Source organism: Frateuria sp. Soil773 (assembly GCF_001428405.1).
Classification (GTDB): domain Bacteria; phylum Pseudomonadota; class Gammaproteobacteria; order Xanthomonadales; family Rhodanobacteraceae; genus LMSL01.
Genome location: NZ_LMSL01000039.1, coordinates 493,793 through 534,250, shown reverse-complemented (window position 1 = coordinate 534,250; position 40,458 = coordinate 493,793). Strand labels below are relative to the sequence as shown.

At 67.8% G+C, this 40,458-nt stretch carries 29 protein-coding genes, 1 tRNA gene and 1 riboswitch; of the genes, 20 read left to right on the top strand and 10 right to left on the bottom strand.

The window, feature by feature from the left end:
• Positions 1–108: 108 nt before the first annotated feature.
• Together kbl and tdh are read right to left on the bottom strand one after the other, a co-directional pair.
• A complete protein-coding gene (gene kbl, locus ASG87_RS14310; protein WP_056006435.1) occupies positions 109–1,311 on the bottom strand; it encodes a glycine C-acetyltransferase in 1,203 nt (400 codons plus the stop codon).
• A gap of 284 nt (positions 1,312–1,595) precedes the next feature.
• On the bottom strand, positions 1,596–2,630 hold the full coding sequence (tdh, locus tag ASG87_RS14305; RefSeq protein WP_200949107.1) for an L-threonine 3-dehydrogenase: 1,035 nt from the start codon (positions 2,628–2,630) through the stop codon (positions 1,596–1,598).
• A gap of 152 nt (positions 2,631–2,782) precedes the next feature.
• On the opposite strand from tdh, the gene ASG87_RS14300 reads away from it, so the two are divergent.
• From ASG87_RS14300 to ASG87_RS14260, 9 genes are all read left to right on the top strand, one after another.
• Positions 2,783–4,942, top strand: coding sequence for a S46 family peptidase (locus ASG87_RS14300; RefSeq protein ID WP_056006433.1), 2,160 nt, complete (start codon positions 2,783–2,785; stop codon positions 4,940–4,942).
• Positions 4,943–5,405: 463 nt separating this feature from the next.
• Positions 5,406–6,356 (top strand): tRNA (adenosine(37)-N6)-dimethylallyltransferase MiaA, encoded by a 951-nt coding sequence (gene miaA, locus ASG87_RS14295; RefSeq protein ID WP_056006428.1) that lies wholly within the window; start codon positions 5,406–5,408, stop codon positions 6,354–6,356.
• A gap of 133 nt (positions 6,357–6,489) precedes the next feature.
• Positions 6,490–6,759, top strand: a complete 270-nt coding sequence (gene hfq / locus ASG87_RS14290) for an RNA chaperone Hfq (protein WP_056006425.1) — start codon at positions 6,490–6,492, stop codon at positions 6,757–6,759.
• A 191-nt stretch (positions 6,760–6,950) separates the two neighbouring features.
• Positions 6,951–8,252 carry a ribosome rescue GTPase HflX gene (hflX, locus tag ASG87_RS14285; RefSeq protein WP_056006422.1) on the top strand — a complete coding sequence of 434 codons (1,302 nt, stop codon included), beginning with the start codon at positions 6,951–6,953 and terminating at the stop codon, positions 8,250–8,252.
• A gap of 182 nt (positions 8,253–8,434) precedes the next feature.
• Positions 8,435–9,472, top strand: a complete 1,038-nt coding sequence (hflK, locus tag ASG87_RS14280; RefSeq protein ID WP_056006417.1) for an FtsH protease activity modulator HflK — start codon at positions 8,435–8,437, stop codon at positions 9,470–9,472.
• On the top strand, positions 9,469–10,332 hold the full coding sequence (gene hflC, locus ASG87_RS14275) for a protease modulator HflC (protein ID WP_056006414.1): 864 nt from the start codon (positions 9,469–9,471) through the stop codon (positions 10,330–10,332). Before hflK ends, hflC begins: the two co-directional genes overlap by 4 nt.
• A 6-nt stretch (positions 10,333–10,338) precedes the next feature.
• Positions 10,339–10,524, top strand: coding sequence for a DUF2065 domain-containing protein (locus ASG87_RS14270; RefSeq protein ID WP_056006411.1), 186 nt, complete (start codon positions 10,339–10,341; stop codon positions 10,522–10,524).
• Positions 10,525–10,600: 76 nt separating this feature from the next.
• Positions 10,601–11,893, top strand: a complete 1,293-nt coding sequence (locus ASG87_RS14265; RefSeq protein ID WP_056006408.1) for an adenylosuccinate synthase — start codon at positions 10,601–10,603, stop codon at positions 11,891–11,893.
• A 161-nt stretch (positions 11,894–12,054) separates the two neighbouring features.
• The gene (locus ASG87_RS14260; RefSeq protein WP_056006406.1) at positions 12,055–12,321 is read left to right on the top strand and encodes a hypothetical protein; all 267 of its coding nucleotides are present in this window, start codon (positions 12,055–12,057) and stop codon (positions 12,319–12,321) included.
• A 74-nt stretch (positions 12,322–12,395) separates the two neighbouring features.
• On the opposite strand, the gene ASG87_RS14255 is transcribed toward ASG87_RS14260, so the two are convergent.
• The 3 genes from ASG87_RS14255 to ASG87_RS14245 are packed head-to-tail and all read right to left on the bottom strand — an operon-like array spanning position 12,396 to position 14,813.
• Entirely contained in the window at positions 12,396–12,764 is a 369-nt protein-coding gene (locus ASG87_RS14255; protein WP_056006403.1) for a hypothetical protein, read from the bottom strand.
• Positions 12,765–12,804: 40 nt separating this feature from the next.
• On the bottom strand, positions 12,805–13,569 hold the full coding sequence (locus tag ASG87_RS14250; protein WP_056006400.1) for a LytTR family DNA-binding domain-containing protein: 765 nt from the start codon (positions 13,567–13,569) through the stop codon (positions 12,805–12,807).
• The gene (locus ASG87_RS14245; protein WP_056006396.1) at positions 13,566–14,813 is read right to left on the bottom strand and encodes a histidine kinase; all 1,248 of its coding nucleotides are present in this window, start codon (positions 14,811–14,813) and stop codon (positions 13,566–13,568) included. The genes ASG87_RS14250 and ASG87_RS14245 overlap by 4 nt, the downstream gene beginning before the upstream one ends.
• Positions 14,814–15,115: 302 nt before the next feature.
• On the opposite strand from ASG87_RS14245, the gene ASG87_RS14240 reads away from it, so the two are divergent.
• The gene (locus tag ASG87_RS14240) at positions 15,116–17,764 is read left to right on the top strand and encodes a M1 family metallopeptidase (protein ID WP_056006392.1); all 2,649 of its coding nucleotides are present in this window, start codon (positions 15,116–15,118) and stop codon (positions 17,762–17,764) included.
• A 72-nt stretch (positions 17,765–17,836) separates the two neighbouring features.
• Here ASG87_RS14240 and ASG87_RS14235 read toward each other — a convergent pair whose 3' ends face one another.
• From ASG87_RS14235 to gcvP, 3 genes are all read right to left on the bottom strand, one after another.
• A complete protein-coding gene (locus tag ASG87_RS14235) occupies positions 17,837–20,782 on the bottom strand; it encodes a TonB-dependent receptor (protein ID WP_056006385.1) in 2,946 nt (981 codons plus the stop codon).
• Between the two features lie 408 nt (positions 20,783–21,190).
• Positions 21,191–22,774: a murein biosynthesis integral membrane protein MurJ gene (murJ, locus tag ASG87_RS14230; RefSeq protein WP_056006382.1), complete on the bottom strand. Its 1,584-nt coding sequence runs from the start codon at positions 22,772–22,774 to the stop codon at positions 21,191–21,193.
• A gap of 166 nt (positions 22,775–22,940) precedes the next feature.
• Positions 22,941–25,808 carry an aminomethyl-transferring glycine dehydrogenase gene (gene gcvP / locus ASG87_RS14225; protein WP_056006379.1) on the bottom strand — a complete coding sequence of 956 codons (2,868 nt, stop codon included), beginning with the start codon at positions 25,806–25,808 and terminating at the stop codon, positions 22,941–22,943.
• Between the two features lie 51 nt (positions 25,809–25,859).
• Positions 25,860–25,970, bottom strand: a riboswitch (glycine riboswitch).
• 234 nt (positions 25,971–26,204) lie between these two features.
• Here gcvP and ASG87_RS14220 point away from each other — a divergent pair.
• Complete coding sequence (locus ASG87_RS14220; protein ID WP_056006376.1) at positions 26,205–26,645, top strand: VOC family protein; 441 nt, start codon at positions 26,205–26,207, stop codon at positions 26,643–26,645.
• Here the strand turns inward: ASG87_RS14220 and tetR are convergent.
• Positions 26,642–27,295: a tetracycline resistance transcriptional repressor TetR gene (tetR, locus tag ASG87_RS14215; protein ID WP_056006373.1), complete on the bottom strand. Its 654-nt coding sequence runs from the start codon at positions 27,293–27,295 to the stop codon at positions 26,642–26,644. The genes ASG87_RS14220 and tetR overlap by 4 nt on opposite strands.
• Before the next feature lie 86 nt (positions 27,296–27,381).
• On the opposite strand from tetR, the gene tet reads away from it, so the two are divergent.
• The 9 genes from tet to ASG87_RS14170 all read left to right on the top strand — a co-directional run bounded on the left by tet (position 27,382) and on the right by ASG87_RS14170 (position 36,246).
• Positions 27,382–28,611: a Tet(A)/Tet(B)/Tet(C) family tetracycline efflux MFS transporter gene (gene tet, locus ASG87_RS14210; RefSeq protein WP_268761814.1), complete on the top strand. Its 1,230-nt coding sequence runs from the start codon at positions 27,382–27,384 to the stop codon at positions 28,609–28,611.
• Positions 28,612–28,678: 67 nt separating this feature from the next.
• A complete protein-coding gene (locus ASG87_RS14205) occupies positions 28,679–29,188 on the top strand; it encodes a CinA family protein (RefSeq protein ID WP_056006370.1) in 510 nt (169 codons plus the stop codon).
• Between the two features lie 211 nt (positions 29,189–29,399).
• Positions 29,400–30,437, top strand: coding sequence for a recombinase RecA (recA, locus tag ASG87_RS14200; RefSeq protein WP_056006367.1), 1,038 nt, complete (start codon positions 29,400–29,402; stop codon positions 30,435–30,437).
• Positions 30,438–30,570: 133 nt separating this feature from the next.
• A complete protein-coding gene (locus tag ASG87_RS14195; protein ID WP_157511099.1) occupies positions 30,571–31,125 on the top strand; it encodes a hypothetical protein in 555 nt (184 codons plus the stop codon).
• The gene (locus ASG87_RS14190) at positions 31,122–31,619 is read left to right on the top strand and encodes a regulatory protein RecX (RefSeq protein WP_056006361.1); all 498 of its coding nucleotides are present in this window, start codon (positions 31,122–31,124) and stop codon (positions 31,617–31,619) included. The genes ASG87_RS14195 and ASG87_RS14190 overlap by 4 nt, the downstream gene beginning before the upstream one ends.
• 228 nt (positions 31,620–31,847) lie before the next feature.
• A complete protein-coding gene (gene alaS, locus ASG87_RS14185) occupies positions 31,848–34,505 on the top strand; it encodes an alanine--tRNA ligase (RefSeq protein ID WP_056006358.1) in 2,658 nt (885 codons plus the stop codon).
• Between the two features lie 255 nt (positions 34,506–34,760).
• Positions 34,761–34,967, top strand: a complete 207-nt coding sequence (csrA, locus tag ASG87_RS14180; protein ID WP_056006355.1) for a carbon storage regulator CsrA — start codon at positions 34,761–34,763, stop codon at positions 34,965–34,967.
• Positions 34,968–35,040: 73 nt separating this feature from the next.
• Positions 35,041–35,133 (top strand) — tRNA-Ser (locus tag ASG87_RS14175).
• A 345-nt stretch (positions 35,134–35,478) separates the two neighbouring features.
• Positions 35,479–36,246, top strand: a complete 768-nt coding sequence (locus ASG87_RS14170) for a site-specific integrase (protein WP_157511098.1) — start codon at positions 35,479–35,481, stop codon at positions 36,244–36,246.
• Between the two features lie 970 nt (positions 36,247–37,216).
• Here the strand turns inward: ASG87_RS14170 and ASG87_RS19575 are convergent.
• Positions 37,217–37,630, bottom strand: coding sequence for a DUF4279 domain-containing protein (locus ASG87_RS19575; RefSeq protein WP_082582982.1), 414 nt, complete (start codon positions 37,628–37,630; stop codon positions 37,217–37,219).
• Positions 37,631–40,458 lie beyond the last annotated feature (2,828 nt).

The window sequence follows — 40,458 nt, the reverse complement described above, 5'->3', positions numbered from 1 at the left end:
ACGTGGCGGGTGAGCGAACGACTTTCGCTCACCCTGCCAGTGCTTGGCCGATCACCATTGGCCGATCGGCACCCGGTCGATCACCCCTGGCCGATCACTCCTGGCCGATCACCCCTGGCCGATCACTCCCAGTTGGCGACCGACCTTGGCGAACGCCGCGATCGCGCGGTCCAGGTGCTCGCGTGTGTGGGCGGCGCTCATCTGCGTGCGGATGCGCGCCTGTCCCTGCGGCACCACGGGGTAGAAGAAGCCTGTGACGTAGATGCCTTCCTCCAGCAGCCCGGCCGCCATCGCCTGGGCCTTGGGCGCGTCGTAGATCATCACCGGCACGATCGGATGCACGCCCGGCTTGATGTCGAAGCCGGCGGCGGTCATCTGTTCGCGGAAGTAGCGCGTGTTCTCCTGCACGCGCTGGCGCAGTTCGCCGGCGCTCTCGAGCATGTCGAACACCTTGATCGCCGCGGCGACCACGTGCGGCGGCAGCGAGTTGGAGAACAGGTAGGGGCGCGAACGCTGGCGCAGCAGCTCGATCACTTCCTTCGGGCCGGTGGTGAAGCCGCCCAGCGCGCCGCCCAGCGCCTTGCCCAGCGTGCCGGTGAAGACGTCGATGCGGTCCATCACCCCGTTGACCTCGGCCGAGCCGCGGCCGGTGGCGCCGAGGAAGCCGGTGGCGTGGCACTCGTCGATGTGGACCATCGCGTCGTACTTCTTCGCCAGCGCGGTGATCTGGTCCAGCGGCGCGATGAAGCCGTCCATCGAGAACGAGCCGTCGGAAGTGATCAGCTTGGTGCGCGCGCCGGCCGCGTCGGCGGCCTGCAACTGCTTTTCCAGGTCGGCCATGTCGCAGTTGGCGTAGCGGAAGCGCTTGGCCTTGCACAGGCGGATGCCGTCGATGATCGACGCATGGTTGAGCGCGTCGGAGATGACCGCGTCCTCCTCGCCGAGCAGCGGCTCGTACAGGCCGCCGTTGGCGTCGAAGCAGGCGGCGTAGAGGATGGTGTCCTCGGTGCCGAAGAAGGCGGCGATCTTCGCCTCGAGCTGCTTGTGCAGGTCCTGCGTGCCGCAGATGAAGCGCACCGAGGCCATGCCGAAGCCGTGGCTGTCCAGCGCTTCCTTGGCGGCGGCGATCACCTCGGGGTGGTCGGCCAGTCCCAGGTAGTTGTTGGCGCAGAAGTTGAGCACCCTGCGGCCGCCTTCCAGCTCGATCTCGGCGGATTGCGGCGAGGTGATGACGCGCTCGGCCTTGAACAGGCCCTGCGCGCGGATGGCGTCGAGTTCGCTGGCGTAGCGCGCCTTGGCTGTGTAGCTCATGGGGATTCCGGCGTTGGGCAAAGCGCTATTGTAGGCGTCCCGTCCAGGCCGCGCATGCACGGTGGTGCATGCGCGGCGGTACGGAATCGGTGCGGGCCGAAGTCTGCGCGGGCGGTCCCGCCTTTGTCGCCGATGCCTTCGGCGGTGAGCCGGTCGACGCCGATGGCCGGCGCGCGGCCGTCGCGCTCATGGACGCACAGCCGCTCCGGTTCCAGCCGGAGCGTATTATAAGGATTGAACTGGCACGGTCCCTCGCCGGGCGGGGATCGTGCCTAAGCCTGCGCCTACAGCCAGGAGCAGACGACCTTGCCGCACTGGCCGGCGTCCATCAGGTCGAAGCCCTTCTGGAAGTCGTCGATGTGGATCTGGTGGGTGAGCACCTTCTGCAGCGGGAAGCCGGTGAGCACCATCTGGGTCATCTTGTACCAGGTCTCGTACATCTTGCGGCCGTAGATGCCCTGCAGGGTGAGGCCCTTGAAGATCACCTTGTCCCAGTCGATGCCGGCGCCGCGCGGCATGATGCCGAGCATGGCGATCTTGCCGCCGTGGTACATGCACTCGAGCATGTCACCGAAGGCGCGCGGGTTGCCGCTCATCTCCAGGCCCACGTCGAAGCCTTCGATGTGCAGGTCCTTCACCACGTCCTTCAGCGACTGGTTCGCCACGTTGACCACGCGGGTGGCGCCCATGTCGGCGGCCAGCTTGAGGCGGTAATCGTTGACGTCGGTGACCACCACGTTGCGCGCACCCACGTGCTTGGCGATGCCGGCGGCGATGATGCCGATCGGGCCGGCGCCGGTGATCAGCACGTCCTCGCCGATCAGGTCGAACTCCAGCGCGCAGTGCGCGGCGTTGCCGTAGGGGTCGAAGAACGCGGCCAGCTCGGACGGGATCTGGTCGGGGATCGGCCACAGGTTGGAGGCCGGCATGGTCATGTACTCGGCGAACGCGCCGTTGCGGTTGACGCCGATGCCGATGGTGTTCGGGCACAGATGCTGGCGTCCGGCGCGGCAGTTGCGGCAATGCCCGCAGACGATGTGGCCTTCGGCAGAGACGCGGTCGCCGATCTTGTAGCCGGTGACGCCGGGGCCGATCTCCACGACGCGGCCGACGAACTCGTGGCCGATGGTGAGGCCCGGCTTGATGGTGCGCTGGCTCCACTCGTCCCATTTGTAGATGTGCAGGTCGGTGCCGCAGATCGCGGTCTTCTCCAGCTTGATCAGCACCTCGTTGGGGCCGACCTCGGGCACCGGCACTTCTTCCATCCAGATGCCCTGTTCGGGCTTGCGCTTGACCAGGGCTTTCATCGTCTGCGGCATGGGACATCCATCGGCTGGCCCGCGGTGGCGGGCGGGGAAACCGCAATTATAGGGCGTCGCCGCCGGCGACGGCTTTCGTGCGGTGCAGCGTTGCCGATGCCGCCGCTTCACTCTATGGTCGCAAGTTTTTACGACGACCCCGGAAAAAGCCCATGCACCTGAAAACCACGCTGCTCGGTACGGCCCTGGCCCTGGCCGTGGCTCCCGCCGCCCAGGCCGACGAAGGCATGTGGATGCCGTCGCAACTGCCCGAGATCGGCCCGCAACTGCGCGCGGCGGGCTACCAGGGCGATCCGGCCGGCCTGGCCGACCTCACCCGCGCGCCGCTCAATGCGGTGGTCAAGGTGGGCGGCGCCACCGGCGCCTTCGTCAGCGGCGAGGGGCTGGTGCTCACCAACCACCACGTCGCGTTCGGCGTGATCCAGTACAACAGCAACCCGCAGCGCGACCTGATCCAGGACGGCTACGTCGCCGCCGACCGTTCGCAGGAGCTGCCGGCCAACCCGGATTTCCGCCTGCGCGTCACCACCGGCTTCGAGAAGGTCACCGGCAAGGTGCTGGCCGCCGCCCGCGGCAAGACCGGCCGCGCCTACTACGATGCGGTGGATGCGGCGGGCAAGGCGCTGGTGGCCGAATGCGAGCGCGAGGCCGGCATGCGCTGCAGCGTCGCCAACATGTTCTACGGCAGCGACTTCTACCTGGTGAAGCAACTGGAGCTGCGCGACGTGCGGCTGGTCTACGCGCCGCCGCGCGCGATCGGCAACTACGGCGACGAGGTGGACAACTTCATGTGGCCGCGCCACAGCGGCGACTTCACCGTGCTGCGCGCCTACGTCGGACCGGACGGCAAGCCGGCCGACTACGCCAGGGACAACAAGCCGTACGTGCCGCCGGCGCACCTGCAGGTCGCGTCGCAGGGCGTGAAGGAGGGCGACTTCGTGATGCTCGCCGGCTATCCCGGCATTACCTATCGCCACCGCACCGCGGCCGAGTTCGCCGACCAGGTGCAATGGCGCCTGCCGGCGTCGGTGGCGGTGATGAGGCAGTTGCAGGGCGTGATCGAGGACGCCGGCAAGGCCGACCGGCAGGCGGCGATCCGCTATGCCTCGCAGTTGCAATCCCTGAAGAACGGCATCAAGCGCTACAGCGGCGAGCTGGACGGCCTCAGGCGCAGCGATGCGGCGGCCGTCCGGCGCAAGGACGAGGCCGCCATGCTGGACTGGCTCGGCACGCAGCCCGATGCCGCCGTGCTGCGCCCGCAGATCGACGCCGCGGCGCAGCGCATCGCCGAAGGCAGCGCCACGCGCGAGCGCGACCTGCTGTTCGCGCTGATGCGCTCGCAGACCCAGTTGATGCGCTCGGCGCTCACCCTGCAGCGACGCGCGCACGAACACGCCAAGCCCGATGCCGAGCGCGAGACCGGCTACCAGCAGCGCGACGAGGACCTGATCGCCGGCATGCTGCGCCAGGCGCAGCGGCGCTACGACCCGGCGGTGGAGAAGCGCCTGCTGTCCGCGCTGCTGGGCCGCTACCAGCAGTTGCCGGAAGCGCAGCGCGTGGCGGAGTTCGATGCCGCCTTCGGGCGCACCCCGGCGGCGTTGTCTGCCGCGCTGGACCGCATCTACGCCGGCACGCGGCTGGGCGAGGAGGCGCAGCGCCTGCGCTGGCTGGATGCCGCGCCGGCCGACCTGGCGAAGACCGACGACGCTCTGCTCCGGCTGGCCGCGCAACTGCAGCCGGCGCTGCTGCGCATCGAGGCGCAGCAGAAGGCGCGCGAGGGCGACCTGCTGCGCCTGCGCCCGGCCTACATGCAGGCGCTGGTCGCCTATCGCCGGCAGCAGGGACGTGCGGTCTACCCGGACGCCAATGCCACCCTGCGCGTGAGCTACGGCAAGGTCACCCCGCTGAAGGCGCGCGACGCGGTGAACTACGCGCCGCTCACCAGCACCGCGGGCATCGTCGAGAAGGACACCGGCACGGAGCCGTTCGACGCGCCGAAACCGCTGCTCGACGCCATCGCCAAGGGCGACTACGCCGGTTACCTGGACCCGGCGTCGGGCACGATGCCGGTCAATTTCCTCAGCAACCTCGATACCACCGGCGGCAATTCCGGCTCGCCTGTTCTGAACGCGAAAGGCGAACTGGTGGGGCTCAACTTCGACAGCAACTGGGAGGCGGTCAGCGCCAGCTGGATGTTCGACCCGCGCTACAAGCGCGCGATCCACGTGGACATGCGCTACATGCGCTGGCTGATGGACAAGGTCTATCCGGCGCCTCGCCTGCTCAGGGAGCTGGGCGTGCCGGCGGAGTGAGGCGGATGCTAGGCCTGCCCGGCCGTGGCTGGGCGGCCGTTTCCGCGCCCGGCGCGCCGGCGATTGCGGCGCAGGGCGCGGAATGGCGGGCGTTCTACAGCAGTTGGGCGCGCAGCGTGGTGTAGACCAGCGCGAACGCGATGCTGATCGCGATGCAGACGGCAAACCAGAACTCGTAGTTGTTCTTGTGCCAGATGGGTGGTGGTGTGGTCATGGTTGCCCCCTTGCCGAACATTGGCCGATCCGTCGCAAGGTGTATGCATCATGGATGCCAGCCGCTTTCGCCACTCTGCCGGGATGGCGGGGATGTGATGCCGAACGGGCTTGCTGTCTGCCTCGGGTCACATAAAGCCGTGTCCGGCGGCTCCGCGTCCCGCGCGAAGCGACGGCGGAAAAACTGTAACGCCGGTGCAACAGGTTGTATCTGACGTGGAACGGCACATGGATTGCCTACAATGTGTCCATGCCGGTCGATCAACGTCCACCCGCCATCTTCCTGATGGGACCCACCGCCTCGGGCAAGACCGCGCTGGCGTGCGCGCTGCGCGAGCGTTTTGCGCTGGAACTGCTCAGCGTCGATTCGGCGCTGGTCTACCGCGGCCTGGACATCGGCAGCGCCAAGCCGGATGCGGCGACCCTGGCGGCGCATCCGCATGCGCTGATCGACATCCGCGATCCGGCCGAACCGTATTCGGCCGCGGATTTCCGCGACGACGCCATGGCCGCGATGCGGCAGGTCACGGAACGGGGCAGGGTGCCGCTGCTGGTGGGCGGCACCGGCCTGTATTTCCGTGCGCTGCAGCAAGGGCTTTCGAACCTGCCCGAGGCCAGCCCGTCGATCCGCGAACGGCTCGCCGGCGAGGCATCGGTGCAGGGATGGCCCGCGCTGCACGCCCGGCTGGCGCGGCTCGACCCGGCCGCGGCCGCGCGGATCGGCGGCAACGACGCCCAGCGCATCCAGCGCGCGCTGGAGGTGATCGAGCTGACCGGCAGGCCCCTGTCCGAGCAGCAGCAGGGCGGCCCCGGCGTGCGCTTCCCCTGGCGGGTGCTCAAGCTGGCCCTGTTGCCGGCGGCGCGCGGAGCGCTGCACGAGCGGATCGCCGCGCGTTTCGACCAGATGCTTGCCGCCGGTTTCCTCGACGAGGTGCGCGCGCTGCGCGCGCGCGGCGACCTGCATGCGGACCTGCCGGCGATCCGCGCGGTGGGCTATCGCCAGGCGTGGGAGCACCTCGACGGCCGCATCGATGCCGCCGCTTTCCGCGACAAGGGGGTCTTCGCCACCCGCCAACTGGCCAAGCGGCAGATCACCTGGCTGCGCGGCGAGCTGGACGCGCGCGTGCTGGACCCCGAGCAGCCCCGGCTGCAGGAGCGGGCGACCGCCGCCTTGCGCCTGTTCCTCGGCGCCCCCATCTAGAGGGCCGCGAAGATGGGAAGGGCGTCGCTTTCCTTCTTTCATCAGCCATTTAAAAGCGGTTAACATCCCTTCGAATTAGGCCGGGCGCCGCGTGCGTTTTTATCCGGCCTGTCCGCAGCGAGGGGGAAGAACAATGTCCAAAGGGCAGTCATTGCAAGATCCATTTCTGAACGCACTGCGCCGGGAACGCGTCCCGGTTGCCATCTACCTGGTCAACGGCATCAAGCTGCAGGGAACGATCGAATCGTTCGACCAGTTCGTCGTGCTGCTGCGCAACCAGGTGAGCCAGATGGTCTACAAGCACGCCATCTCCACGGTGGTCCCGAGCCGCAACGTGCGCATGGGCAACGGCCACGACGGCCATGCCGACGCGCACCCCGCATCCGCCGAGGCGGAAGGCTGATCAAGGGTGTGACGGTTGCGCCGGCCGCTTTCCCCCGACGATCGGCGGGAGCGGCCGGCGGAGCGGGCCTGCTTGTCCGTGGCGCGGCGTGATTACCCGGTCGTGTATCGACGTACACGTCCCCGTTCCACTTCGCGCCGCGGGCCAGCGGTTCCGTGCGCGACCCAACCGGCAGAGGCCGTCACAACCTAGTGTTCGATAGACAGAAGAAAGGCGAGCGCGCCGTCCTGGTCCTGCCGCATTCGCGCGGCGAAGGCGACGCGGCGCGTCGCGCGGCGGAATTCGCCGAGCTGGTGAAATCGGCCGGAGCCGAGGTGCTGGGAAGCATCGCGGCCCGCGTCGAGGCGCCCAATCCCCGCTACTACATCGGTACCGGCAAGGCCGACGAGGTGGCCGAGATGGCCCGTGCGCTGGAGGCGGACCTGGTCCTGGTCGACCATCTGCTCACCCCGGTGCAGGAGCGCAACCTCGAGAAGCACCTCGGCATCCGCGTGGTCGACCGCGCCGGCCTGATCCTGGACATCTTCGCCCAGCGCGCCCGCTCGCACGAAGGCAAGCTGGAAGTGGAACTGGCCCAGCTCAAGCACCTGGCTACCCGGCTGGTGCGCGGCTGGACCCACCTGGATGCCCAGCGCGGCGGCGCGATCGGCAACCGCGGCCCCGGCGAGACCCAGTTGGAAACCGACCGCCGCCTGCTGGCCGAGCGGGTGAAGATGCTCACCAAGAGGCTGGAGAAGGTGCAGACCCAGCGCGGCCAGCAGCGCCGCGCGCGGCTGCGCAACACGGTGCCGCGGGTGGCCCTGGTCGGCTACACCAATGCCGGCAAGTCGACCCTGTTCAACGCGCTGACCGCTGGCGCGGTCTATGCCGCCGACCAGTTGTTCGCGACGCTCGATCCCACCGTGCGCCGGCTGGACGACCTGGCCTGCGGCCCGGCCGTGGTGGCCGACACGGTCGGCTTCATCCGCGAGCTGCCGCACGACCTGGTGGCGGCGTTCCGCGGCACCCTGGCCGAGGCGCGCGACGCCGACCTGCTGCTGCACGTATGCGACGCCGCCGACGAGGAGCGAGAGCGCCTGCGCGGCGTGGTCGACCAGGTGCTCGACGAGATCGACGCCGGCGACCTGCCGCAACTGCAGGTGATGAACAAGATCGATCTGGCCGGCAGCGAGCCGCGCATCGTCCGCGACGGCGAGGGGTGCCCGGTCCAGGTATGGCTGTCCGCCGCCACCGGCGCCGGCCTGGACCTGCTGCGCCAGGCGTTGGGCGAACTGCTCGGCGGCGAACGGGTGCAATCGGAGCTGCAACTGCCGCTGTCGGCCGGGCGGCTGCATGCGCGCCTGCGCGCCGCCGGGGCGATCGCCAGCGAGGACGTGGACGAGCATGGCTGGCGGCTGCGCATCGATGCCCCGCGCAGCGTGATCGCGCCGCTGCGCGGCGGCAGCTCGGCCGAGGCGGACCTGCTGCGCGGCTTGCTCGGCCCGGCCGAATAGGCGCGCCCGGCTGGCGGCTCGGATAGGCCCCGGCCAGCGGCTCTGTTAGAATGTCGCCGTTTGTGCCGCTCTTCTTCCCGCGCGGCGCATGGGCCACCGAACCGTCGCGCATGTGCAATTCCTTCCAACGCAATTTCCGGCCGAAACCGCCGGCCTCCCAGCCGCTTCAAGGAGACTGAGCCATGGCCTGGAACGAACCCGGTAACGGACAGCGCGACCCCTGGAACAAGAACCGCCAGGGCGCCAGGCCCGGCCTGGACGACACGCTGAAGAAGCTGCGGGCCCACCTCGGCAGGTTCGGCGGCGGCCCGGGCGGCATCCTCACCATCGTCGTGGCCCTGCTGCTGGCCTGGCTGCTGCTCAGCAGCTACACCATCATCGGCGCCAACCAGGCCGGCGTGGTGCTGCGCTTCGGCCAGTACTCGCGCATCCTGGCGCCGGGCTTCCACTTCAAGCTGCCGCAGCCGCTCGAGTCGGTGCGCAAGGTCGAGACCACCCGCGTGCGCTCGGTGTCCGACAGCGTGCGCATGCTGACCAGCGACGAGAACATCATCGCGATCGACTTCACCGTGCAGTACCAGGCCGCCGACGCGCGCAAGTACCTGTACTCGCTGAGCGACGCCGACGGCACCCTGGGCGCCGCGGCCGAGGCCGCCGTGCGCTCGGTGATCGGCCACAGCACGATGGACCAGATCCTCTCCGGCGAGGGCACCACCCTGGTCGCGCAGGCGCGCCAGGTGCTGCAGCAGACGCTGGACGGCTACGACTCCGGCCTGATGGTCACCGAGGTCAGCTTCCAGAACGTGGCGCCGCCGGCCGAGGTCAAGGATGCCTTCGACGACGTCAACAAGGCCCGCGAAGACAAGCAAAGCACCGAGAACAGCGCCCAGGCCTACGCCAACAAGGTGGTGCCGATCGCCCGCGGCGAGGCGGCGCGCATCGCGCAGGAGGCCGAGGGCTACAAGGCCGAGCGCATCGCCCGCGCGCAGGGCGACACCGAGCGCTTCAACCTGCTGCTGAAGGAATACAAGGCCGCGCCGGAAGTCACCCGCCGCCGCCTGTGGCTGGAGACGATGGAACAGGTGCTGGCCAACAACCCGAAGGTGATCGACGGTTCCGGCGGTCGCAACATCATCAACCTGCCGGCCGCGCGCACCGACCTGGCGCCGGCCGCGGCCGCCGCCACCGATGACGCCGCTGGCAAGGAGGGCACGCCATGAAGATCGCCTGGATCGTCCTCGCCGTGGTGCTCGTCCTGCTGGGCGTCAACAGCGCCTTCGTGGTGAGCGAGGGACAGAGCGCGATGCTGCTGCAGTTCGGCCGCATCGTGCGCGCCGACTACCGGCCCGGCCTGCACTTCAAGGTGCCGCTGCTGCAGGACGTGATGCGCTTCGACAACCGCATCCTCGAGCTGGACGCGCCGCCGGAGCGCTACTTCACCTCGGAGAAGAAGAGCGTCAACGTCGACTTCTACGTGAAGTGGCGGATCGCCGACAACGCCGCCTACTACCGCGCCACCAGCGGCGACCAGACCCTGGCGGTGCAGCGCCTCACCCCGATCGTCAAGGACGGCCTGCGCTTCGAGTTCAACTCGCGCACGCTGCAGGAGCTGATCGCCGGCGGCCGCAAGGACATCACCGTGCGCGTGCGCCAGCAGACCGACGCCTCGGCACGCAAGAACCTCGGCATCGCGGTGGTCGACGTGCGCATCAAGCGCATCGACCTGCCCGACGAGGTGAGCGAATCGGTCTACAAGCGCATGCGCGCCGAGCGCCTGCAACTGGCCAACGAGCTGCGCTACACCGGCCAGGAGGCCGCCGAGAAGATCCAGGCCGACGCCGACCGCCAGGGCCAGGTGCTGCGCGCCGACGCCGAGCGCGACGCGGCCAAGGTGCGCGGCGACGGCGACGCGCAGGCCGCGGCGATCTACGCCCAGGCCTATGGCCAGGATCCGGAATTCTTCGCCTTCAACCGCAGCATGGCCGCGTACCGCAAGTCGTTCGCGGACGGCAAGGGCGTGCTGGTGCTGAAGCCGGATGCCGAGTTCCTGCGCTATTTCAACGACGCCTCGAAGAAGTAGGCCGCGATGCCGCACGACCTGTCCGCCGCGCTGTGCCTGGTGCTGGTGATCGAGGGCCTGGTGCTGTTCGCGATGCCGCGCAACTGGCAGGGCATGATGCGCGAGGCGCTGAAGCTCGATCCGCGCACCTTGCGCCTGTTCGGCGCCGGCGCGATGGTGGTCGGCCTGGTCGTGCTGCGGCTGGTGCACTGAATCCGGCGCCGGTCGCCGTCCTGTTTGTGTTTACTGCGCTCCCCCGCGGAGCCCTCCAATAACGAGCGAGAAGATCATGGGCAAGTCAGTCGTAATCCTTGGCGCGCAATGGGGCGACGAAGGCAAGGGCAAGATCGTCGATCTGCTGACCGAGCGCGTCAGCGCGGTGGCGCGTTTCCAGGGCGGCCACAATGCCGGCCACACGCTGGTGATCAAGGGCAAGAAGACCGTGCTGCACCTGATCCCCTCGGGCATCCTGCGCGAGGACGCGCAGTGCCTGATCGGCAACGGCGTGGTGCTGTCGCCGGAGGCGCTGATCAGCGAGATCGCCGAGCTGGAGGCCAACGGCGTGGACGTGCGCTCGCGCGTCAAAATCAGCCCGGCCACGCCGCTGATCATGCCGTACCACATCGCGGTGGATAAGGCGCGCGAGATCGCCGCCGGCGGCAAGGCCATCGGCACCACCGGCCGCGGCATCGGCCCGGCCTACGAGGACAAGGTCGCCCGCCGTTCGATCCGCGTGGCCGACCTGATGTACCCGCACGAGCTGCCGGCGCTGCTGAAGACCGCGGTGGAGTACCACAACTTCATCCTCACCCAGTGGCTGAAGGCCGAGCCGGTGGACTACGACACCGTGCTGAAGGATGCGCTGGCCTGGGGCGAGTACATCCGCCCGCTGGTGGACGACGTCGCCACCATCCTGCACGACGTGCGCAAGGAGGGCGGCAACATCCTGTACGAAGGCGCGCAGGGCGCGCTGCTGGACATCGACCACGGCACCTATCCGTACGTCACCTCGTCCAACACCACCGTCGGCGGCGCGCTGGCCGGCACCGGCGTGGGCGCGCAGGACATCGATTACGTGCTCGGCATCTGCAAGGCCTACGCCACGCGCGTCGGCAGCGGCCCGTTCCCGACCGAGCTGAACGACGACATGGGCGAGCTGCTGCGCAAGAAGGGCAACGAGTTCGGCGCCAGCACCGGCCGCCCGCGCCGCTGCGGCTGGATCGACCTGGTCGCCCTCAAGCGCGCCACCCAGATCAACGGCATCAACGGCCTGGCCATCACCAAGCTCGACGTGCTCGACGGCCTGGACACGGTCAAGGTGTGCATCGCCTACGAATACCGCGGCAAGCGCCGCGAGCTGGCGCCGCTGGACGCCGACGGCTGGGACGAGTGCAAGCCGGTGTACCTGGAGTTCCCGGGCTGGCAGGAATCCACCGCCGGCATCCGCGAGTGGGACAAGCTCCCGCCCGCCGCCCGCGCCTACCTGCGCGCGGTCGAGGAACTCTCCGGCTGCAAGCTGGCCCTGGTCGCCACCGGCGCCGACCGCGACGACACCATCGTGCTGGACGATCCGTTCGCCTGATCGCCGTTCCGCCGCTGCTGTCCTGACGAAGAAAGCCCCGCATTGCGGGGCTTTCTTCGTTGGGCGGCCTCGCATGCCGCCCGGAGGACGCGGCCTTGACCCGCGCTTCGCATTTCCGACGCTATGTTCCGGCGGAAACAGGTCTCGCCGAGGATCCGCACATGGCCGACGAACATGCGAAGACTCCCGCCGACCATGTCGGCGACACGCTGACGCAGCTCAAGGAGATGCGCCACTACTCCAAGAACAACGTGGAGGCGCTGACCGCCGCGTGGCTGCTGTTCGACGGCGAGCTGTCCAAGCTGAAGCAGGCCGAAAAGCTTGCCGACCTGATGGATCGCCAGGGACAGTTGCACGAGGCGCTGGAAACGGCGATCGCCGAGCTGGAGGAGGTGCTGGCGAAGATGCAGCCGGAGCCGGAAGCATGATCGCTTGCGTGGCGGCAGGGATCTCCGCGGCGGCTTGAGGCTCGATGCAGGACGGGGCTCCCGTGCCCTGCGTTTCAGCCTTGCCGGCGGTCCGGGCGCAGGCAGTCGCCCGTCATCGGTTTCGCTTCCTCCGTCACGCAGAGCCTGAAGTCGGCGGGCAGGCCGGCGAGGTCCTGCGCGCTACCGGCGCGCAGCGCGAACTGCCTGAACGGTGCGATGGCGCAGGGGCCGGCGGCGGGGCAGTCGCGGTCGAACAGCGCGTAGTGGCAGCTGCCGGTGCTGCTGCCGATGCAGTCGAAGCTGGCGCGGCGGTCGAGCATGTGCACGCGGCTGTAGACCAGGTCGATGCCGCCGGCGGTGGTGCGCTGGACGACGGTGCGGCCGGGGCGGTCGCAGCCGGCCAGGGCAAGGATGAAGTACAGCAGGGCGACGAGCTGGTACATCGGACACCTCGCGGATGGGGCGGTGGGGGCCGCCCGCGCGTTACATGTTGCGGAAGATCGCCATGAAGGGCTGGCTGACGGTGAGGGTTTCCGGGCGCTGCTTCAGCCGCAGCGTGCCCTTGCCGCTGTCGTCGCGGATCACCGCCGCGATCGCCCTGAGATTGACGATGGTGGAGCGGTGGATCTGCTTGAAATGGGTCGGGTCGAGCGCGCCGAGCAGTTCGCGGATGGACTTGCGCAGCAGCGTCTCGCCCTCGGCGGTCATCGCCACGGTGTACTTGTTGTCGGCGCGGAAGTAGGCCACATCGTCCACCATGACCAGCCGGGTTTCGCGGCCGGCGCTGGCGGTGATCCAGGTCAGCGCCGGCGCGTTCGCCGCCGGCAGGCTGCCGAGCTGGCGCAGCAGGGCGGCCAGCCCTTCGGCGTCGATCGCGCCGCTGGCGCCGCGCGCCTGGAGGCGCTGTATGGTGGCGGCGAGGCGCTCGGTGGAGATCGGTTTGAGCAGGTAGTCGATGGCGCCGCGCTCGAAGGCGTCCACCGCGTACTGGTCGTAGGCGGTGGTGAACACGATCTGCGTGGCCGGGCTGGCTTCCGCGCTGGCGCTGGCCACTTCCAGCCCGGTGAGGCCGGGCATGCGGATGTCGAGGAAGGCCACGTCGGGGCGATGCTCGACGATCGCCTCCAGCGCGCCGGCGCCGTCCTCGCACTCGGCGACGATCTCCAGTTGCGGCCAGGCGTCCCGCAACAGGTCGACCAGCGCGCGGCGCAGCAGCGGTTCGTCCTCGGCGACGATGGCGCGGGTCATGGCGTGGCTCCGAAGCTGGCGGGCACGGTGATCGTGGCGGCGACGCCGCAGGGCATGTTGGCGACCACGGCGAGCGAGGCGCGGCCGCCGTAGATCAGGTGCAGGCGTTCGCGCACGTTCTTCAGGCCGATGCCGGTGCCGCCGCTCTGGTTGCCGAAGCCCTGGCCGTCGTCGGCCACGGTGACCGCGATGGCGTCGCCGTCGCGGCGTGCGTGGATCCACACGGTGCCGCCGCTGGGCTTGGGTTCCAGCCCGTGCTTGATCGCGTTCTCCACCAGGGTCTGCAGCATCATCGGCGGCAGCGGGGTGGCGCGCAGCGGCTCGGCCACGTCGAGCTGCAGGCCGAGCCGCGCGCCCATGCGGATCTTCAGGATCTCCAGGTAGGCGCGCGCGCGCTCCAGTTCGTCGCCCAGGGTGGACAGCGCGTTCTCCGCGCTGGGCAGCGAGTGGCGCAGGTAGGCGATCAGGTGGCCGAGCATGTCGTCAGCCTGCGCCGGGTTGCTGCGGGTGAGGTATTGCGCACTGGCCAGCGTGTTGTAGAGGAAGTGCGGCTCCACCTGCGCCTGCAGCAGGCTCAGCCGGGCCACGGTGAGCTCCTTCTCGGTGGCGGTCTGCGCGCTGGCCTGCTGTTCGTTGCGGCGGCGCTCGGCGACGCGGCGGGCGACCGCGCGGGCGATCGCTTCGGCGTTTTCCAGGTTGCTGCCGTCGTCGACGCGGAACCAGTCGCTCCAGGCGCCGCTTTCCGGCTCGCAGATCAGGGTGACGCTGCCGGTGCCGTTGACCGGCGTCACCGTGGCGAGGATCTGGTTGCGCACGCTGCTGCCGGACAGCGGCGAGCGGTTGAAGCGTTCGAGCAGGCCCTCGCCGCGGATGGCCGGGCGGCGCACCTTGGCGCGTATCTGCAGGCTGTCGCGCGCGCTTTCGATCTCCTCGCTGCGCGGCAGCTCGCGGATGGCCGCGTCGAGCAGGTCGAACGCCTCGCCGGCCTCGAACGGAATCTCGATCTGCCGCCGCTGCCGGTTGGCCAGGGTGCCGCTGTCGACGTGGCCGGCGATCAGGCGGATCCGGCGCAGGTGCGAGAACACGCTGGCGACGACGAAGACCAGCGTGATGCAGGCGACGAAGAAGATCGGCAGCCCGAAGCGGCCGATGATCGGGATCGTGGACCAGAACAGCGCCAGCACGAAGAACGCCGCCACCCACGCCAGCACGATGCGAACGACGAAGAAGAAGCTCTTGATCACGGGGGTTCCGGCTGGGTTCTGGGTTGTCGCAGAGCATAGCGAGCGGCGCGGCGGGCTTGGCCGTCGCTGCGACGAAACCGGCCCTGGCGCGACGGAACCGGGCCGGACCGGAGCGAAATGGCCCGTCTGGCCGGAAATCCGGCAGGCATGACTTCCGGCCGTGTCTCGGCGATGGCGTTGGGCTCCACTATCACGGGCAGAGTACGCCCTGGATACGTCCGGGCGCGCACCGCGGGGAATCCATCGTCCAATCGCCCGGCCCCACGTTCCGGCCGGGCAGGTTCATCTTCTAAGGAGAGGTCATGCGTCGTTATCTCGTTTCCGCCATTGCATTGGCGCTTGCCGGGGCTTCCGTCACGGGCATGGCGGCAACGCCGGCAGCGGCGCAGGCCGAACTGGCCACCACCCAGTTGCCGCGCGCGGTGCGGCCCTCGCACTACGAGGTGGCGGTGACGCCCCATGCCGACAAGCTGAGCTTCGACGGCAAGGTGACGGTGACGGTGGACGTGCTGAAGCCGACCGCCAGCATCACCCTCAACGCGATCGACATGACCTTCTCCTCGGTGCGGCTGGCGCCGGCCGACGGCAAGGCGGCCCTGGCGGCCCCCAAGGTGAGCGTGGATGCCAGGGCGCAGACCGCCACCTTCACCTTCGGCAAGCCGATCGCGCCGGGCACCTACAAGCTGTCGATGGACTACACCGGCCGGATCGGCACCCAGGCCAACGGCCTGTTTGCGATCGACTACGACACCAAGGACGGCAAGAAGCGCGCGCTGTACACCCAGTTCGAGAACTCCGACGCGCGCCGCTTCATCCCCTCGTGGGACGAGCCGGCGTACAAGGCGACCTTCGACCTCAGCGCGACCGTGCCCGCCGGCGAGATGGCGGTGAGCAACATGCCGGTGGCGTCGACGACCGCGCTGGGCAACGGCCTGTCGAAGATCACCTTCCAGACCTCGCCGAAGATGTCCACCTACCTGCTGTTCTTCGGCCTGGGCGACTTCGATCGCGCCACCGCCAAGGCGGACGGCACCGAGATCGGTGTGATCACGCAGAAGGGCAAGAGCGACCAGGCCGCCTTCGCGCTGGAGTCGTCCAGCGCGGTGCTGAAGGAATACAACGACTATTTCGGCGTGCCGTACCCGCTGCCCAAGCTGGACAACATCGCCTCGCCGGGCAGCAGCCAGTTCTTCTCGGCGATGGAGAACTGGGGCGCGATCTACACCTTCGAGTACGCGCTGCTGCTCGACCCGTCGATCTCCACCCAGCGCGACCGGGAGAACGTGTTCGGCGTCGCCGCGCACGAGATGGCGCACCAGTGGTTCGGCGACCTGGTGACGATGCGCTGGTGGGACGACCTGTGGCTGAACGAGGGCTTCGCCTCGTGGATGGCCGCGCGCACCACCGAGAAGCTGCACCCGGAATGGAACACCTCGCTCGACGCGGTGGGCACGCGCGAAGGCGCCATGTCGCGCGACGCGGTCGCCACCACGCACCCGGTGGTGCAGCACGTGGAGACGGTGGAGCAGGCCAGCCAGGCGTTCGACGCCATCACCTATTCCAAGGGCGAGGCGGTGATCAACATGCTGGAGGCCTACGTCGGCCCCGACGCCTGGCGCCAGGGCGTGCGCAACTACATCAAGGCGCACGCCTACGGCAACACCGTGTCCGACGACCTTTGGAAGGCGATGGACGGCGTGGCCGGCGGCAAGCCGATCACCCAGGTGGCGCACGACTTCACGCTGCAGCCGGGCGTGCCGCTGATCAAGGTGGACGCCGCCGCGTGCAGCAACGGCACGACCACCATCAAGCTCACCCAGGGCGAGTTCACCAAGGACCGTCCGGGCAAGAAGCCGCTGCGCTGGCACGTGCCGGTGAACGCGCAGGTGGTCGGCCATGCCGTCGCCAGCACCCTGGTGGACGGCCAGGCCACGATGAAGCTCGAAGGCTGCGGCCCGGTGCTGGTCAACGCCGGCCAGAGCGGCTACTACCGCACGCTGTACGCGCCGGCGCAGTTCGCGGCGCTGAAGGGCGTGTTCCACGGGCTTGCGCCGATCGACCAACTGGGCGTGATGGGCGACACCTGGTCGCAGGGCATGGCCGGCCTGCAGCCGGTGTCCGACATCCTCGACCTGGCCCGCGACACGCCGGCCGACGCCGCGCCGGAGATCTGGGCCGAAGTGGCCGGCAACTTCGGGGCGCTGGACAACTACTACCGCGGCGACAAGGCCCGGCAGGAACGCTTCCGCGCCTTCGCCGTCAAGCAGCTCAAGCCGGTGTTCGCGCGGCTGGGCTGGGAGGCGAAGAAGGACGAGCGCACTTCCACCACGCTGCTGCGCACCGAGCTGATCGGCACGCTGGCGGAACTGGGCGACAAGGACATGCTGGCCGAGGTGCGCCGCCGCTACGACGCGCAGGCCACCGACCCGAAGGCGGTGCCGGCGGAGCTGCGCAAGACCATCATGTCGATCGTGGCGGTCCACGCCGACGCGGCCACCTGGGACAAGCTGCACGAGCAGGCCAAGGCGGAGAAGACCCCGCTGATCAAGGACCGCCTGTACGGCATGCTGGGCCTGGCCGAGGACGAGTCGCTGGCCAAGCGTGCGCTGGAGCTGGCGCTCACCGACGAGCCGGGCGCCACCAACAGCGCCGGCATGATCGGCACGGTCGGCTACCGCCATCCGGAACTGGCCTACGACTTCGCCATGGCGCACCGCGCCCAGGTGGACAAGCTGGTCGATTCCACCTCCAGCAGCCGCTACTACCCGGCGCTCGGCAGCAGCTCCTCGCAGCCGTCGATGATCGACAAGATCAAGGCCTACGAGCAGACCATCGCGCCTACCTCGCGCCGTGCCGCGGAAACCGTCATCGCCAACATCAAGTACCGCATGATGGTGCGCGAGAAGCGGCTGCCGGCGGTCGACGCGTGGCTGCAGAAGCACGGCGGCTGATCTTCCGGCCGCCCGCCGCGCAAGCGGCCGTGAAAGGAGAGAGGCCCCGCAAGGGGCCTCTTTCGTATCCGCCTAGAGCTTGTAGTTCAGCCCGAACATCACGGTGCGTCCCCAGGTGTCGTATTCCAGCGGCCGCCCCAGCACCACGCCGTTGGACAGGGTGGAAATCTGCTGCGTCTTGTCGGGAGTGTTGGTGAGGTTGTTCACCTGCAGCAGGATCGACAGCCCGCTCCAGCGCCCCTCGGGAAAGGCGTACCCGAGCTGCAGGTCGGTTTGCCGGTTGGCCAGGACCTTGGTGTAGCTCAACTGGTCGAACAGCCCGGTCGCCTCGCCGGTGAAGGACGAGCGGTAGCGCTCGGCCACGCGCACCGACCAGCCGTACTTCTCGTAGTACAGCGACAGGTTGGCGACCTTGCGCGACAGGCCGGGCAGGGTCTTCGGCCCGCCCGGGATCGAATTGACCGAGGTCTCCGGGATCGTGCTGTTGGTGAGCGAGAAGTTGCCCTGCATGCCGAAGCCGTCGAGCGCATCGGCCAGCAGGCCGCCCTCCAGCGCGCCGGACAGTTCCAGGCCGTCCATCTTGCCGCCGGTGCCGTTCTGCGGCGTGGTGTACGCGCCGAAGTCGGTGTCCGGCGTCACGTTGGGGTTGTCGTTGACGAAGCCGTGGCAGGGGAAGCAGTAGTGCGGGTCGACCTGGTTGTAGATGTAGTTGAGCAGGTTCTTGTGGAACACCGCCGCCGCCACGTAGCTGGACGTGCCGAAGTACTTCTCCCACGACAGGTCGGTGCCCACCGCGATGTACGGCCGCAGGCTCGGGTTGCCGCCGCTGCCGGACCACACCACCTGGCCGGCGCCCGGCCCGGAGGTGATCTCGGCGACGCTGGCGGAGGCGGCCACTTTCTCGTCGTCGATGCGTCCGCGCGCCATGGTCTTGGCCAGGCCGAAGCGCAGGTACTGCCGGTCGCCGATCTGCGCCTTCAGGTTCAGGCTGGGCAGCACCTTGGTGTACCTGTCGCGGCCCTTGAGCGTGCCGACCAGGGTGTCGCCGTTGGTCTGCAGCGCGACCGAGGACTGGTCGGTGCGCACCACCTGCACGCCCACGTTGCCGCCCAGCGGCACGTCGCCCAGGTGGGTGTCGATGTTGAACTTGACGTAGGCGACCGGGACCTTCTCCTCCACCGTGTAGTTGCGGTTGAAGTCGGCCAGGCCGTTGCGCGGCGTGAGGTAGAACTGGTTGGCCAGCGCGCGCAGCACGTCGTAGTCCAGCGCGCCGACGATGCCGCCGTAGGCCAGCGAGGTCGGGTTGTGCAGGTAGGCCGGATCGACCGGCACGCCGAAGGCCGGATCGTACGTTCCGGTGGTGGTGCCGTTGCCGTTGCCGTTGAGGAAGGCGAAGTAGACGTCGGCCTGCTTGGTCTTCTTGCGGTCCGAATAGTCCACGCCGACGCTTACGTCGGAGAAGATCCAGCCGACCGGATGCGACACCTCCAGCCGGATCGCCTTGATGGTGTCCTTCTGGCGGTCGAATTCCTCGCGGCCGTTGTAGCCGTAGTTGTCCGGGTCGGTGAATGCGATCGCGCCCGGGTCGGCCAGATCCATCAGCGGCGTGAAGTGCGGATATCCGTCGTCGGCGGGCGTGCGGAACAGCGTGCCGGTGGTGCCGCCGCCCGGAAGGCCGGCGAACAGGTAGGCATCGTGCAATCGCTTTTTGGCGCTGGAGTAGGACAGGTCGGCGCGGGCCAGCCAGCCGTTGCCGAAGTCGTACTCGTTGTTCCAGCCTGCCGAGAACAGCTTGTCGTGTTCCTTGGTGTAGTCGTTCTGCAGGATCGGCGCGATGCCGTTGAGCACGCCGGAGGTGACGACCGGATACGGCGTGCGCTGGGCGAGCCCGACGTCGCTGTACGTGGGCACGCCGTTGTGGTTGTAGGGGCTGCTCGACCACTGCACGCCATTGGTGTACTTCTTCTGGTTGAAGGTGGAGTAGTACAGATCCAGGGTGGAGTGGTAGTGGTCGCCCGGCGCCCACTCCAGCACGGTCATCAAGCCGTTGCGCAACTGGTTGCCGGACTGCGCGCGCAACTGCATGCCTTCCTGCGAGAGCACGCCGTCCGGCAGCCCTGGCGTATGCGGGCCGCCCCAGGCCTGCTCGATGCTGCCGGGGCCGTTGTTGAGACCCCACCACCATGCTTGGTACTGCTTCTCCTGCACCGGCGAGTCGAGCTGGGCGAAGCCCACCGCCACGCCCAGCGTGTGGTCGAGGAACTGGTCGATGTAGGAGAAGCTGGCGCGATGGCCGTAGGTGCCGATGCCGGTGCCCGGGTTGAGGTCCTTGTTGCTGGTGTGCTCGCCGCGCAGGTTGATCGCGATGGTGCGGTTGGGCAGGTCCAGCGGCTTGATCGTGTGCAGGTCCACCGTGCCGGATAGGCCCTGGCCGATCAGGCTGGCGTCGGGCGTCTTGTACACCGCCACGCCGCTGATCAGTTCCGAGGGGTACTGGTCGTATTCCACGCCACGGTTCTCGCCGATGGTCGCCTGCTCGCGGCCGTTGAGCGTGGTGCCGGCGAAATCCGGCGACAGGCCGCGGATCGAGATCACGTTGGCGCGCCCGTCGAAGCGCTGCGTCGCGAGGCCGGGCAGGTGCGACAGGCTTTCGGCGATGCTCGCGTCCGGCAGCTTGCCGATGTCCTCGGCGGAGATCGCCTCGATGATGTTGTCCGAGTTCTGCTTGGCCTTCAGCGAGCTTTCGATGCTGCCGCGGATGCCGGTGACGACGACGGTGTCGAGGTTGCTGACAGCGTTCGCGGATTGCCTGCCGTTCTTGCGCGCCTGTCGCGTGCCGGCCTGCGCCGGCGCCTGCCGGGTATCCGCAGGCTTCGCCGGTGCGGGATTCCGGGGCGGCGCCTGCTGCGCGGATACGGTTCCTGCCGCCATGAGGGCAAGCAGGGCGGCGGCCAGCGGCTGCCGGTGCGATCGGATGGGGCGCGCAGCGGATGCCTGCGGCATGCAGCGATGGTTCATGGGATTCCCTCCACCTGGAAGGGCGCCCCCTGCGCCCGGACGCGCGCCGCGTTTGCCGGGCGGCCAGACGGTGCTGCCGTGCCCCAACCAATACGCTTCACGATTGCGTCGGAGCATGGGCGAGGGAATTTGTCGCTGTCCACCATGCGTCGCAGCATGCGTGAAGCAACGGTTCATGTGGCAAGGTGATCCGCGTCACAATGCACGGTGCTGCAGGTTCACCTTGTCTTCGGTCACCGCGCGGGCGAACAGCAGCGGGGGGAACACCTTTGCTGGTCCAGGCGATCTCGTGGACGGTGTGCTGCGCGCCGGCAATCGCTTCTTCTCGCACGACCGCGTGCCGGAGTTGTAGAAGCTCGCCCGGCCGTCCCTGGCCAAGCGGGGCGCATCGGCGGACCTCGCGCCGGGTCAGTCGCTGCGTCGCAGGCGCCGGCACAGTTTCGCGGTCAGCGCTTCGCTTTCCTTCACCCGCAGCAGCAGGGTCAGCACGAGGTAGGCGGTGCCGTAGGTGCCGAGGATGCCGATGGCGGCGGGGATCGGTCCCATCGGCGGCAGCAGGCGGCCGGCCAGGACGGCGGCGAGCGCGGCGAGGATGGCGGCGCCCCACAGCTTGAGCATCAGCCGCGCGGCGACGCCGGTGGGGCCGAGCCGCCGCTGCATGCCGCGGCGCAGCAGGTGGAACTCGATCCAGCCGGCGAGGCCGGCCGAGGCGGTCAGGCCGGCGGCGCCCCATTGCGGCGCCAGGCCCAGCACGCCGGGCAGCCAAAGCGCGCTGGCGAGGCCGGCGGCCACGGTCACCGCCAGCCGCACCAGGGCGAAGCGCAGCGGCGTGCGGGTGTCGCGCAGGGCGTAGTAGGTGGAGGCGTAGAGCCGGCCGAAGGTGGACGCGAGCAGGCCGACGCCCGAACCGGCCAGGATCGCCCACACGTAGCGCGAATCGTCGCTGGTGAACGCGCCGGACTGGTACAGCGCGGCGACGATCACCTGGCCCAGCGCGAAGAACGCCACCGCCGAGGGCACCACGAAGAAGGCGATCCGCGCCAGGCCGTCGTCCAGCCGCGCGCGCAGGCCGGCGCGCGCCTCGTCGTCCAGCGTGGCCCCGGCCATGCGCGACAGCGCCGGCAACTCCGCCGCCGAGACCGCCATGCCGAACAGGCTGACCGGCAACATGCTGATCGACGCGGCGGCGGTCATCGCCGCCATCGCGCCCTGGCCGAGCAGGGTGGCGATGGCCTGGTCGACGAAGGCGCTGATCTGCACCACGCCGCGCCCCACCGCCACGGCCAGGAAGCTGCCGCCGACCTGACGCACGTGGGCGCTGCGCAGGTCGGGCCGGAAGCGCAGCGTCGGCGCGTACTTGAGCACGGACGGCAACTGCACCAGGAACTGCAGCAGGCAACCGAGCACGGTGCCCCAGGCGAGGTAGACGATCAGCCTTTCCGCCCCGGCACCGCTGAACAGCAGCAGGGTGGCGATCATCGCGGCGTTCCACACCACCGGCGCGACGTAGGAGAGGAAGAACTTGTGGTGGCTGTTGAGGATGCCCAGGCACCACGCCGACCACACCAGGATGCCGGTGCCGGGGAACAGGATGCGCACCACCAGGATCGTCAGCTCGCGCTTGTGCCCGGTATAGCCCGGCGCGATCAGCCACAGCAGGTACGGCGTGGCCAGTACGCCCAGCGCGACGATGACCGCGATCAGCAGCGCCAGGATCGACGCGATGGCGCCGGCGAGCCGGCCTGCCTCCTCGTCGCGGCCTTCGCCCAGCAGGCGTGCGTAGACCGGGATGAAGGAGGCCGACAGCACGCCTTCGCCGAACAGGTTCTGCAGGAAGTTGGGGATGCGCAGTGCGGAGCTGAAGATGTCGGCGGCGTCGGACAGGCCCAGGTAGTGCGAGAACACCCGCTGGCGCACCAGCCCCAGGACGCGGCTGCACAGGATGCCCGCAGCCACCAGCAGCGCATGCCTGCGACCCGTCTCCCGCGCCATGGCGATCCCTTCCGAAAAGGGCGCAAGCGTAGCAGCTATGCGCGCCGACGCCGTCTTCCGCGGGGATTCCGTTCAGCCGACGCGGGACGCCGTGGGCGACCGTGCCGCGGACGAAAGAAGGCCCCGCATGGCGGGGCCTTCGGCTCTCGCGGATCGGCCTGCCGGCTTACGCCTCGGCTTCCTCCCTGTACGCATCCACCGGGATGCAGGCGCACATGATGTTCTTGTCGCCGTAGACGTTGTCGACGCGCGCCACCGGCGGCCAGTACTTCTGCCGCTTCAGGCTATCCAGCGGGAACACCGCCAGTTCGCGCGGGTAGGCATGGGTCCACTCGCTGCCGCTGACCATCGTCGCCGTGTGCGGCGCGTGCTTGAGCGGGTTGTCCTCGCGGTCGAGCTTGCCTTCCTCCACCGCGCGGATCTCGTCGCGGATCTGGATCATCGCGTCGATGAAGCGGTCCAGCTCCGCCTGCGATTCGCTCTCGGTCGGCTCCACCATCAGCGTGCCGGCCACCGGGAAGGACAGCGTGGGCGCGTGGAAGCCGAAGTCGACCAGCCGCTTGGCGACGTCCTCGGCGCTGATCCCGGTGGCGTCCTTGAGCGGGCGCAGGTCGAGGATGCACTCGTGCGCCACCAGGCCGTTGCGGCCGGTGTACAGCGTGGGGTAGTGCGGCGCAAGGCGCTTGGCGATGTAGTTGGCGTTGAGCAGCGCCACCTGGGTGGCCTGGCGCAGGCCCTGCTGGCCCATCAGGGTGATGTACATCCACGAGATCGGCAGGATCGAGGCGCTGCCGAACGAGGCCGCCGACACCATGCCCACCGCGCCTTCGCCGCCCAGCGTCCTGGGCAGGAACGGGGCCAGGTGCGACTTCACGGCGCACGGGCCCACGCCCGGGCCGCCGCCGCCGTGCGGGATGCAGAAGGTCTTGTGCAGGTTGAGGTGGCTCACGTCCGAGCCCCACTTGCCGGGCTTGGCGACGCCGACCAGCGCGTTCATGTTGGCGCCGTCGGTGTACACCTGGCCGCCGTGCTGGTGGACGATGTCGCAGATGGCGACCACGTCCTCCTCGAACACGCCGTGGGTGGACGGGTAGGTGAGCATGATCGCGGCGAGGTTGGCCGAATGCTTCTCGGCCTGCACGCGGATGTCTTCCAGGTCCACGTTGCCGTTGGCGTCGCACTTGGTCACCACCACGCGCATGCCGCACAGGTGCGCGGAGGCGGGGTTGGTGCCGTGGGCGGACTCGGGGATCAGGCAGATGTCGCGGTGGCCCTCGCCGCGCGAGCGGTGGTAGGCGCGGATCGCCAGCAGGCCGGCGTACTCGCCCTGCGCGCCGGCGTTGGGCTGCAGGCTCACCGCATCGTAGCCGGTGATCTCCACCAGCATCGCTTCCAGGCCGTCGATCAGCTCCTTGTAGCCCTGCGTCTGCGCGGCGGGCGCCAGCGGGTGGATGTTGGCGAACTCGGGCCAGGTCACCGGGATCATCTCGGCGGTGGCGTTGAGCTTCATGGTGCACGAGCCCAGCGGGATCATCGTGCGGTCCATCGCCAGGTCCTTGTCGGCCAGCGAGCGCAGGTAGCGCAGCAGCTCGTGCTCGCTGTGGTGGGTGTTGAAGATCGGGTGGGTGAGGAAGGCGCTCTGGCGCAGCAGGTGGCGCGGCAGCGCGTCGTGGACCTCGGCGTCGATCGCGTCGACGTCGGCCTCGGCGCCGAACAGGCCCGCCAGCGCGACCACGTCGTCGCGCGTGGTGGTCTCGTCCAGGCTGATGGCCACGCTCTGGCCGTCGATGCGGCGCAGGTTGATGCGCGCGGCTTCCGCCTTGGCGTGCACGGCGGCGGCATCGATGCCGGTGACGTGCAGGGTGTCGAAGAAGTCGCCGCCCACGGTCACCCCGGCGCGGCGCAGCGCCACGGTCAGGATGGCGGCGAGGCGGTGGACGCGGCGGGCGATGCGCACCAGGCCCTCGGGGCCGTGGTACACCGCGTACATCGAGGCCATCACCGCCAGCAGCACCTGCGCGGTACAGATGTTGGAGGTGGCCTTCTCGCGGCGGATGTGCTGCTCGCGGGTCTGCAGGGTGAGGCGGTAGGCCTTGTTGCCCTCGGCGTCGATGGAGACGCCGATCAGGCGGCCCGGCATCGAGCGCTTGTAGGCGTCGCGGCAGGCCATGAAGGCCGCGTGCGGGCCGCCGAAGCCGAACGGCACGCCGAAGCGCTGGGTGTTGCCCACCACGATGTCGGCGCCCCATTCGCCGGGCGCGGCGATCAGGGTGAGCGCCAGCAGGTCGGTCGCCACCGTCACCAGCGCGCCGCGCGCGTGGGCGGCGTCGGCCAGCGCCTTGTAGTCGCCGATGTGGCCGAAGGTGTCGGGGTACTGCAGCAGGATGCCGAAGCTGTCCACCGTGGCCGCCTCGGCGTCCTCGCCCACGTGCAGCTTCAGGCCCAGCGGCTCGGCGCGGGTGCGCAGCACTTCCAGCGTCTGCGGGTGCACGCCCTTGGACACGAAGAAGGTGTCGGACTTGTTCTTGGCCGAGCGCTTGGCCAGGGTCATCGCCTCGGCCGCGGCGGTGCCTTCGTCCAGCAGCGAGGCGTTGGCGATCTCCATCCCGGTGAGCTCGGCGCACATCGTCTGGAAGTTGATCAGCGCCTCCATGCGGCCCTGCGAGATCTCCGCCTGGTACGGCGTGTAGGCCGTGTACCACGCCGGGTTCTCCAGGATGTTGCGCAGGATGACGTTGGGCGTGTGGGTGCCGTAGTAGCCCTGGCCGATGAAGCTGCGGAACACCTGGTTCCTGTCTGCGATGGCGCGGATCTTGGCCAGCGCCTCGACCTCGCTGATGGCCTGCGGCAGCGCCAGCGGGGCGGGCGACTTGATCTTGCCCGGCACGATCGCGTCGGTCATCGCTTCGAGCGAGGCATGGCCGATGACGCGCAGCATCTGCGCGATTTCCGCATCGTTGGGACCGATGTGGCGCTCGATGAAGGCGTGGTGGTGCTCGAGGTCGCGCAGGGAGGGAGATGGGTTGTGGCTCATGACGGGCGTCCGGAAATGGCCGGTGAAGGCCGGACGTGCGTGCCGCACGCGGGGCGCCCCTCTGTCCTTTTGCCTGAGAGTTTGGAAGCGGCCGGATCGGCGATCCTTCCGCTTCGTGCACCTTCGGCGCCGGATTCAACCGGTCTCTCCAGAGTGTTCGAGCACGTGGTGGTATGGGGGCCTGAGCGATTACGGGCGTTGCGCCTTCGGCAGCGGCTCGCGCCGCTTCTCCCACCACATGCTGAGCGGCGGATTATACAAGCCGGCGGCGGGCAATACGCGTTTTTCCGCCGGCCCCGGGGAACCGCGCCGCGGCGGGCCTTCCGGCGGGCCGGGCGGCGGGCGCGGATCGACGTACCATGGACGTCCCCCCCCCCGACTCCACAGGGCTTCCCCATGCCTCCGTTCCAGCTTCGGCAGATCGACCACGTGGTCCTGCGCGTCATCGACAGTGCCGCGATGCAGGCCTTCTACTGCGACGTCCTCGGCTGCCGCGTCGAGCGCCGGCAGGACGAGATCGGCCTGGTCCAGTTGCGCGCCGGCAACTCGCTGATCGACCTGGTAGGGATGGACGGCAAGCTCGGACGCCAGGGCGGCGCGGCACCGGGCGCCGAAGGGCACAACATGGACCACCTGTGCCTCAGCGTGGACGGCTACGACGAGGACGCCATCCGCGCCCATCTCGAAGCCCACGGCGTGCGCGTGGGCCCGGCCGGCCCGCGCTACGGCGCCGAGGGCGAGGGGCCGTCGCTGTACCTGTACGATCCGCAGGGCAACATGGTCGAGCTGAAGGGGCCGCCGTTCGCGCCGTCGCGCGCCGGCCAGGGCCAGCCCTAGCGCGGCGGCCGCGCCCGGCGCCGCGGCGGCGCGGCCGCGGTCAGGCGAGCGCGGGCACCGTCGATCAGCAATTGCAGGCCGGCCTCGAACAGCGCCTCGTGGCCGTGCCGGCGGTAGTGCGCGATGGCCTGGGACAGCAGCGGGTAGGGCGCGGCGGCCTTGTCCAGCGCCTGCTGCCGTGCCGCGGGGCTTTCTTCGGCCTCGGCCTGTTCCTCCAGCACGCAGCCGATGGTGTAGCGGCCGATCGCCACGAACAGTTCCATTGCCTGCGGCGGCGACATGCCGGCCGCGACCAGCAGCGCGCACTGCGCCTCCAGTTGCGGCAGGTCCTGCGCCTGCGCCTCGGTGCCGGCGTGCACCCTGGCGCCGTCGCGGTAGGCCAGCAGCGCGCGGCGGAAGCTGCGCGCGTTCTCGCGCACGAAGTCCTCCCAGGGCTCGCCGGGCGCCGGCGTGTGCCGGGTGTGGCCGTGCGCCAGGATTTCCCGGTTCATCGCGTCCAGCAGCTCGCGCTTGTTGCGGAAATGCCAGTACAGCGCCGGTTGCTGCACGCCCAGGCGCCCGGCCAGCGCGCGGGTGGTCAGGCGGTCGATGCCGCCTTCGTCGAGCAGTTGCAGCGCGGCGTCGAGGATGCGTTGGCGGTCGAGCTTCATGGTCGTTCCCTCATGGCCGGAATTATCGTTGATAAATTTATTTATCATCGATAAAGTGCGCGGCCTCGCCATCGAGAGGCCTCCACGTGAGGAAACCGGCACACGCCATCGTGCTGTCCATCGTCGTGCTCGACGCCATGGGCCTCGGGCTGGTGCTGCCCGTGCTGCCGCGGCTGTTGCGCGAGGTCGGCCACGCCGATGCGCTGGGCTGGCGCTATGGCGCCTTCCTGTCGGTCTATGCGCTGATGCAGTTCGTCGGCGCGCCGGTGCTGGGCGCGCTGGGCGACCGCTACGGCCGCCGGCCGGTGCTGCTGGCCGCGCTGGCGGGTGCCAGCGTGGACTACCTGTTCATGGCGCTGGCGCCGGGCTTCGGGCTGCTGTTCCTGGGCCGCACGCTGGCGGGATTGTGCGGGGCGAGCATGTCGGTGGCGTCGGCCTACGTCGCCGACGTGACGCCCGAGGGGCAACGGGCGCGCCGCTTCGGCCAGCTCGGCGCCTGCTTCGGCGCCGGTTTCATCCTGGGGCCGGCGCTGGGCGGCGCGCTGGGCGAAAGCTGGACGCGGGCGCCGTTCCTGGCCGCCGCGCTGCTGGGCGGCCTCAACCTGCTGGTGGCCGGCTTCGCGCTGCCGGAATCGCATCGCGGCCGCGGCGGCCGGCTCGACGCCGCCGCGCTCAATCCGCTGGCCCCGCTGCGCTGGATCGCCGGCTTCCCCGCGCTGGCGGCGCCGATCGCGGCCTACGTGGTGCTCGGCCTGGTCGGCGAGGTGGGCGGTACGCTGTGGGTGATCTACGGCGAGGACAAATTCCGCTGGGACGGCTTCACGGTAGGGCTGTCGCTGGCCGGCTTTGGCCTGTTCCACGCGCTGGCCCAGGCTTTCGTGACCGGGCCGGTCACCGAGCGCTGGGGCGAGCGGCGCGCGCTGGCGCTCGGCATCGTCGCGGACAGCCTGGCCTACGTGCTGATCGCCTTCGCCAGCCGCGGCTGGATGGCTTTCGCGCTGTTCCCGCTGTTCTGCCTGGGCGGCATCGGCGCGCCGGCGCTGCAGTCGCTGCTGTCGGGCCAGGTAGGCGAAGACCACCAGGGGCGGTTGCAGGGCGTGCTAGCCAGCCTGGGCAGCCTGGCCTCCGTCGCCGGGCCGCTGGCGATCAGCTCGGCCTACTACGCCACGCGCGGGTTCTTTCCCGGGCTGGTCTGGATCGCGGGCGCGATGCTGTACCTGTTCTGCCTGCCGGTGCTGCTGGGCCGGACGGCGCGGCGGCCGGCGGATGCGGACCGGCCGGCCCTGCGGGGCACGCCGCCCGGCACCGGCGCGTGAGCGGCGCCCGCGCGTGCGCGAACCGCTATGCTGGGGCGTCCCCTGCCTCGCCGGTGCTCCGCTCGCGATGAACGTTCCCGCCCTGCCTTCCGATGCCGAACTGCGCGACTTCGCCGAGCAGGTGGCCATGCAGGTGCGCCAGCAGAAGCTGATGCTGGTCACCGCCGAATCCTGCACCGGCGGCTGGATCGCCAAGACCCTGACCGACCTGCCGGGCAGCTCGGCCTGGTACGACGCCGGCGTGGTCACCTACAGCTACGAGGCGAAGGAGGCGCTGCTCGGGGTCAACCCGCGCACGCTCGAGCAGACCGGCGCGGTCAGCGAGGAAACCGTGCTGGAGATGGTCTCCGGCGCGCTGGCCCGCTTCGGCGCCGGCGTGGCGGTGGCGGTCACCGGCATCGCCGGGCCCAGCGGCGGCACCGCGGACAAGCCGGTCGGCACCGTGTGGATCGGCTGGAAGCGCCGCGGCGGCTACGCCCACGCGCAGTTGTTCCACTTTCCCGGCGACCGCGAGGCGGTGCGCCGGCAGACCGTGGCGGCGGCGCTCATCGGCGTGCGCAAGGCGCTGACCGCGTGAGAGGGCGCCCGGCGTAGGGCGCGGATCGCCCCGCGACAGGCGCGGTGACGGCTCTCGCCCGGTTTCGGAAAATGCCCACGGCGCGGCGCGCACGGTGCCGCCGAACCCGCGCGGCCGATATGGGATAATCGCCCTTCGCAGATCGCAGCCCGTGAGACGTCGGCCGGGCATCATCCCCCCATCATCACCAAACCAACCGGAACCCAAGACGATGGATGACAACAAGCGCAAGGCGCTCGCCTCCGCCCTCGGCCAGATCGAAAAGCAGTTCGGCAAGGGAGCCGTGATGCGCCTGGGCGACCGCGTCGACGATGCCATCGACACCGTATCCACCGGCTCGCTCGGGCTGGACATCGCGCTCGGCATCGGCGGCCTCCCGCGCGGCCGCGTGGTCGAGATCTACGGCCCGGAATCCTCCGGCAAGACCACGCTGACCCTGCAGGCCATCGCCAGTTGCCAGCGCGCCGGCGGCACCGCGGCCTTCGTCGACGCCGAGCACGCGCTGGACCCCAGCTACGCCGAAAAGCTCGGCGTCAACGTCGACGACCTGCTGGTCTCGCAGCCGGACACCGGCGAACAGGCGCTGGAGATCGCCGACATGCTGGTGCGCTCCGGCGCGGTGGACGTGGTGGTGGTCGACTCGGTCGCCGCGCTCACGCCCAAGGCCGAGATCGAGGGCGAGATGGGCGACTCCCACGTCGGCCTGCACGCCCGCCTGATGAGCCAGGCGCTGCGCAAGCTCACCGCCAACATCAAGAAGTCCAACTGCCTGGTGATCTTCATCAACCAGATCCGCATGAAGATCGGCGTGATGTTCGGCAGCCCCGAGACCACCACCGGCGGCAACGCGCTGAAGTTCTACGCCTCGGTGCGCCTGGACATCCGCCGCATCGGCGCGGTGAAGAAGGGCGACGAGGTGATCGGCTCGGAAACCCGCGTCAAGGTGGTCAAGAACAAGGTGGCGCCGCCGTTCCGCCAGTGCGAGTTCGAGATCCTGTACGGCGAGGGCACCTCGCGCGAGGGCGAGATCATCGAGCTGGGCGTGGCGCAGAACCTGATCGACAAGTCCGGCGCCTGGTACAGCTACAACGGCGACCGCATCGGCCAGGGCAAGGAAAACGTGCGCCAGTTCCTGCGCGACAACCCCGCCATCGCCAACGAGATCGACCAGCAACTGCGCGCGCGCCTGCTGGTCAACGCCGGCAAGGGCGCCCCGGCCGCCTCGGAAGATGCGCTCCAGGAAGCCTGAGCCAGGGTTCGGGCTTGCTCGCAGCCTGCCCGACCTCGGCCAGCAGTCGGCAATAGCAGACTAAACGCTGGCGCTGTTCGCCAGGGCGCGCCGCAAGCGGCGTTGCTCTGGCGCCATCATGCTTGGAGGGGGAATGCTCGTCCGCTTTGGACCTTGGCTGCCGTTCGATCAAGCGTATCAACATCGCCCGGAAGCACCCCGCAACGGCATGTTCGTGCCGCGGACAAGGGCATTGACTGCGCCTGGCGCGGGGCTCTACCTGATCGCCGATGGCGGGCGCGCCAACCTGCGATGTCCGGAGAGCGTGATCTATCTGGGGCGTTCGTCCGGGGCCAAGGCTTTGTCGACATTCCACATGCGTCTGTGGAAGCACTGCTGCAAGGCTATCGGAGCGTGTGGCGGCGGATATACGGGGCTTAGCGGGGAACCCAGAGATACGTCCAACTGGGCCGCGTACAGGGAAAAGGGCTTCAAAGGGTTCGCCGGTTGGCATTTTTCCCTGGCGGTTCTGGCGGGCCGGGATATGGGCACGCTGGCGTCCCTGGCCGAAACGGCAGAGTGCGCTGCCATGGAGGAGTACAAGCGGCAAGCCGGCGGTTTGCCCGCGTGCAACGACAAGGCCCCGCGCCGCGTTTCTGGCGGCCTTGAGATTATCTTTCCATGGGACCCGCGGTCGGAGCAGCTATGAAGGAGCGGCCAACCAAAGGAAAGGCCGGCGCGGGACGCAGCGCCTACGACAAGGCCCTGGGCCTGCTGGCACGCCGCGAGCACTCTCGCAAGGAACTGGGAACCAAGCTGCGCCAGGGCGGCTACGGCAAGGACGAGGCGCATGCGGCGATCGATCGCCTCGGCGAGCAGCGTTACCAGGACGACGACCGTTTCGCCGAGACCCTGCTGCGCACGCGCATCGCGCAGGGATACGGCCCGATGCGCCTGCGCGTGGAGCTGAAGAGCCACGGGCTGGCCGATGCGCGTATCCGCGATCTGCTCGATGCGGCCGAGGCGGACTGGACGGCCTCCGCGGCCGGCCAGTTGCGCCGCCGCTACGGCGCCGGAACGGCGGCCGACCCCGCCGAACGCGCTCGCCGGGCGCAGTTCCTCTTGCGCCGCGGCTTTCCGGCCGCCACAGTACGGCGTGTTACCCACGCCGAAGTGGATGACGCCGACGACGATGGCTCCTGATCCTCTTCCGCGGGGCGCCTCGAAAAAACCGTCGTCATCCCCGCGCAAGCGGGGATCCAGCGACTTCAAGCCATTGAAGACCACGATACTGGATTTCCGCCTGGGCGGGAATGACGGGCAAGAGCCGGTTCTTTCGGGCCCAAGCGGGCGGTGACGGGGGCCGTGGCCGATCCGGCGCATGCGGCGTGGCCCTCGTCCGCCGCCTTGAACACCGATCTCTTTCCATCCATGAAAACCGCCGACATCCGCTCCGCCTTCCTCGACTTTTTCCGCTCGAAAGGGCACACCATCGTGCCGTCCGCCTCGCTGGTGCCGGCCAGCGACCCCACGCTGCTGTTCACCAACTCGGGCATGGTGCCGTTCAAGAACGTGTTCCTGGGCAGCGAGAAGCTGCCCTACGTGCGCGCGGCCGACGTGCAGCGCTGCCTGCGCGCCGGCGGCAAGCACAACGACCTGGACGCCGTGGGCTATACCGCGCGCCACCATACCTTCTTCGAGATGATGGGCAACTGGTCGTTCGGCGACTATTTCAAGCGCGACGCCATCGCCTGGGCCTGGGAACTGCTCACCCAGGTGTTCAAGTTGCCGGCCGACAGGCTGTGGGTCACCGTCTACCACACCGACGACGAAGCCTACGACCTCTGGCACAAGGAGATCGGCGTGCCGGCCGAGCGCATCGTGCGCATCGGCGACAACAAGGGCGCGCCGTTCGCCTCGGACAACTTCTGGCAGATGGCCGACACCGGCCCCTGCGGTCCGTGCACCGAGATCTTCTATGACCACGGCGCGGAGATCGCCGGTGGCCCGCCCGGCTCGCCGGACGAGGACGGCGACCGCTACATCGAGATCTGGAACCTGGTGTTCATGCAGTTCGATCGCGCGCCGGACGGCACGCTGAGCCCGCTGCCGGCGCCGTGCGTGGATACCGGCATGGGCCTGGAGCGCCTCGCCGCCGTGCTGCAGCACGTGCATTCCAACTACGAGATCGACCTGTTCGCGCACCTGATCCGCGTGGCCGGCGAGCTCACCGGCACCGCCGACCTGTCCAACAAGTCGCTGCGCGTGATCGCCGACCACATCCGTGCCTGTTCCTTCCTGATCGTCGATGGCGTGCTTCCCTCCAACGAGGGCCGTGGCTACGTGCTGCGCCGGATCATCCGCCGCGCGCTGCGGCACGGCTGGATGCTCGGCGTGCGCGGCGACTTCTTCTGGAAGATGGTGGCGCCGCTGGTCGAGGAAATGGGCGCCGCCTACCCGGAGCTGAAGCAAAAGCAGGGCTTCGTCGAGGACGCCCTGCGCACCGAGGAGCAGCGCTTCGGCGAGACGCTGGAGCACGGCATGCGGCTGTTCGACGACATCGCCGACAAGAGCCTGGCCGGCAAGTCGGGCAAGACGATCGCCGGCGCGGATGCGTTCCGCCTGTACGACACCTACGGCTTTCCGGTGGACCTCACCGCCGACATCGCGCGCGAGCGCGGCCTGGATGTGGACATGGCCGGCTTCGAGCAGGCCATGAACGAGCAGCGCGAGCGTGCCCGCGCCGCAGGCAAGTTCGAGGCCAAGGGCCAGATGCCGGCCGAACTGGCCAGCCAATTGGCGCCGACCGCCTTCCTCGGCTACGAGGCGCGGCGGAGCGCCGGCAGCAAGGTGCTCGGCATCGTGCGCGACGGCAAGCAGGTCGACCAATTGGGCGAGGGCGAGGAAGCCCTGCTGATCCTCGACCGCACGCCGTTCTACGCCGAATCGGGCGGCCAGGTCGGCGATACCGGCGTGCTGTCGAATGCCCATGGCCGCTTCGCCGTCGCCGATACCCTGAAGATGGGCGGCGTGTTCTTCGGCCATGCCGGTCGGTGGCAGGGTACGCAGCCGCTGCGCAGCGGCGACGTGCTCGACGCGCAGGTGGACGAGGCGCGCCGCCAGGCCATCGTGCTCAACCATTCCGCCACCCACCTGCTGCACGCCGCGCTGCGCAAGGTGCTGGGCACCCACGTCGCGCAGAAGGGCTCGCTGGTGGCGCCGGAGCGCCTGCGCTTCGACTTCGCCCACCACAAGCCGGTGAGCCGCGAGGAACTGGCCGAGGTGGAGGCGCTGGTCAACGCCGAGGTGCGCCGCAACGCCGAGGCCGAAGTGCGCCACATGGCCTACGACGACGCCATCGCCTTCGGCGCGATGGCGCTGTTCGGCGAAAAGTACGGCAACGAAGTGCGCGTGCTGAAGATGGGCGACTTCTCCACCGAACTGTGCGGCGGCACCCACGTGGGCCGCACCGGCGACATCGGCCTGTTCAAGATCGTCGCCGAGTCCGGCGTCGCTTCCGGCGTGCGCCGCATCGAGGCGGTGACCGGCGCGGGCGCGCTGGCCTACGTGGCCGACGAGGAGCGCCGTCTGGGCGAGTTGTCGCACCTGCTCTCCAGCAGCGGCGACGACGCGGTCGAGAAGCTGCGCCAGTTGTTCGACCGGCAGAAGAAGCTCGAGCGCGAGCTGGATTCGCTGCGCAGCAAGGCGGCCGGCTCGGCCACCGCCGACCTGGCGCAGGCCGCGCAGAACGTCGACGGCATCAAGGTGGTCGCCGCACGGCTGGAAGGACTGGACGCGAAATCCCTGCGCGACAGCATCGACCAGTTGAAGCAGCAACTGGTCGATTGCGTGGTCCTGCTGGCCGGCGCCGCCGATGGCCGCGTCTCGTTGGTGGCCGGCGTGCACGGCCAGGCGCTGGGGCGGATCAAGGCCGGCGACGTGGTGGCGCATGTGGCAAAACAGATCGACGGCAAGGGCGGCGGCCGGCCGGACATGGCGCAGGGCGGCGGCGTGGACAGCGCGCAGTTGTCGTCGCTGCTGGCCGGACTTCCCGACTGGATCGGCGGCCAGCTCGGCCGCTCGGCGTAAGGCAACCGGCCATTTGGCACGGTCAAAACGCGTTGCGCCCGGCGCTCGGGCTCCGCTAGTATCAACGGCTACCGGCATCGCAGGTTGCGGCGATACCGGCGGTCCAGGCGCTACAGGGGCGTCGGGACTGTGCGCCGGGGAAGGCGGTAGGGCCTTCGACGGACTGACGTCGAACTGCGCGACGGCGAGACTCAGGGGTGAGGTTTCGTCGACGCGGCAGGCCTGAGACTATTGGCATTCATGGAGTAACGAGACATGTTGATTCTGACCCGCAGGGTCGGTGAAACCTTGATGATCGGTGACGAGGTGACCGTTACTGTTCTCGGCGTGAAAGGCAACCAGGTGCGCATCGGTATCAATGCGCCCAAGAACGTGGCCGTGCATCGCGAAGAGATCTATCAGCGCATCAAGGGCGAGCACGAGTCGGACGGTGACACGTCCGGCGAATCCGGCGAGCACTGATCGAATTTAGCGCTTTACCTTGGTCGTGCCGGCCAGTATCCTTGCCGGCTCCGCAGCGATGCGGAAAAAATACGGAGAGATGCCCGAGTGGCCGAAGGGGCTCCCCTGCTAAGGGAGTATAGGGTCAAAAGCCTTATCGAGGGTTCGAATCCCTCTCTCTCCGCCAGTACTGCGAAGCCCCTGTTTTTACAGGGGTTTTTGCTTTTCTGAGGAAGGGCTTGTCGCTCCACATATCGCTCCACAAGCGAGCCGATATGCGCATCCCAACTATCTCCGGTTGGCACCCTCAGGTATCTGGCATTTCCGACAAAGAATTCCATCACGTCAGACCAGCAAGGCGGGTAAGTACGAAGTCACTCGAAGCCTTCGAACCCGCGATCTCCTGACCGCACAGCAACGTGCGCTGATTCTCGCCCAGGCGTATGCTCAAGCCACCACAGTCAGGGGGCTGAGTGTGTCTGTAGCTAGGGATGGTCTACTTTCGGCTTACGAAATCGCCAGGGCGATTGCCTTGGGGTACAAACTTATCCGTCATCCTGACGGTACCGTTGAGCTCGAAGCCAACGGCAAAGCTGATCATGGCTTCGCCATGGAAGCGGTTGACCACATCGGACGGTTAGACCAAGAACCGTATTATCAAGAGCTCATGCGCTCTGCCCGTGCGGCTGAGTCTCAACGGGTTCTTCCGGCTCCTGACCCTGCATCGAAGATTCCGGTCATTGCCATCGGCAAGGCTGTGACGCAGTGGCTAGCTGAGATCAAATCCAGCACCCGCCCCAAGACTTTCAAGATCAAGGCCACGGCTGTGGAGGGTTTCGCTCGTCACTATGGCGAGAAAAGCTCACTCAAGGATGCTGGTCGCATCGACGTGGGTAACTGGGTTCAGGCCCTGCGTGCAGGTGGCCTGCAGACCCCCACCATCGTCAATAAATGCTCATACTTGCGTGGCTTCTTCGATTGGGCCAAGGCGCGTGGGTACTACCCACCTTTCGCCAAGGATGAGAACCCTGCATCCGGCCAGGTCGTGTATGGCACTCGGGAAAAGCGCAAGCGTCGTGCCCTTGGGTTCAAGCCTTTCACCAACGAGCAGATCCAGGCCTTGTATGCCCCGAAGACGATGGAAAAGGGGCTGAGTGAGGCTGCACGATGGGGAGCCTGGGTATGCAAGCTTTACGGGCGAACCCTTGAACAGCTCGCGGTTGACCTCGACAGGCGACTGCTCGACGAGAAGATCGAGCCTGCGCTTCGCATCAAGCGCAAGGACCGGGTGAGGCTGTAGCTCTCATGGAATCTGATAGAAGGGTCATGCAAATGGATGGCCAAGTGCTCGAGCGATTCCAACACGAATGGCCTAGAGATCATCCTCAGCATCATCAGGTTTGGCAGTTCTTAGGAGAGACCTATCGTCGCTTCTGTGACGAAGGTTTGGCCGACAGAGAGTTCTCCAAGCAACTTGCTACCGGCAGGCAGGCTGTCTATGAGCAGCGTAAGGCGGAGCTACTTATGGCGGACTTCCTTTGGCGGGATGGATTCACTCTGTCCAGTTCTAATCGAGGGCCAGATTTTCGCGCCGAGAAGAATGGAGAAGTACTTTGGGTGGAGCTCATCACACCTGAGCCCGTAGGTGTGCCAGAAGAGTTCCTGGCATCCCCTCGCGAGGGAGTGTGGAGCCTTCCTCACCGAGAAATCTTGCTTCGTTGGACAAGTGCGATTGACGAGAAGGTTTCCAAACTACTCGGGTCGCGTGATGGCAGAAGGAGGGGATATCTGGCGGATGGCGTCGTGCAGTTGCACGAGCGACCTTCAAGCCCACACCGCTGCTGCTGCCCGCGACGGGGATCCAGCCATTGAGAGTGCTGATGTCGTAGGTAGGTGAGTAAGTTAACAGTGCGCCTGCGGAAGCTCCGGTGCCGGTAGGGATCCACGTTGCTTATTGGATTGCCCAAGACGTAGGCAGGTCCACTTCTAAAGACATCAGCGCGTGCGAGGGTGATTAGAGCGTAGCTGGAGAACGATGGGGAGAGAAGACTGCCACAACGCCAACAAAGCCAAGCACAAAAAAACCATTGGACTTGAAGTGTGCTGCAAGCGCAACGACGGCTGCGAATAGTGGCGCGAGGAGTGCCATCAACAGTCCGATGCGTCCGGGCTTAGTCATTAGTTATCGCCACCGAAAAATGAATTGAGGAATGTGGACCTGACCCCGACCCCGATAGTCCTCGTGGGGTTGAATCAGCGATACCAATTTATCAGTCTGTCGAGTCGTAAATATCCAGTGCCAGCTCGATACCACGCTCACCTAGAGCCTGCAGGCGCTCCGATGGCAGAGATATTCCATCATTGCCTGATCCCATAAAGAGTCCACAAAAGAGATCTACGCTGAAACTCCGACGAATATCCGCCCAAACATCTCGGTTGTTCGTCAATTTGCCCAAGATCTCATCGATCTGTCCACAGAGATCTTCTGGTTCGCGAGTCTGCGCCTCCAACCACCACATGCCAGTTCTGGCGATCCGCACTTGTCCGGTAGACCGGCCAAGAAGCTCGTCTCCCTTCTGCTGTGAACCAGTGGGCTCACTTCCTAGCATTTGGCTGACTTTGTCTGGTACGAGTAAGTCACCAGCGATACGTAAGGTGGCACGAGAACGTTCAAAAGACGGCATATTTCACCTGCTCATCGTCAGAGTCACACCGGCCTTCCGGCCCGACATCCAATTTGGCATATCACTTGGACTTCACGTCATCCAAGTTGCCTACGACCTCTCCCGTCGGATCGACCACATCTCCTGTTTTCGGGTCAACGCCGAATACGTCTGTCGCCTTGCTGCCTGGACAACCCTGCTTGATTCCATGGAACCGCCCCTTTCCTTCCCTGGCGCCAACGCCGGTACGCCGACCCCACTCCGCCGCACCAGTATCAGCAGGCCAATATCCAGGAGGCAGCCCAGTCGATTGTTGGGTGTTACCTGTTGCCCAATCCAGCGCGCTGCCAAGTACATAACCGACGCCACCACCGATAGCCGATCCTCCCGCTATCTCTGGTCCTGTCGCGGCGATATTCAACCCCCCTGTGTAGACATCCACTACAACGGAGGCACCAGCGACAATGGTTCCTCCTGCAATGGCACCACCGGCAGCCCACGCCTCTGCATACTTCAATCCGAACGAATCGGCGTAGCTCAGCGGATTCCCACCCACATAGGCATACGTATTGGGTCCGCCTCTAAGTCCGATGGGGTCGGACTCCAAGTATCGCCCGATGCTTTCGTCGTAGGTCCGGTAGCCATTGATCCACAGCCCAGTCTCCACATCCTGGTACTGACCGGGGAAACCCAGGTTCAGCCCTTCGATATTGTCCTGGACTACCGTGCGACCATAGGGACCATTGTTGGCGCGCCACACCACTTCCTGTGAGGCGCCGGTGACGACTTCCGGGCGACCAAGGTGGTCGTTGTGCACGAAGTAGGTTGCCCCGTTGTCCCGCACCACGCCCAGCAGTTCCGTGCCCGCCCAGATGTAGCTTTTCCAGCCGGCCGGTCCGTACTCCGTCGCTAGTTGATCGCCTACGTAGGTATATCGCGCCTGTTGTCCGTTGCCCCAACCTTTGCCCACGCGCTGATCCTGTGCGTTGTACAGCAAGGTAGTCGTGGATGCTCCGGCATAGACCCGAATGAGCCGGTTGAACGCATCATAGGCATAGGTCTGCGTGATACCCGGCTGATCCTGCGCGACCTTGCGGTTGCCACGTGCGTCGTACTGGTAGTCCGTGCGGGCGCCGGTCAGCGTGGTGTAGCTCGACACCCGGTTGCTGGACGGCTCGATCACGTAGTCCGCCTGCACGCCGCTGGCGGTATAGCGACTGCGGTTGCCATTGGCATCCAGAGTCCAGATCTGGCCGTTGCGGGTGTCCTGCGACAGCCGACCCGCCGCGTCGTATGCATAGACCCGGTTCTGCGTGGCATCGATGCCATTGGTGATGGCTGTGATCTCATCGCCCTGGTTGTAGCCGTAGCTCAGGTTCTGCCGGACGGTGCTTCCATTGCTGGCACCGAGACCGGTGAGCCGACCGTCCTGGTCGAAGCTCGCGCTGTGCTTCAGGCCATTGCCGTAGGTCCACTCGGTGGCGACCCCGAAGGGTTGATAGCGAAAGCCGTTGGCGATCGTGGCCGTGGTGCCGCCACGCGTGGAGGTCACCGCCGCCAGCTTGCCATGGTCGTAGGCATACCCGACGGCGACGCCACTGGGATAGCTGATTCCGATTGGGTGGCCCTGGTTGTCATAGGTGTAGCCTGTGGTGTTGACAGTGCTTTGCATCGCGTCCTGACGCGTCGACAGCCGACCTTCCGGGGTATAGGCAAAGGTCGACCAACTATGCGTGGTCACGCCGTCACTTCCAGCTATGCGGCACAGACGACCCTTGCCGTTAGTACACGTGTCATAGCTGTAGATACGGGTCTCCTGGCCGTTCCCCACGGACGTAAGCCGACCCAGGGTGTCGTACGCATAGGCTAGCGCGCTATCGTCATTGCGGGTCATGCCAGTGAGCTGGCCATTCGCATTGTAGGTGTAGCTGGTCGTACCCGTGTCCGGGCTCACCTGGGTCCAGACCTGCCCGAAGCCGTCCACGGTATAGGTGGTGGCGTTGCCGCGCGAGTCGATCACCTTGGTCAGGCGATCAGCCACGTCGTAGCTGAACTGGGTGACGTTGTTCGCCGGATCGGTCGATCGAATGACCCGGCTGAAGGCGTCGTAAACCCGGGTGGTGGTGCGGCTCAGGCCATCGGTCGTGGTGAGTACGTTGCTTTCGTTGTCGTATGTGTAGCTGACTTTGTTTTTGCCATTGCTGTCGTGCCACGACATCACTCGGCCCAATTCGTCGTACTCGATGGTGGTCTTGGTAGAGACCACCGGTGGTGGTGTTCCGCGCACGTCGACCGTGGCGATCGTGACACCGTCGCTCTTGAGGGCCAAGCGATGACCCGCCGTCGAGATCCAGGTGGCGCTCTTCGAACCGGACTGTCCGCTCGCGAACAGGGTCGGCGNGCCGCTCAGCGCAGACGTCCAGACCTCGGCGGTGGCACTGCTGGAAGTCCAGGTGATGTTCGCGGTGCAGGTGCTTGCCCCGATGGCGATATCACAGGGATTGGGCGAGGCAGAGATCGAGCCGGACAGCAGCTTGAACGTCGAGGCGTTCGCCCAGCGCGAGTTGCCGAGGTTGTCATAGGCAATCGCTTCGACCTTATGCGAGCCAGCGCCCAGGTTGGCCCAGTTCGCCTGATAGGGCGGCGCGGTCACGGTCTTGATCAGATTGCCATCGCCCCAGAACTCCACCCGCTGTACGCTGCCATCCGGATCATTGGCGTTTGCGCTGACGAGGACCGTGGCGGGGGCCATCGCGGCGCTGCCATTCACCGGCGCCGTCAACGTGATGTTGGGCGGCTGGTTGCCGCGCACTTGGAGGGTGGCCAGGTCTGGGCCGTTGACGTTCTCC

Excerpts from the sequence above, each read along its gene's own strand:
- ASG87_RS14260 (WP_056006406.1), top strand. The coding sequence starts at position 12,055 with ATGGCCGACGAACATGCGAAGACTCCCGCCGACCATGTCGGCGACACG.
- ASG87_RS14255 (WP_056006403.1), bottom strand. The coding sequence starts at position 12,764 with ATGTACCAGCTCGTCGCCCTGCTGTACTTCATCCTTGCCCTGGCCGGC.
- kbl (WP_056006435.1), bottom strand. The coding sequence starts at position 1,311 with ATGAGCTACACAGCCAAGGCGCGCTACGCCAGCGAACTCGACGCCATC.
- gcvP (WP_056006379.1), bottom strand. The coding sequence starts at position 25,808 with ATGAGCCACAACCCATCTCCCTCCCTGCGCGACCTCGAGCACCACCAC.
- ASG87_RS14220 (WP_056006376.1), top strand. The coding sequence starts at position 26,205 with ATGCCTCCGTTCCAGCTTCGGCAGATCGACCACGTGGTCCTGCGCGTC.
- hfq (WP_056006425.1), top strand. The coding sequence starts at position 6,490 with ATGTCCAAAGGGCAGTCATTGCAAGATCCATTTCTGAACGCACTGCGC.
- murJ (WP_056006382.1), bottom strand. The coding sequence starts at position 22,774 with ATGGCGCGGGAGACGGGTCGCAGGCATGCGCTGCTGGTGGCTGCGGGC.
- ASG87_RS19575 (WP_082582982.1), bottom strand. The coding sequence starts at position 37,630 with ATGCCGTCTTTTGAACGTTCTCGTGCCACCTTACGTATCGCTGGTGAC.
- tdh (WP_200949107.1), bottom strand. The coding sequence starts at position 2,630 with ATGCCGCAGACGATGAAAGCCCTGGTCAAGCGCAAGCCCGAACAGGGC.
- csrA (WP_056006355.1), top strand. The coding sequence starts at position 34,761 with ATGTTGATTCTGACCCGCAGGGTCGGTGAAACCTTGATGATCGGTGAC.
- tetR (WP_056006373.1), bottom strand. The coding sequence starts at position 27,295 with ATGAAGCTCGACCGCCAACGCATCCTCGACGCCGCGCTGCAACTGCTC.
- ASG87_RS14190 (WP_056006361.1), top strand. The coding sequence starts at position 31,122 with ATGAAGGAGCGGCCAACCAAAGGAAAGGCCGGCGCGGGACGCAGCGCC.
- hflC (WP_056006414.1), top strand. The coding sequence starts at position 9,469 with ATGAAGATCGCCTGGATCGTCCTCGCCGTGGTGCTCGTCCTGCTGGGC.
- recA (WP_056006367.1), top strand. The coding sequence starts at position 29,400 with ATGGATGACAACAAGCGCAAGGCGCTCGCCTCCGCCCTCGGCCAGATC.
- ASG87_RS14250 (WP_056006400.1), bottom strand. The coding sequence starts at position 13,569 with ATGACCCGCGCCATCGTCGCCGAGGACGAACCGCTGCTGCGCCGCGCG.
- miaA (WP_056006428.1), top strand. The coding sequence starts at position 5,406 with ATGCCGGTCGATCAACGTCCACCCGCCATCTTCCTGATGGGACCCACC.
- ASG87_RS14195 (WP_157511099.1), top strand. The coding sequence starts at position 30,571 with ATGCTCGTCCGCTTTGGACCTTGGCTGCCGTTCGATCAAGCGTATCAA.
- alaS (WP_056006358.1), top strand. The coding sequence starts at position 31,848 with ATGAAAACCGCCGACATCCGCTCCGCCTTCCTCGACTTTTTCCGCTCG.
- ASG87_RS14265 (WP_056006408.1), top strand. The coding sequence starts at position 10,601 with ATGGGCAAGTCAGTCGTAATCCTTGGCGCGCAATGGGGCGACGAAGGC.
- ASG87_RS14240 (WP_056006392.1), top strand. The coding sequence starts at position 15,116 with ATGCGTCGTTATCTCGTTTCCGCCATTGCATTGGCGCTTGCCGGGGCT.
- ASG87_RS14235 (WP_056006385.1), bottom strand. The coding sequence starts at position 20,782 with ATGAACCATCGCTGCATGCCGCAGGCATCCGCTGCGCGCCCCATCCGA.
- ASG87_RS14300 (WP_056006433.1), top strand. The coding sequence starts at position 2,783 with ATGCACCTGAAAACCACGCTGCTCGGTACGGCCCTGGCCCTGGCCGTG.
- hflK (WP_056006417.1), top strand. The coding sequence starts at position 8,435 with ATGGCCTGGAACGAACCCGGTAACGGACAGCGCGACCCCTGGAACAAG.
- ASG87_RS14270 (WP_056006411.1), top strand. The coding sequence starts at position 10,339 with ATGCCGCACGACCTGTCCGCCGCGCTGTGCCTGGTGCTGGTGATCGAG.
- ASG87_RS14205 (WP_056006370.1), top strand. The coding sequence starts at position 28,679 with ATGAACGTTCCCGCCCTGCCTTCCGATGCCGAACTGCGCGACTTCGCC.